The sequence below is a fragment of the Rhodococcus sp. ABRD24 genome, from assembly GCF_004328705.1.
GTDB lineage: Bacteria > Actinomycetota > Actinomycetes > Mycobacteriales > Mycobacteriaceae > Prescottella.
In genome coordinates this window covers 2761465-2819135 of record NZ_CP035319.1, presented here as the reverse complement: position 1 = coordinate 2819135, position 57671 = coordinate 2761465, and the positions used below count along the sequence as shown (strand labels likewise).

Below are 57671 nucleotides of genomic sequence, written 5' to 3'. Positions count from 1 at the left end.
GGACTGTATGCGACTGGACGGTCTCTGACAAACGTTCAAGCCAGGTCAATGTGCCATTGCAATCACCACGGGGAACATCGTCTCGCAGCCTTCAGCCGTTACACATCCGAGATGACTTCGCCCGATTTTACGATCCCCGGAAGTCCGCCCGAATTGCCCGTTCGTGGTTTCTTTCGCGCAGCACCCCAATCGAATCCCACCCGTGTAATTCACACACATGCCAGCTTCGGAAAAGGCGTCTAGTTTCCCTCGCGCGGAACTGGCATCTCGAGCTTGCACCGCTGGATCTCGTACTTGGGCACGCGATCGAACCGATAGTCCGCGTATTCGAGCGCATTCCGCAGATTGCGCTTGAAGAGCGCCCAGGTCAGTTCGGACCGGTACGACTCCTGCAACTCGACGGTCTCGGGACAGGTGAGGGCCACCTCAGCCTGTGCCACCCAGTCCTCGTCGAGGTACCAGGGCATCCACGGGTGAAGGTCGACCATGCCGGTGTCTGCAACCACCCAGTCCGGATAGAGCACCTTGTCGTGGCCGATCCGGCCGTCCTCGAGGCGTTCCGTGTGCGCCGCAATCGGATAAGCCAGGCCCATCTGGTCGATCACCCGCACATCCAGGCCGACGTTCATACTCGTCATGCCCAGGTTGAGGAAGTAGACGGTGTGCCCGGCCCCACCCTCCGGAATCGGCTCGGGTGGTGGCACGACGTCCCAGTAGGTGAACGCCGGCGCCGGCAGCAGGAGTCCACCTTCGGGGGTGTCCGCAATGGCCTGCACCATCGCGCGCATCCGCGGATAGTCCAGGTAGTCCTCGGCGAGGATCGGATGCCGGTGACCGGTGTTGAGCGAATAGAACGCGCGTTCGTCCACAATTCCGGATTTTCCGACGATTGCGCCTGTCGGCATTCCGACCGTATTGGCGGCGAACAACGCCCAGATCATCGTCGCGAGCCAGGCGATTGCGGAAATACCGAATGCCAACGTCGAATTATTCTTGCCCCATTCAGTGCGAGGCGGAACTCGCAGCGGCAGGACCGAGATCGGAACGATAAGACAGAAGAGCGCAGGAAGAAGCACCCGGCCATGCATGAAGTCGCCGCCCACACGCAGCGAATAGATCGCGAGAATGAAACCGCAGAGAAGAATGAAAACCACGACAGCAGCCGGCGAATGCAAGCGTCGGGAGAATCCGGTCCACCCGCGCACACGATAGTGATCCAGATCACCATTCGACTCGAGTTGGGCGCCGGGTCCTCCGTGTTCGCCGGGTTCGCGCCACCACGCCATCGCAACGGCAACAGCGAGCAGAACCAGCGGCAGCCACAGCAGGTAGGGGCCGACCAGGTTCCACAGGTAGGCGAACCCCTGGGACCACTTGGCGCCGCCCGCATCCTTCGAGACGGCGGTGTTCGGATAGGGCAGCCCGTAGTAGCCCATGCGCCAGATCTGGTACGCGACCGGCACGATGCCCGCCGCTGCAACCATGAACACCCGCAGTTTCCACCCGATGGGAGAGAGGAAGATCAGCAGCAACCCGAGGCCACCGACGATCGCGAGTTCGGGGCGGACCAGTGGACCCAGGCCGGCGACGAACGCGAGCAACAGCACCGACCGCATCGTGGGCGCCGAAGTCTGCGCCCACCGCACCAGCAGCAACCACAGCAGCGCGATCCAGAAGATGACCAGGCAGCTCTCCAGCCCCGACGTCGCGAAATCGCGGGCCGGCGGGACCGCGATATAGACAATCGCCCCGGCGGGGAGCAGCAGAAGAGTGCCGGAACCGGCAGCCGATCGACCACGGTAGAGCCGGCCGGTACCGAGCATCGCCAGCACGATCGCCGCCACGGAGAGCACCAGCGCCAGAGTGAGAACGACGTACTCGAGGCGGGCCTGAGTGACCCAGCTGAAGCCATAGACGAGGTACGTCCACAGCGTGCTGGTGTTCGCCTCCACCCGCTCGCCCGCGTTGAACACGGGACCGTTGCCTGCGAGCAGATTCCGGACCGTGCGCAGCACGATCAGACCGTCGTCGGCGATCCAGCGCCGCTGCCACGCCCCCCACGCGAACAGGAGTGCGGTGAGCACGACGCCGCCGACGAACACGGCACGCGGGATTCGGCTGCCCTGGCTCCGATCCACTACGGGTTCGTCGGCGGTGCGTGTCGACTCAGACGAGGTAGACAGCGACACCTACTACTCCGATCCAGGCGATCGCGAGGAATTGGAGCACCCGGTCGCCCAGTGCAATCTCTTCCGGCTCCCCCGCCTCACCACCATCGACGTCAACCGCGTACCGCAGGATCGCAACCGTAAACGGCACCATCGAGATGGCGAACCAGTTGGTGTCGTTGGCGCGGTCCTGTTCGAAGGCCCACAGTCCGTAGCAGATCACGACCGCAGTGGCCGACAGCGTCCAGACGAACCGCAGGTAGGTGCCGGTGTAGTACTCGAGCGACTTGCGGATCTTGGCACCGGTCCGCTCGGCCAACTGCAGCTCCGCGTACCGCTTGCCGGCCGCCATGAACAGCGACCCGAACGCCATGATCAGCAGGAACCACTGCGACAGCGGGATTTCGGCGGCCACACCGCCGGCGATCGCGCGCAGCAGGAAGCCTGACGAGACGATGCAGATGTCGAGGACGGCCTGGTGTTTGAGACCGAAGCAGTACGCCAACTGAATCCCGATGTACACCGACATGACGACCGCCAGCTGCCAGTTCGCGGCGAACGACAGCAGGATCGAACCCGCCAGGAGCACGACGGCCATGCCGTACGCCATGTTGACCGGCAGTACCCCGGCCGCGATGGGGCGGAACCGCTTCGTGGGGTGCGCCCGGTCGGCCTCGACATCCATCGCATCGTTGACGAGGTAGATGCCCGACGCTGCCATGCAGAACACGACGAAGGCGAGCGCGACCGGTATCAGGACGTCGAGCTCGGTGACGGACCCGGCCGCGAGCGGCGCCGCGAGCACGAGCACATTCTTGACCCACTGCCGCGGACGGACGGCCTTGACGATCCCGCCTGCCAGGCTCTTCGGGGGTCCGGTGACGACCGCCGGCTCCTCGCTCATTTCACTCCAAACTTCTGCTCGGCCCGCAGCACTGCCGCCGCGGACACGGCCCCGAGTGCGGATCCGGCAAGGACATCGGTTGGGTAGTGCACCCCGAGAACAAGGCGCGAGAGCAGCATCGGCGGGACCAGTACCGCAGGCAAGGGTAGCCCGGTGAGCCGTCCGAGCAGCACAGCCGCCGCCGTAGTCGAGGTGGCGTGCGACGACGGGAAGCTCAGCTTGCTCGGCGTCGACACGTTCACCTGCACGGACGGGTCGTTCGGGCGCGGCCGTCGGACGACACGCTTGATGACGATCGACGCCGCATGCGCGCCGACGGCACCGATCGCGACGCCGGCCCAGCGGCGGCGTCGCGGCTTGTCGAGTGCCGCACCGACACCGGCGACGGCCACCCAGCCGAGAGCGTGCTCACCGAAGTGCGACATTCCGCGCGCCGCCCGGATCACCTGGGGATGCGAGCCGATCGTGCCCTGCACGGTCTGCAGGATCCGGACCTCAGATGCCGAAGACACGTTCCCACCTCTCCTTGCTGGTCAGCTCCGGCACGGCCGCCTGGTACTCGCGCTCGAGGTCGGGGAACCGCTCGACGAGTTCGCGGCGCAGGCGCAGAGACTCCTTCAGCAGTCGCGCCGCAATCTTGGGGTCACGCTTGCGGTAGACGACGCCGCGGCCATCTGCGGTGGTGACGGTGACGCCGTCCACCTGCGACAACAGGAACCAGCGGGCGTCGAGCGTCGGCACGTTGAGCTGCGGCTGCTCGAGGTGCTCAGGCTTGGACTTCCGGAAGTTGTGGACCAAACCCTTGACCAGACGGGTGGCGATGGCCACCTTGTTGGTCGGCAGGCTGACGTTGCCGACGTCCTCTCGGGAGGGCAGCGGCAAGCTCGTCGAGGACGGCAGCACGACGGCGTCGGGGTATTCCTTACGCAGCGCGTGCACCGTACCGAGCGCGGTGGGCAGCAGGTCGGCGACATGTTCGGGCCCGGCGAGGAAGTCCTGGATCGCGAGGTTCTGGATCGCAACCGTGGAGTATTCGAGGCACAGTAGGTGCTTGACGGTGGCCTTGACCGTGTCGAGGACCAGCAAGCCCGCATTGTTGCCCTGCATGTGCAGCGCCGCCACGACCAGCCGGTTACGGAGATGGAAGTACGCCTGCCAGTCGATGGCGTCGTCCTTGTCGCTCCACGCCATGTGCCAGATCGCAGTGCCGGGCATGGTCACCGTCGGGTAGCCCGCGGCCCGGGCACGCAGACCGTATTCGACGTCGTCCCACTTGATGAACAGCGGAAGTGGCTGGCCGATCTCCTCGGCGACCTGGCGCGGGATCATGCACATCCACCAGCCGTTGAAGTCGACGTCGATGCGCCGGTGCAGTAGCCCCGAACGCTCTCGGTCGCTCAGCGGACGCTTCGCGAAATCGTGGTCGTACTCGACGTTGGGCGCCGCGGACCACATGAAGTTCTCGCGCTTGATCACCTCGCCCATCGTGTGCAGGTGGCTGCGCTCCTGCAGGTTGAGCATCTGCCCGCCGACGAGGATCGGGCTCTTCGCGAATCGCGACATCGCGAGTGCGCGCAGGATCGAATCGGGCTCGATCTCGATGTCGTCGTCCATGAACAGAATGAAGTCGCAGGCTGGGTCGTTCTTCCCGGTCGCTTCGCTCGCCTGGAAGGTCTTCAGCGCCTCGTACATGATGCGGCTGTAGCCACCGGACCCACCGAGGTTGCCCTGGTCGTGGATCGCAAGCTTGTCTCCCAGGGCCGCTGCGGCCTCAGTGAAGCCCGGCTCGTCACGCACCTTGCGCGTGCCCTGGTCTGGCACGATGACGTGCTTGACGACATCCATCACCAGCGGATCCGACGCGAGCGCCGCGAGGGCCTTCACGCAGTCGGTGGGGCGGTTGAAGGTGGGGATGCCGACCGCGACACTGGCCTCACCCTGCGCGTCGATCGGCGCGTGCCAGCCGGCGCTCAGCAGTTCCACCTCGGTGTCGGTGGTGATGTCGAACCAGATCCAGCCGCCGTCCTCGAACGGACCGAGATCGATCTCGAACTCGAGGACGCCCTCGCGGAACTCCTTGCCCTCCACATGAATTCGTGAGGCATCGGCCTTGGAACGGTAGACGTCCACCCGGCAGTGCCCGGACAGCTCCAGCCGCAGGATCACCGACCCGAGGACGCTCCACCGGCGCCAGTAGCTCGCGGGGAAGGCATTGAAGTAGGAGCAGAACGACACCTCGGACTCGGCACCGATCGATACCGACGTGCGCGAGGTGGCGTGCGCGCGACGCGCATTGGTCGCAGACTCCTCCATGTACAGCGAGCGGACGTCGAGTGGTTCACCGGCGCGCGGCAGCAACACCCGCTGCAGCAGGGCGCGGCCACGGAGTTCCCGCGCTGGGGTAGCGCCTTCGGCGGACTTGGCGACCGGCTGACGACGGGCGCTCACGCGTCGTCCCCGACCAGGGCGGCCCCGGTCTCGAGGTGCGGGCGCAGCGTGTTGTCGAACATCGACAGCGCGCTCGCGATCGCCATGTGCATGTCCAGGTACTGGTAGGTACCGAGGCGGCCACCGAACAGGACCTTCGCGTTCACGGTCTCGGCCTTGGCCCGGTCCCGGTAGGCCTCGAGCTTGGCGCGGTCCTCAGGGGTGTTGATCGGGTAGTACGGCTCGTCGCCGCTCTCCGCGAACCGCGAGAACTCCCGCATGATGACGGTCCTGTCCTTCGGGTAGTCCCGCTCCGGATGGAAGTGGCGGAACTCGTGGATCCGGGTGAACGGCACGTCCCCGTCGTTGTAGTTCATCACCGGGGTGCCCTGAAAATCGCCACAATCGCTCAGCACTTCGGTCTCGAAGTCCAGGGTTCGCCAGCCGAGCTCGCCGTCGGCGTAGTCGAAGTAGCGGTCCAGCGGGCCCGTGTACACGACGGGGGCGTCGGGGCTCGCGGCGCGGACATCGTCACTCACGTCGAACCAGTCGGTGTCCAGGCGGACCTCGATGTTCGCGTCCTTCGCCATGTTCTCGAGCCATGCGGTGTAACCGTCGACCGGCAGGCCCTCGTAGGTGTCGTTGAAGTAGCGGTTGTCGAACGTGTACCGCACCGGCAGGCGAGTGATGTTCCCGGCGGGCAGCTCCTTGGGATCGGTCTGCCACTGCTTGGCGGTGTAGTCGCGCACGAACGCCTCGTACAGGGGACGGCCGATGAGGGAGATCGCCTTCTCCTCGAGATTCGACGCGTTCTTCGTCTCGAACTCGGCGGCCTGCTCGGCAATGAGCGCGCGCGCCTCGTTCGGCGAAAAGTAGCGGCCGAAGAACTGGGACACGAGGCCCAGACCCATCGGGAACTGGTACGCCTGTCCCTTGTGCATCGCGAACACCCGGTGCTGGTAGCCCGTGAACTCGGTGAACTGATTGACGTAGTCCCAGACCCGCTTGTTCGATGTGTGGAACAGATGGGCACCGTACTTGTGGATCTCGATGCCCGTCTCGGGCTCCGCCTCCGAGTACGCGTTGCCACCGAGGTGGTGGCGGCGCTCGACGACGAGCACGCGCTTTCCGAGCTGCGTCGCAGCCCGCTCGGCGATCGTCAGACCGAAGAATCCGGATCCGACGATGATCAGGTCGTACTGGCCTGCGGAAGGCTGGGGCGCGATTTGGGCAGTCACGGAAAACAGGGTAGGCGACTCCGTCGCCTGTGCGCCTTTCCGGTGGCGCGAACCACTGGAAAGGCGCACAAGCGCGCAGCGCCCGTAGTCGGCTGCGATGTCGAGTTTCCGTTGTCGGCAACCCGCCCTGTCGTCCACGGACAACGCGGTCCACCACGCGTCACCGCTCGCGTACGCCGTCTCTCCCAGCGAGGCAGACAAGGTCAAGGCAGTAGGGAGTCAAGGCAGTAGGAACAGACATAGGAGCAGACAACGGGGAAGCAGGAATCGGGCAGCATCTACCCCGAGTTCCGGGGCGGATCCTGCCCGATAGGCCGGAATCCGAGGTGCTGCTACGCGGTGCCGCCGGAGGTCGCCGGCAGCCAGGAGAGGACGACGTTCGAGTCGACAGCCTGCGCGCCCAGCGACGGCGTCCACACGATGGTGCCGCCGACATAGGACCGGAACTTGCCCGACTCGTCGGGCAGCATCATTTCCGGACCGGTGGGTTCACCGAGGGTGCCGGCCGGCCCACCCAGTTCCCGGTACTTCGCCTCGATCGGTGACTCCAGATCGGCGGCGGGCAGGGAGTCGACAACGGGAGCGGCGATGGGCTCGGCGATCCCCACCGGGCCGACCGAGCCGGGCAGCGGAGGCAGCGCCGGGAGCGGAATCGGCGGCAGCGGCGGGAGCGGAATCGCACCGAGAGACCCCGGCGAAAGCTCGGGCAGCGGCGGCAGTGGAATCGCGTCGAGAGATCCCGGAGGCAACGGCAGCCCAGGAATCCCGGGTATACCCGCCCCCTGGTTGACGGTGAACCAGTCCGACTTGAGACCGAGCTTCCACCGGGCTTCGTCTCCGGTGGCCTCGACTGTGCGGGCGGATCCGACAACCCGGACCCGCGTGACTCGGCCACCGTCGGCCCCGAGGTTGTTGCGGCCGATCACCTCGAAGGCATGCAGCTCGCCGACGCCGAACGCATTGGCGATCTGACCGGCCGAGACCGTCTGGGTCCAGTTGCGGTTCGGAGACACGACATCCCCGTCGTCCACCACTGCCGGGAAGACGCCCCCGGCGGTGAATCCGCCCGACGAGGAGGAGAACTCGGCCGCCATGATCTTGTTGCCGCGCTTGAGCACCTTCCCGAACGTGGAACGAACGGCCTCACTGGTCCGCCAGTCCTCCCTGGAAGAACCGCCGTACACCTGGCAGGACTGGGTGTCGCACGTCTCGGCGTATCCATAGCGGTTCTCTGCGGCAGCGTACGAGCGCGCGGCTACTGCTTGAGCGCGCAGCGCCTCCTTGCCGCCCGAGTCGGCCCACGAGGGAATGGACTCGGCCGGCACCACGCCATAGAGGTAGTCCTCCATCGCGACGCGGTTGACGGTGCGCCAGGCGCCGCCACCGTCACGCAGAGCCCCCATCGCACCGCGATACGGGACGTTGCCATCGCACATACGCAGATGCTCGTTGCCCGGACGGTCAGGCGCCAGGTTCACCGGATCGACCCACGGATGATTGGTGGAACCCCTCCACACCTCACGCCCGCCACAGCCTGCGGTGATGACGACGTCGGCGCCCCCCGGTTTCGGGGTCACGTAGGCCGCCGAGTTGGGACCGAAGTACCGGCCGGCAACGTTCAGGCCGGCCGGAGAGTAGACGTCGAGCCGCTTGTCGTCGCGGCCGACGAGCCGGACACCGACCATCGGATCGTCGATCGGTCCGAGAGTGGTGTTGCCGTAGTAATGGCCGAGGATCCGCTCGGCCGGCCAGCCGTGGTTCTTGGCATAACCGTAGGCGCCGTACTGCCCCATTCCGCGGCCGTGACCGTACCCGTGACCGTTCAATGTGTACTGAGTGTCCGCTGCCACGACAGGAGCGATGGACGGACCGGTACTGCGATCGACGGCGAACAGTGCGACCGCGGTTCCGACGACCAGTGCCGGTGCGAGGCCGAACGCCGTCACCCTGGCGAGCGACGGCCGCCGCCCGACGATGAACCGCTTGCGGCGGGTCCGGCCACCGCGGTTCACGGTTGCTCGGAAGCGGGGGTTCGCCATACTGCGCTCCTCATCAGGGAAGTACGGACATCACTCGCAGTCGGACCGGATCCGGGCCTCGAGTGACGCGGCACTCGTGCGGAACAGCCGGTGGACCTGCACACTCGCGAAAAGACTCAAGCTAAGGTTGAGCGTTAAGGATGTTTGGGACTAGTGTGGCAACTGTGGCTGCAGTTGGCAACATCTGACACATAAGTAACAGCAGTCACATGGGTAACATCTGCATCACAAGTTGCAGACATCATCGAACGATCTATGGACTTCGTCCCGGAACAGCGCCCAGGATTCAGTCCGGACCCCGATCCATCCGGGATCGGTCCGACCGAAAGGTCGCTCGCAGCGCACGAAGACACCCCGCGCATTATCACGAGGAGGATTCGCCTTGCCGCACCGTCGACCGAAGAATTCGATCGTTCTGGGCGTGGTCGCCGCACTGGCCGTCGGCACACCGTTCGCGGTCCAGGCGCTCAACAGCACGCCTTCGGACGTGCGTTCCGCCAGCGAGACATCGCCGTCCATCGAGACCCAGATCGCCGAGGTCGTGCTGTCATCGCTGCCGGACATCGTGATCCCGCTCAAGGAGCTGACCGGGCTGAACCTGCCCGACATTCGTCTCCGTGACCTGCAGTTGCCGGAAGAGATCCCGATTCCTGGCGGCGGCACGATTCCGCTGCCCCCCGAACTCACCACGCCGGCTGCGCCGGGTGACATCGCAGCTCCGACCCCGGTTCCCGACGCAGTCACGCCGGATCGGCTCGGCGCGACCGTCAAGGAAGTCACCCAGGACACCCCGTTCTCGATGGTGGCGCTCACCGCCTCCAACCTCGAATCGACGATCAGCCAGGTGCGCGCGAAGCTGGCGGACGGCTCGTGGGGCGAGTGGATCACCCCCGATCTGATCGACACCGGTAGCAGCGACCAGGCGACGTCGACCGGAAAGCAGGGCACCGAGCCCGTCTTCGTCGGCGAGACCAACGCGGTGCAGGTGCTGGTGACTCCGAAGAACTCCGGCGCGCCGACCCCGACTCCGGCGGCCGAGTCGTCACCTCAACCGGCGGCTCCCGCCGATCCGGCACCCGCCGAAGCGCCCGCGCCCGAGACATCGCCCGAGGCTCCGCAGCCGCTCGGCTATGTACCGGCCGCCGTGTCGAAGCCACTGCGCGAGGCAGCACTCACCGCGAATGATGTGGCTGCCGTCCTGATCAATCCCGGTAGCGGACCGCAGGATTCGAATCTCGCCGATATCGCGACGCCGACCTCGGTCGGCGGAGTGCGGGTGATCTCGCGGAAGGACTGGGGCGCCAACGAGGGCATCCGATGCGGCAGAACTACCTATGACGACTCGCTCGGCGGCGCCACCGTGCACCACACCGCGGGCAGCAACAATTACACGCGAGAGGAGTCTGCCGGCATCGTTCGCGGCATCTACGCCTACCACGCGCAAACGCTGGGCTGGTGCGACATCGGCTACAACGTGCTCGTCGACCGCTACGGCCAGATCTTCGAGGGCCGTTTCGGCGGCCTCGACCGTCCGGTCCAGGGCGCACACGCCGGCGGCTTCAACGAGAACACCGTCGGCGTCGCGATGATGGGCGACTTCACCAGCGTCGCGCCGCCGCAGGCCACAATCGAGTCGGTCGGCAAGTTCCTCGGCTGGCGTCTCAAGGCCGCAGGCCTCAATCCCAAGGGCACGACCCGGATGTACTCCGAGGGCACTCAGTTCTCGAAGTACCCCATCGGGGCTGCGGTCGACCTGCCGATCATCTTCGCGCACCGCGACGTCGGATACACCGAATGCCCCGGCAATGTCGGCTACACCAAGATGGGCCAGATTCGCGACATCGCGGCCGGCACCGGCGGAGGCGGGGGCGGAACGCCTCCCACGCCCAATCCGGGTGGTGGCACCAACACTGGCGGCGGGACCGGCGGCGGCAGTTCGCTGGATTTGACGCAGCACATTCCCTCAGTGGTCAACGGCATTCTGTCGCTGGCCGATTCGAACCCGATCGCGCAGAAGTGGCTCGCCGAGGGCGGTAACCGCAGCAAGGTCGGCGCAGCACTGACCGGCCTGCTGACCACCGCGGCGGGGCAGCTGTACGCACTGTTCCAGAACGGTGCCATCTTCACCTCCCCCAACGGCGGGGTGTTCACGGTCCTCGGCAAGATCTTCGAGACCTGGAAGTCCATTGGCGCCGAACTGAGCCCAGTGGGCCTGCCGATCAGCGACGAGTACGCGGTACCCGGCGGCTTCCGCACCGACTTCGAGCGCGGCTCGCTGGTGTTCGACGAGGCCACCGGAGTGGTCACGCAGGTGCCCCCAGTGATCGATCAGTCCGGCGCGTCGGCGCCACTGGCCCCGGCCGCGGCTCCGCTCGCAGCGGAATCCGCCCAGGCACCGATCGACCCCGCGTCAGAGGCACCTGTGCCGATCAACTGACAACAACGCACAAAGCGACGGCCCTCCACGAAAAGTGGGGGGCCGTCGCGTTCGTCCGGGTGCCGCAGGCTCAGTCGGCCCAGAGACGTTCGAGGACCCGGGCGACGCCGTCATCGGAGTTGGTTGTGGTCACCTCGTCGGCCGCGGCCTTTGCTTCCGGATGTGCGTTCTCCATCGCGACGCCGAGGCCGGCCATCGACAGCATCGGGATGTCGTTCGGCATATCGCCGAACGCGACGATCCCCGACTCGCGGACTTCGAGTCGTTGCGCCATCAGCCTCAGCCCGGATGCCTTCGTCACGCCCCGCGCCGACACCTCGATCAGACCGTTGTCAGTCGAGTACGTCAGATCCGCACGGTCCCCCACCAGCGGACGGAGTGTCGCCGCCATCTCGGAGCTACTCATCCCCGCCGCCCGGATCAGCATCTTCACGGCCGGTGCCGACAGGATGTCCTCGGGCGCCATTACGGTGTTGTCGGGGTTGAGCCAGGCATGCTCGTAACCGGGCGTGCTGACGAATTGTGGGGTGGCGGTGTCGTGTGCGGTGGCACCGATCCGCTCGGCCGCCATCCCGGCGCCGGGCAGTGCCCACTCGACCAGATCTGCCAGCCACGCGAGCGTCTCCAGCGACAGCGTCGCCGCGCTGATGACGCGGTCGGCCTCGCTGTCGTACAGCACCGCACCGTTTGCGCACACCGCCAGCGGCGCGAAACCCAGACCGTCGACCACCGGGCCGATCCAGCGTGGCGGGCGACCCGTCGCGAGGACGAACGGTGTGCCGGACTCGACGACGGACTGCACCGCCGCCCGAGTACGTGCGGTGACACGTTCGTCGTTGTCGATCAGGGTGCCGTCGACATCACTGGCGACCAGGCTGGGGAGTTCGGAGTACACCGGGCCATTGTGCCCCTTCCCGGCGACATCCCGCCCCGCCGATCGAGGGGATGAGCGCTACCTCACCAGCCCCGGCAGCCGGAAGGCAACGACGCGGTGCCCGCCGGCAGGCTCGCCATGGGCCCGATTCAGTCAAGTTTCCTTGACACTGCATGTCAAATAGACTTGACTCTCAGTTGTGCCAAACTCATTCGATACCACGGTGCAGAAGATCAAAGCGCCTGCCTCGTCCTACGCCCTGATGACCTTGGTCGGGTTGGGCTCGGCAGCCGCGCTCGGCGCGGGCGCCGGCTGGCTGCGCGAGACGGGCGGGTGGTGGCTGAATTTCGCAGTCTTCACTGCCGCCACGGCGGGGCCGTGCTTGTCCCTGGCCTGGGCAACGCTCGTGGCACCTCACATGGAGAAGCCCGACCCGCATGCCGAGGACAACGTCGAGGCCCGCTGGACCGAGCGGGCTACCAGCGGCGCATTCTTGGACCTGATCGTCGGGGCGGGGATCTTGCTGGCCGCCGCATCGATCCTGGACATCGAGATCAGCGGCTCAGCCGTCTTGTCCGGCGTGATCGTGCTGGGCGCGCTGGATGCCAGCGTGCGTTATCTGCTGGCCAGGGGCCGGGGCGCCTGATGGACAACACGCTCGCCGCGCTGCGAACCGAGCGCGGATGGTCCCAGGCTGCGCTGGCCAAGGAACTCGGGGTCTCACGACAGACGGTGATCTCGATCGAGAAGGGCCGCTTCGACCCCAGCCTGCCGCTGGCCTTCCGGATCGCGCACCTGTTCGACCGGCACATCGAGGACATCTTTGCCCCCGATCTCCAAGGACGACAAGTGGATTGACTGCACGCGCGACCGACGAACATCAGGTATCCGCGGCAGTTTGTCAGCGCCCGCCGGTCTCCCGGGATCGGCGCGCCGCAGCCTTCGCCTCGGCCTCGTCGGCGTCCATGACGTTGGCTTCCTCGAGGGTGGGCGCACTACCGCCGAGGCGGGCGGGAACCCAGTACGCGCCCGCTGGATGGTCGTAGTTCGCCTGCACACCGTTCAGCAACGTCTCCATCCGCGTGTGCAACAGCGCCGTCATCTCGGAGGCCGGCTCGAACGGCGCGATCGGCTCACCTACCGCGATCGAGATCGGCGTGTTGGTGCGGCCCAGACGCTTCGGGAAGCCCTTGGTCCACACCCGCTGCGAGCCCCAGATGACCATCGGAATAATCGGAGTTCCGGACTCGAGCGCCATCCGCGCAGCCCCCGACTTGAACTCCTTGAGCTCGAAGCTGCGGCTGATCGTCGCCTCGGGGAACACGCCCACCAACTCTCCGTCCCGCAGCGCCTGCACCGCGGCGCGATACGAGTCGGCACCGGCGGACCGATCGACCGGAATGTGCTTCATCGCGCGCATCATCGGGCCCGAAATCTTGTTGACGAAGACGTCGTTCTTGGCCATGAACCGGATGTACCGCTTGACCTCACGGGCCGGCAGACCGGCATACGTGAAGTCCATGTACCCGGTGTGGTTGATGGCGACCACCGCGCCCCCGTCTGCCGGAAAATGCTCCGCGCCGGTGACAGTGAACTTCAGTCCCTGGGCCGCGAAGATGCCTCGAGCGACGCCGATGATCGTTCGGTAGAAGGGTTCCACGATGAGCCACCCTAGTCGGCGGGTCGTGATTGCGGCAGTGCCAGCACTGTCCGCCGGCGTGGATGTCGAACACTCGACAATGCTCTGCGTGTCACGTTCCGCGGGCGCGGGTACGGTCTGACGGGTGTCTCCCGAACGTCAGCGCACCTACAGCTGGAACGACCCCGCCCCCATCGCGGAGGCCAATCGGAACCTCAGCGGACTCGAGTTCGTCCGGGGACTGGTTGACGGCACAGTCCCGCATCACCCCACTGCGAGCACCCTCGGCTTCCGCGTGACCGACGCCCGAGAGGGATTCGTCGAGATCACGGCCGAGCCCGCCGAATGGCACTACAACGCCGTCGGCAGTGTGCACGGCGGCGTCATCGCCACGATGATCGACACCGCGATGGGCTTCTCTGTCTCGAGCACCCTGCCGGCCGGTGTCGGCTACACGACCCTCGACATCACCGTCCGGTACATCCGTGGCATCAAGGCCGAACAGGGATCCATCCGTGTGTACGGATTCTCCGAACACACCGGCCGCACCACTGCGACCGCGCGAGCCGAGGTCCGTGACGAACAGGACCGGCTCCTGGCGACGGCGTCGACCACCTGCCTGATCCTGCGCTGACACACGCTCCCCTCAACGGACGAAGGGACCCTTCGCGCGCCGTGAGCGTGTGAACGGTCCCTTCGTCCGGGGAATCGGGGACTACTGCGCCGTCAGCACCTCACGCCCGACGAACGGAACCAGGGCATCGGGGACACGGACGGAACCGTCTGCCTGCTGGTGGTTTTCGAGGATCGCCACCAACCAGCGCGTGGTGGCGAGGGTGCCGTTGAGGGTCGCGGCGGTCTGCGGCTTGCCGTTCTCGTCGCGGTACCGCACGCTCAGGCGGCGCGCCTGGTACGTGGTGCAGTTCGACGTCGACGTCAGCTCGCGGTACGACTGCTGCGTGGGAACCCAAGCCTCACAGTCGAACTTGCGTGCCGCCGACGATCCCAGGTCGCCGCCGGCGACGTCGATGACGCGGTACGGGACGTCAATCGCGGCCAGCATGTCGCGCTCCCACGCGAGCAGACGCTGATGCTCGGCGTCGGCGTCCTCGGGCTTGCAATAAGTGAACATTTCGACCTTGTCGAACTGATGGACGCGAATGATGCCGCGAGTGTCCTTGCCGTAGCTGCCGGCCTCGCGGCGGAAGCATGACGACCAGCCTGCATACCGCTTGGGCCCCTGCGACAGATCCAGGATCTCGCCCGAGTGGTAGCCCGCGAGCGGCACCTCCGACGTGCCGACGAGATACAGGTCATCGTCCGCGAGGTGGTAGACCTCGTCCGCGTGCTGGCCGAGGAACCCGGTGCCCTGCATGATCTCCGAGCGAACCAGGACCGGCGGGATCATCATGGTGAACCCGTTGGCCATCGCCTTCTGCGCGGCCAGCTGCAGCATGCCCAGCTGGAGCATCGCTCCGAAACCGGTGAGGAAGTAGAAACGCGAGCCCGACACCTTCGCGCCGCGCTCCATGTCGATCAGTCCGAGCGACTCACCGAGCTCGAGGTGGTCCTTCGGCTCGAAGTCGAACGTCGGAATCTCGCCGACCGTCTCGAGGGTGATGAAGTCGTCCTCGCCGCCGGCGGGGGCACCTTCCTGCACGATGTTGGAAATCGCACGATGGGCTTCCTCGAGCCGGGCCTGCGCATCGGACTCGGCGGCACCAGCTTCTTTGACCTGCTGCGCCAGCTCCTTCGCACCGGCGAGTAGCGCGGGCCGATCCTCGGGGGACGCCTGGCCCACCTTCTTGCCGAAGGCCTTCTGCTCGGCGCGCAGGTTGTCCCCTGCCAGCACCGCGGCACGGCGGGATGCGTCGGCCTCGAGCAGCGCGTCGACCAGACCGGGATCTTCACCGCGGGTGCGCTGCGAGGCGCGGACGGCGTCAGGATTCTCGCGAAGGAGCTTGAGGTCAATCACGACCACAAACCCTACTTGGTGACGCCGCGGTCATTCCGGGTGCTTCCCCAACATCTGCAGATAGTCGTCACGTCCGAACATGCGTGCGGCGTCGAGCGCGGACGGCTGCCCCGCCACCGGGTCGGCACCGCCGGCTACCAGCGCGGCGACCACCGCGTCCTCGCCCTTGAAGACCGCCCCGGCCAGCGGTGTCTGCCCGCGGTCGTTCGCACGGTTCACATCGGCACCGCGGTCGATCAGTGACCGCACGGTGTCGACGTGCCCGTGGTACGCGGCCAGCATCACCAGCGTGTCGCCGCTGCCGTTGGTCAGGTCGACCGGAACCCCGGCGTCGACATACTGCGCCAGTGTGACCGCATCACCTGCCCGCGCCATGTCGAACAGCCGGCCGGCCAGCTCCTGCACGTCGCTGTCGGGAAGACCCGGTTGCTCACTCATGTCGATCGAACCTACGCGGAAACTTCGGCATCTGCGTCCGATGAAGGCATGATGGGGGCAATGTCCGAGGACCAACCGCAGCCGACGCCACAGCCGGAGCGGCGCCGACACCTGTCCGCGCCGGTGACCCGACGCGCGCTGGCGCTCGTCGCGATAGGCGCCGTCCTGGCCGCGATCGCCACAATCTTCATCTCCGGTGGATTCGACCGCGGCGAGAAGTTGCCGACCCAGACCGGCGGGGTCGGCCCTCAACCCACCGGCGCCGTCGCCGGCGAGGCCTTCGGGTCCGCCACCACGGGCGACTGCCTCACCTGGAGCAAGCCCGACGCGAGCGACCTCGAGCAGGTCGACTGCGCACAGCCACACCTGTTCGAGGTCGCCACCGACGTCGATCTGAGCCTGTACCCGGACACCGAGTTCGGACCCGGCTCCAAATTCCCCGGCGTCCTGCGTTTCTCCGAACTTCGGGACGAGCACTGTGCCCCCGCCGTCAACACGTACCTGGTCGGGCGTTTCGATCCGAAGGGCAAGTTCAGCGTCGGCCTGATCAACCCCGGTGAAGCAGGCTGGGCCGCCGGCGAACGCACCATCCGCTGCGGCCTGCAGTTCTCCGGGGTGACCGGCTCGCTACTGCCGATCCAGGGGCGGGTCGCCGAGCAGGACCAGTCGAAGGTATGGGACGTGGGTACCTGCATCGGCATCAACCAGAACGTGCCCACCGACCCGGTGGACTGCGCCCAGCCGCACGCGTTCGAAGTGGTCGGCGTGATCGACCTGGCCAGCAGGTTCCCCGGCGGAATGCCATCCGTCCAGGACCAAGACAAGTTCCTCGAGGGCGCGTGCACCGAGGCGAGCAACGCATACCTCGGTTCCCCCGATGCGCTGCGAGACAAGACCCTCACCCTGTTCTGGGACAATTTGGACCTCGACAGCTGGCTCGTCGGCAGCCGCAAAATCAACTGCTCGGTCGGCAAGGAGGTCGACAGCAACGGGTTCGCGACCCTCGTCGGCAGCGCAAAGGGCGACATCCTGATCAACGGTCAGGCACCGGCGCCCCCGGTAGCGCCCGAGGGACGCTCGCTGCCGACGCCGCTGCCCGGCGCGGCCCCCATCCCGGCACCGGGCGGCTGACGTGACGGTGACCATGACAGCCACTCGTTTCGAGGAGCTGGTCTCGGAAGCGCTCGACCTGATCCCACCGCAGCTGGCGGCCGCGATCGACAACGTCGTGGTGCTCGTCGAAGACCGCAACGACGAGGAGCCGACGCTGCTCGGGCTCTACCACGGCATCGCACTGACGGAACGCGACAGCCACTACGGCGGAGCGCTGCCCGACACCATCACCGTCTACCGTGACGCGATCCTCGACGTGTGCCACACGGAGGACGACGTGGTGCACGAGGTGATGGTGACAGTGATCCACGAGGTAGCCCACTACTTCGGCATCGACGAGGACCGGCTGCACGAACTCGGCTGGGGCTGATTCGACGATTCCGGGCCGAATGTGCGGACCGGCGATGGAACCGGCCGGACTCCTCCGACGTCAAAGCAATCAGGGAACAAGATCCCCGCGACTTGTTCCGGTTGCCATCGACCCCGTCCCGAGGAGTTCGCCACATGTCGGATCACGTGTTCGTCGTACCTGACGTCCTCGTCGCGGCCGCATCGGAACTCGAGGCGGTCGCCGCCCGCTTGCAAACCTCCCTCGGCCTCCACGGCCCCGCCCTGAGCGTGCCGCCATCAGGCACCGAGGAGGTGTCGATCCTGGCGGCGGGGTACTTCAACCGGCTCGCGAACAGCTTGACGCCCGCCGCCGGTCAAGGCATCCAGGAACTCATCGAGGCCGCGACAGTACTCCGAGCGCAGGCCGCCGCCTACCAGAGCGAGGATCAGACGCTCGGGGCATCGCTCACCACCGGCATGTGACCACGCGTCCGATCCCGACCAGCCCGCCAACCCGAGGAGAACACAGCATGACCATGGGAGTCACCGGTGTCGTCTGGATGCCGCGCGGCGCAACAGTCAACGCCACCACGCTCACCGCGGGCGCGGGTCCCGTCCCGCTCACCGTCGCGAGCACCGCATGGACCGCGGTGTCCGGGAGCTTCGCCGACGCCAGCGCCACGCTGACCCGGGTGATGGCGGAACTGAGGACGGGCTGGGAGGGCGTCGCCGCGGAGGCTGCCCTAGCCAAGATTGCCGCGTTCACCACCTGGACCCAGCAGATCGCCGCCCTCGCCGCCGAGACCGCCACCAAGGCGTCCGTCGAGGCGGGCGCCTACACAACGGCGACTCTCACCATGCCAAGCCTGCCCGAGATCGCGGCAGTCAAGGCGGCGAAGACGGCGGCGTACACCACCGGTGGCGCCCTCAACGGCAGCGCAGCAGTCGCCGAGGCGGCTGACCGGGCGATGGACATCCGCGCCGGCATCGTGATGGAGGTGTACGAGGCCGCGTCGAGCATCGTCGCCACCCCCGAGACCTTCAGCCCACCACCGCCGATGGCGAACGGTTCCACCGTCGGGCTCGAGGCCCGCGACAGCGGTGACGTCCAGCGTCGTCAACTCGAGAACGATTTCGGCACCGACCCGGTCCGAACCGTCGCGGCCACCGCCACCGCCTTCACCCAGAATCCGGGCATCGCCACCGCGGCCTCGCAGATCGGGAACATCGCCGGCACCGTCGGGGCCGCCACATCGGCCGCAGCCAACCTCGGCGGCGGCGTGCCGGGCGGGACCGGCGGCGCGAGCACGCTGATGGGCGCCCCGCTGGCACCGATGTCCGGCTACGGCGGCACCAGCTCCGGTATCTCCGGAGGCGGGTCATCCGGCGCGGGCGCGTCGCGGGCGGCGGGGATCCCCGGCGGATCCGGGGGCGGTGCCCGCGCGGTCCTGCCCGAAGGCTGGGGCAAGGCCGGGCAGCTCGACGGGGCCGCGCTGCGAGGCGGTACCGGCGGTGCCGGCACGCCGACCGCCACGGGCACCGCGGATGTCCTTCGCGCCGAGGCCTCGACGTCCGCTGTCGCGCGCGGCACCGCGATGGGTGGCGCCCCTGTGGTCGCACACCGCGGGGCCGTCGACGCGGAGGATGCCGAGCACACCACTCCCGGCTACCTCAAGCACTTCGAGCATTTCGCCGACGGACGCACCGTGATCCCGTCGGTGATCGGTGCGGATCAGCCCGAGGGTGGGCGGTGATCGACTTGGGCACCGAACCGATCGCCGCGACACTGCCGTCGGTGACCCTGGACCGTGATGAGCTGGATCTACTCGTCGATGTCCTGCACATCGACGAGCTGCCGGTGGTCCTCGACGCAGGTCCGCGGTTCGATTCGGTCCGCGCCCGAGATGCGGCCCTCGAACGCGGACGCGCGTCGCTGACATCGGCGGGACGGCTCGACGGGGAGACGGTGCATTTCGAGCTGGCTCGCTGGTTGTTAACCCTCGCGCGGCCGCGGAGCGAGATCGCACTGCGCTGGCATGTCGACGGCTCCGTGTCGCGCCTGTGCCTGGCCCGCGACGACGACGGGGCGGTGCTCGCGCTACGCGGCGGCGAGACGTTTCTCCTCCAGCCCCCGGGCCACGATCCGCTCGGCACCCTCGCCCATACGCTGGGTACATCCGAGCCGCTGCCGTTCGCCGTGATCAACCGTCCGACAGCAGAACTCAGCACTGCTCTCGATCGGATCTCGCACCCCGACACCGCCGCGGCCGAGCTGATTGCGATCGGAGTGCCGGCCCCGGATGCCGCCATAGTCGGCCCTGCCTTGGCCGGGTGCAACGCGTTCGCCGAGATCGTCGGAATCGCGCACGAGGACGGATACCCAGACCTGATCCGGGGACCGGTGACGGTGTACGACACCGCCGCCGGACGGGCAGTCGGCACCACCAGTGTCGCTGCGGACGGCGTCGCCTGGACCTCACTGAGCCCGGGAACCCCTGTACGGCTACGTCAGGCGCTGACGACACTGCTCAGCCAATCAGGCTGACCGTCAGCCCATCGGGTCGTCGGTCGCCTCGGCTGCCGACGGCTCGAACCACGGCCTGCTCGGCCGGCCTTCGAACGGCGGCTCGTACGACCCCCAGCGCACGCACTGCCACCCGGACGCCGTCGGCACCAGCTCCACCGCCCCGGTGTTCTCGAGGTGCCGGTCCGCGGCGAACGCGCCCGGCACGCCGGCCAGGTAGGCGCCCACCAATCGGATTGCGGCGCCGTGACTGACCACCACGACATCGCCGGAACCACCATCGAGGTACTCGGCCCGCAGCGAATCGACCACCGGCACATACCGCTCGATGATGTCGTGGCCGGACTCGCCACCCGGAATTCGAGCCGACAGATCACCTGCGTGCCACGTGTGGAACACCTTCGCGAACATCTTGTGAGATTCGATGTCGGAACGGTCTTCGAGCTCGCCGGCCTGCGCCTCGTGCAGCCCCTCCCGCACCTGCAGCGTGATACCCGATGCCAGCTCGACGAACCCCGCCGTCTCCCGGGCCCGCAATGCCTGCGACGACACCAGTGCACGCGGCGGCTTTGCCGCCATCCGGCCGCCGAGCGACTCCGCCTGCGTCCTACCGATTTCCGTCAACCTGGCGCCGGGCAGTCGCGTGTCGAGGCGACGCTCGACGTTGGCCTCCGTCTGCCCGTGGCGGACCAGGATCAGCCGACCGCTCACTTGCCCTCCTCCCCTCGGCGCAGACTCTCCAGCCACTGCACGTCCGGGGAGTCGGACATCGGCGCCCCGCCGCCCGGTACCGCCGACGGCCACGATCCCAGGAACCGAACGTCACTGAAGCGGTGCAGCGCCTTGAGCGCCTCCGCGACCAGCCCGTCGTCGATGTGTCCGACGCAGTCAAGATGAAAGAGATAGGTTCCGAATTCCTCACGTGTGGGCCGGGATTCGATGCGGGTCAGGTCGATGCCCCGGGTCGCGAATTCGGTCATGGCGCGAACGAGGGAGCCGGGCACATTGTCGAGATGAAGCACCACGCTGGTGCGGTCGTTGCCGGTGCGGACGGGCGCCGGACCCGGTTTGGTGACCAATACGAAACGGGTGCGGGCTCCGTCGTAGTCGGCCACCTGCGCGGCGAGGGTGGCGAGCCCCAGACGCTCCGCCGCGAGGGCGGTGGACACTCCGGCGTCAGCGACACCGGCCGCGACGTCCTCGGCCGCACCGGCATTCGACGACGCCGGCTCGACCACCGCCAGCGGCAGGTGCTGCTCGATCCAGCCGCGCACCTGCGCCGCGGCGACGGGGTAGGCGCGAACGGTGCGCACATCGGCGAGCGTCATACCGGGGCGACCGACGATCGAGAAGGACACGTCGAGCTCGGTCTCCGCCATGATCTGCAGGCGGTCTCCGAGGGCCAGTGCGTCCATCGTCGGGGGCACCGAGCCCTCGACCGAGCTCTCGATCGGTACCACTGCAGCGTCGACCTGTCCGGTGCGTACCAAAGCCAACGCCGCGGGCGGGCTGCTCGCGGAGACGCGCTCCACCGGGGCGTCGAAGGTACCCGCAGCCTCGAGCTGAGCGAGAGCCATCTCCGTGAATGTTCCGGTGGGACCGAAGTACGCAATACGAGACACGCCTACGAGGTTACGCAACCCCTTCCCGCGCACTCCGGCGATCGGTACCGGTTCCGCTACAGCAGCCCGGCTTCGGCCAGCGCCGTCTCGACCTGGTCGACATCGTCGACCTCGATGCCGAGCAGCACGCTGCGCACCGCCTCGGCCGCTTCCGGGATCAGTGCTGCGAGAGCCGCCGCGTCGGGCGTGGACATTGCGGCGACGACGTCGTCCCCACGAAGGGCCGCAACCGTGCCGGCGAGCAATGCGATCACCTCGGCGCCGTCAGCCGCTCGGGCGACGAACCCGACCGAGGTGTGCGCCAGGACGGCCAGAAAGTCGGCGACGACGCGGCTCGACTGCCCCGGAGGCAGGCCCGGGCAGTGTCCAGCATCGGCAAGAAGCTGCGCGGACTCGGCGAGGGTGGGGCCATCGGCGTCGGGCGTGACGAATACGACGATCGGCGCGGGGAGCCGCAGCGCGTTCGCGTCACCAATCTGCTCCGCCGTGCACTCCACGTGAAAACGGACCGCCCGATGGTCAACTGCCGTCGCCAGGTCCTCCGGCGGGACGTCGAGGGCGACGATGACGGATCCTGCCTCGGCGTCAGTTCCCTTTGCCGCGGTGAGCACGGAGGCCGCGACGATCGGCGCGCCGACGACGACAGCGTCCCGGACCGGAACCGAGGCGGCGGTTTCTCGCCGCCGGTTGAGCAGCCCCGCCACGAGCGGCGGCGCGCTGTTGCGGGACGGAAGGGTCGGCATCGACAGGGAAACAGGGATCGACACACCACCACGTTAGCCCGGACCGGCGAAAACTCCCGCTTCCGCGCCGAGGGGCCACTACGAGCCCCCCGTTTCGTCAGCGGGTTGCGGTCGAGGCACTAGTTCCGTTGCGGGTCGGTCACCGCGGCCCGATCCTGGCCCCGCCCAGTGCCGGAGGGGTGTACAGAGGATCTGTGAGACCCCGTCGCGGTCGGCGATGGCCGCAATGACACTGATGTCCCCGGTGGACCTGGCGCTGCTCGCCGCCGAGATCGGCTCGCGCACCCTCCACATCGGGGTTCTGCTGGTCTTCGCGCCGCCACCCGACGGCCGCGAGAATTTCGCGGAAGCCGCCTACCGGGAAGCCCTCACCGCGGTGACCGCGCAGGCCGCACTGATGGCGGAACCCGTCATCTCGCTCAAGACCGGAGGCCTTCCGGCGTGGGAGCCCGCCGACCACATCGATATGGCACGGCATCTGCGGCGGCTCGCGCTTCCCCACCCCGGCGACGACACCGAACTGTTCGAGCTCGTGGCGCGGCTGCACGAGAGCCGCCTCGACCGCTCCCGCCCCATGTGGGAGGGGTATCTCATCGAAGGACTCGCCGACGGCAGGTTCGCCCTGTACGGGAAGATCCACCACGCCACGCTCGACGGGATGTCGGGCATCCGGATGATCGAGCAGTCCCTCTCGCCCGACGCCGACCGCCGCGGCATGGCTCTACTGCTCACGTCGGACGCCCCGCAGCCATCCCGTGAACGCGGCTTCCCGAACCCCTTCGAGCTGGTCCGGGACGGCGTCGCGGGCGCGCTGTCCACTGTGAACGTCGCGCGCCGCACCACCGTCGGCGCCCTCGACTGGCTGGGCAAGGCCGTGACGACCGACTCCACCCCGCTGCCCATGCAGGCGCCGCGGACCAGGTTCGACGGGAAGGTAGGCCCGGAGAGATCCTTCGTCGGGCGGTCCTGGCCCAAGGAGCGCCTGCGGGCCGTGCAGCGAGCTACAGGGGCCTCCGGCAACGAGGTGACCCTGGCGATGTGCGCCGGCGCGTTGCGCGGCTATCTACTCGAACGGGACGCGCTGCCCTCGGACTCGCTGATCGCGATGGTCCCGATCGCGCAGCGGCAACGCGAGGACGCCACCGGCGGCAACTCGCTGGGGCTTGCGCTGTGCACCCTCGGCACCGATCTGGCCGAGCCGCGGGCTCGACTCGAACGGATCCGGCAGTCGATGGCCGACGCGAAGCGGCGCGTGCGGGAGATGGGCTACGTCGCGTCGATGATCGCGTCGATCCCCGCGCTGGCGCCCAACGTGGCCCGCATGCTGCCGACGGGCACGCTGACGCCACCGAGCTACAACGTGGTGATCTCCAATGTGCCAGGCCCGACGAAACCCCTGTTCTGGAACGGCGCCGCACTACAGCACATGTATCCACTGTCGATCGTGTTCGACGGGACCGGGTTGAACATCACAATCTGCCACTACGCAGACCGCCTCGACTTCGGATTTCTCGCCCATCCGGAATCAGCGCCGGAGCTCGAGCGTTTTACAGATGAGACCGAGACCGCGCTAGGCGATCTCGAACGGATATCGAAAGTGCACTCGACATGACTGCCGCATCGCCGCGTCGTGCCTCGAGTGGGACACCTCGTCGTCGCCCGCAGTACCGACCGCCCACGACGATGCTCGTCGACCCGCGGTTCGAGGCGCTCGCCACCCAGTTCTTCCACATGTTCCGTCGCACCCGCGACGGCGGTGGTGCGCTCGCCGTGTACCAGCACGGAGAGCCAGTCCTCGACGTCTGGGCCGGCTGGGCATCCCCGATCCGCAAGTGGGACTCCGAGACCGTGACCCTGTCGTTCTCGACGGGCAAGGGGGTCGCGAGCACGGTCCTGCACCGCCTCGCGCAGCGTGGACTGATCGACTACGACACCCCGGTCGCCGCGTACTGGCCCGAGTTCGGCGAGGCCGGCAAGGAGTCGATCACGGTCCGTGAGCTGCTCAGCCATCGCGCTGGCCTGCACCGCGTCCGCGGGCTGGTACCGGGACGCCTGGCGCTCCTCGATCATGACCGGGTGAGCGCCGCGCTGGCTGCGGCGGTGCCGGACCCGCGTCGTACGAGAATGCCCGGCTACCACGCCGTCACGTACGGATCACTGATCGCGGAGCTGACCGCGCGGGTGGCCGGCAAGCCGTTCACCGAACTGGTCCGCACCGAGGTCGCCGAGCCTCTCGGGATCCCGGAGTTCTGGTTCCAGGTGCCCGAGTCGGAGAAGGCCCGGATCGCAAAGGTCTTCCCGCACATCAATCCCCTCGGGGTTCCGTGGGGCGCGACTTCGCTGGCGTTGTCGCTGGTGCCGCATCTGAAGGACATTGCCGACGCCGGCATGCCCGAGGGCTTCGACATGCTGGTCCGCGACCCGACCATCCACGATTTCGTGATGCCCGGCTGGAACGGCGTGTTCAGCGCCCGCGCCCTGGCCCGGATGTACGCGGCGTTCGCCAACGGCGGCGTGGTCGACGGCATCCGATTCCTCGAGCCGGACACCATTGCCCAACTCAGCGAGGTGCAGACCCGCGCCCGCGACTACGTCCTCGGCATCCGGATGAACTGGCGGCTTGGCTATCACGCCGCACTCGTCGCAGCCCGTACCCAGCATTCCGGGGCGTTCGGCCACTACGGGCTCGGTGGGTCCGGTGCGTTCGCCGACCCGGAGACCGGGCTGTCGGTCGCATTTGTGACGAACCGTCTCGGCAATGCCATCACCCCGTTCGCGGACCTGCGACTGCCGGGCCTGGGCGCGAAGGCGGAGTCGCTCGCTCACCACACGTGACGCCGTTTGCGTCTAGCGTCGGCGTCGTGATCTCACGCACCACCGTCGACTCGTGGCTCCGTCCAGCGACGCCGCCCCCACCCGCACCGCCGCTCGACGCCCGTGAGCGGCGGGCGCTGTGGTTCGAGATCACGATCGTGCTGCTCGTGACGTTCGGGCTCAACGGCGTCTACAGCGCGCTGTCGCTGGTCGAGTCGGCACTCCAGCCGGGTGGGCTGTCCGAGCAGGCGGTGGCCCTCAACCCGTCGCGCTCCGCGCAGTCCTACATCGACCTGGCTCGGCAGTTACTCGGCGTACTCAAGCTGGCGGCCTGGGCAGCACTGGGCTTGTATCTGCTGTGGCGCAGCGGCCTCGGCCCGAGCCGAATCGGGCTGGGCAGGACGAGCGTGCGCGACGCCGCGCTGCCCGGGATCGGACTGGCGGCACTGATCGGACTCCCGGGCCTGGCTTTCTATCTGGGCGCCGTCGCGTTGAACGCGAACCTCACGGTGATGCCCAGCACCATCGACGACCACTGGTGGCGTCTGCCGTCGCTGGTGCTGTGGGCGATCGCGAACTCTGCTGCCGAGGAGATCCTGGTGGTGGCCTTTCTGATCTCCCGGCTGCGCCGGCTGGGCTGGAGCGAGAACTCGTCACTGCTCGCGTCGGCGCTGCTGCGCGGCAGCTACCACCTCTACCAGGGGCTCGGCGGCGGACTCGGCAACGTCCTGATGGGCCTGATCTTCGGCCGCTACTGGCAGCGCACCGGCAAACTGTGGCCGCTGGTGATCGCCCACGCGCTCATCGACAGTGTCGCGTTCGTCGGATATGCACTGCTCCGCGGGCACCTGTCCTGGCTACCGTGACCCCCTCCCGGCACGCTCGTGCGTATTGTCGGATGTCGTGAACGGCGAGACCCCCGACAGACGTCAGCCGGGCCCGCCGCACCGTGGCCGGCCCCAGCCTCCTTCCGGCATCCCCCAGCCACCCCGAAACCGTCCCCGCCCGCCTGCCGGGCCCCCGCAGAATCCCGAGGGCACCCAGGTGATTCGACGCGACGGACGTCCCGGCGGCCCGAATCCCCGCCAGGACGGACCCGCCCGCGCCTGGTCCCAGGCCCCCGAGCCGCAGCAAGCGTGGTCGCAGGCACCCCCGGCCGCCGGGTACGCGCCGCCACAGACCCCGCGCCGATATGCCGAACCACGCCGGGTCGGACCACCGCCGCCCCGCCCTCCGGGGCCGCAGCGACCGACGGGCCCACCCGTCGAACCGCCCAAACAGCGTCGGCCCAAGCGCCGAGGCCGCTGGCTGCGCCGCATCTCGCTGCTGTTGATAGTGCTGATCGTCGGCTCGGTCGGTGGCGTCGTATTCCTCGATTCCAAGCTCAGCCGCGTCGACGCACTCGCCGCCTATCCGGGCCGTGTCGCCGATACCCCGGGCACCAACTGGTTGCTGGTCGGCTCGGACAGTCGCACCGGCCTCACTCCCGAGCAGGAGCAGCAGCTGTCGACAGGCGGCGACGAGGGGGGCAAGCGCACCGACACGATCATGCTCGTGCACATCCCGAAGAACGGCGCCACGACGATGGTGTCGATTCCCCGCGACTCGTATGTCAACATCCCGGGATACGGCAAGGACAAGATCAACGCCGCTTTCAACAACGGGGGCCCGCAACTGCTGGTGCAGACCGTCGAGGAGGCCACCGGGCTGCGGATGGACCACTACGCGGAGATCGGGTTCGGCGGGTTCGCGGGCATCGTCGACGCTCTCGGCGGTGTCAATATGTGTGTGCCGTACCCGATCGACGATCCCCTGGCCGGCATCAACCTGCAGGAAGGCTGCCAGGATCTCACCGGGCCCGAGGCCCTCGGCTTCGTGCGCAGTCGGGCCACCGCCCTGGCGGACTTGGACCGAATGAACAATCAGCGCGCGTTCATGAGCGCGCTGTTGCAGAAGGCCACGTCGCCCACGACACTGATCAACCCGCTGCGACTGTGGCCGACACTCGCAAAGATGGCAGGATCGCTGCAGGTGGACGATGGCGATCACCTGTGGAATCTCGCGGGACTGGCGTGGGCGCTGCGCGGCAAGATGGTCACCACGACCGTGCCCGTCGGCGGATTCGACAATGTCGACGGCGCAAATGTTCTGTTGTGGGATCGGGAACAGGCCACAGAGTTCTTCGATGCACTTGCAAATGATCGGCAGATCCCGCCCGGGCTGCTCACCGGCGCGCCGTGATACTCGTCGCTGTCCGGACTTCGCCGACGCTGCCGTGTCATGGTGGGCGGTAATATTTCTCTCATGACTGACGCGGCGCGTACGAGCGAGTTCCATCAACTTTTGCAGGATCAGATCCGGAACGAATTCACCGCCTCGCAGCAGTACGTCGCGGTCGCCGTCCACTTCGATTCGCACGATCTGCCGCAACTCGCGGGCCGCTTCTATCGCCAGGCCGCAGAAGAGCGCGACCACGCGATGATGATGATCCAGTACCTCATCGACAACGGTCTGCCCGTCGTCGTGCCCGGCATCGACGCGGTCGTCACCGAATTCGAGTCCGTTCACGAGCCCGTCGCGCTCGCGCTCGCCCAGGAGAAGGCCGTTACCGAGCAGGTCACCCGCCTCGCTCGCACCGCTCGCGACACCGGAGATTACCTGGGCGAACAGTTCATGCAGTGGTTCCTCAAGGAGCAGGTCGAGGAGGTCGCAAGCATGACCACGCTCCTCGCCATCGTCGACCGCGCCGGTGAGAACTTCTTCAACATCGAGGACTTCGTGGCACGGGAGATGCGTTCGGGCGTGACGGCAGATTCCACCGCGCCGCGAATCGCGGGCGCTGGGGCCTGATGACTTTCGCGCGTGTGTCGCAATTGTCGGTTCATCGACAATTGCGGCACACGCGAATTAAGGGCAGCCCAGCCTAAAAGAGCATCCTCCAATTGAGGCGACACTAGCCTCAATTAGGCACCACTTGGATGACAGTTTCACCTGGCCAGCGATACCTTTGACGGATGAGTTCCGCAGACGATTCACATAGGACGAAATTCCACGCGCTTCTCCACGACCAGATTCGCAACGAATTCAACGCGTCGCACCAGTACCTGGCGACCGCGGTCTACTTCGACAACGCGGATCTTCCCCAGCTTGCCCGGCACTTCTACAAGCAGGGCAACGAGGAACGCAACCACGCGATGATGATCATCCAGCACTTCCTGGATCGGGACATCGCGGTCGACCTCACCGGCGTCGACCCGGCGAAGAGTCACTTCGAGAATCCGCGGGAGCCGATCGCACTCGCACTCGCACAGGAGAAGGCCGTCACCGAGCAGATCGTCACCCTCGCCCGTACCGCGCGCGACGACGGTGACTACCTGGGCGAACAGTTCATGCAGTGGTTCCTCAAGGAGCAGGTCGAGGAGGTCGCGCGAATGACAACGCTGCTGACCATCGCCGACCGTGCCGGCTCCAACCTGTTCGACCTCGAGGACTTCGTGGCCCGCGAGATGAGCAGCGTCGACGACGCCTCCGGCGCACCCTCCGCCGCCGGCGGCACCATCTGAGGCGCTCCGCGCCCGTGCGCGTTTCGTGAGTGTCAGCACTCACAAAACGCGCACGGGCAGCGCAGCTGCCTATCGCAGGGTGACCTGCCGGCTGCGCAGGCCGTCGCGGGCGCCGCGCTCGGCCACGGTCAGCGGCGCATCGACAGCGAGTGCCTCGGCGAGGCGCTCACCCAGTTCGGTGGTGGCTGCGGCCCATTCGTTCGCGTGCTTTTCGGGATCGAGGTCGAAGACGGGGACGAGCAGTCCGTGCGTGCGGAACGATCCCGCGAACCGCGAACCCTCACCGAGATGCAGGGCACCCGCGGCGTGGACCCGGGCCAGGGCCAGCATCAGCTCGTCCTCATCCTCGGGACGCACCCAGCGCAAGTGCGCCTTCTCGCCGGCGTCCACCCACCACGCAGCCACTACGCCATCCGCCTCGAGCCGAGCGGACGGCATGATCGCCATGTTGGCCTGCTGCACGGTTGCCGCGACATCGGCTGCCGGCTCGACACCCTCCGGGATCCACCAGTCGAAGCTCTGATGGACGGTGATCTTCGGAAGCGCATCGGCGACCAGCACGTCGGCCAGGCGCGGGCTATCGGCGCCGGGGTTGGCGGCGGTCAGTGAATTGCCCTCCTCGGCCGTCTGCGCCCAGGCGACCGCGGCACCGAGATCGGCGCCCGCGTCGGCGGTGTGCGCCTGCACCTGGAGGCCGACGTAGCGGCCCGCGGTGCCGTTCTCACTTCGCACCAGCGCGGCCACGGCTCCCGGCAGCACAGTCGCGGCAGTCACCGGCAGGGCGGTGTTCAGCACGGGCAGCTCGGCCAGGGCCGACGGGACGAACTCTCGCAGGGCGACCAGATCGCATTCGGCGGCCAGGCCCTCGAACGGCCGAGTCGGCGCGGCGACCTCGGCCTCGCGGGCCAGGCGGCGCTGCTCGAGCTTCTCGGCGCGGGCGGCGCCCGGCTTGGGACCACTGTTTCTCTTGCTCTTCTTAGCCACGAGGCCAAAACCTACACGGACTGACCAGTTATCTCAGCCGCCCAGCCATTTCTTGGTACGACCCGGATGGTTGGTTGCAACCCAGCTGACGCCGAGCTTCCTGCACAGTTCCACGTCCGCGGCATCGTCGACCGTCCAGCAGTAGGTCGCCCGCCCCGCCGCGGCGGCCTTGTCCACGATCTCCGGGTGCTCACGCAATGTCTCGATCGACGGCCCGACAGCCGTAGCTCCGACGGTGGTCGCGGCACCGCCACCGAGATACCGCGACGCGTCGCCGAGCAGCACGGTCGGCAGTAGCGGCGCCGCGCGCCGGATCCTCCACACCGCGCGGGCCGCGAACGACATCACCACCGCGCGCGAGTGGTCGGCCGACGCGGGGGCCGCCAGCCCGAACCGGGCCAGCTCGGCAAGGACCTTGCTCTCCACCAGGCCGCCGTAGCGGACGGGGTGCTTGGTTTCGATGAACAGCTTCGTCGGCCGCGACGTCCAGTCCAGAACGAGGGTGATCAGGTCGGCGAGCGTCAGTAATCCTGCAGGCTCCCCATCGTGGCCATAGTCCAGTTCGGTAAGTGACTTCAACGTCATTTCGCTGACGACGCCGGTACCTGAGGACGTGCGGTCCACACTGCGGTCGTGCACGCACACGAGGTGCCCGTCGCGGGTGAGCCGGACGTCGCACTCGAGCCCGTCGGCGCCCTCCGCCAGCGCAAGTTCGTAGGCGGCGAGTGTGTGTTCCGGTCTAGTCCCAGACGCGCCGCGGTGGGCCACTACGAGGGGGCCGCGCCGGTCGGGGCTCACGAGGCCGCCACCTTCTCGGGGGACGGGGCTATCACCCAGCGGGTCACGCGCCGGGGCCGGCCGAAGAGGTCTCGCCCATCGATCCGGCGCATCACGTACAGCGTCAGCACCGCCGTGGCTGCAGCGACCAGCGCGGTGACCGCGGCCAGCACGACACCGTCGGCCTGCGCCTGCGGGGAATCGCGCTCCCGCCACAGCAGATTCGCGATGACGAGTATTCCGCCGAGCACCCACGACGCCCACCAGACACGGATCAGTGCGATGGTGCGGCTGTCACCGGCGGCAAGTTCGGCGGCGAACACCCCCGGCATGACGAGGTTGACGCCTGGCACCAGCACTCCCACTGCCAGTGCACGCGGCGAGCGAGGGTCGGCGAGCCCACGCTCGCCGAGGACCCGTCGGCGTGCGACGACCAGCCAGCACACCGACGCGACAGCGGCAGCGAGGGCGACCATCGGCGCGGACAGCTGGGTAGCCCACACCATTGCATCGGACACCCCCAGCGTCAGCTGGTCCACCAGTCGCGTGCGGTTGAACACGAGCAGTCCGTACCGGAACATCTCGGCCACCGCGGCCATCCCGAAAACTACCGCGGCGCACCCGAGGAGGGTCGGCGCCAGGTCGGCCGCGACGTCGACACGGCCGACGCGCTCGTCCGGCTTCGGCGGCAGCGGGTCGAGCAGGCCCCACTGTGGGTTCTGCGTGTAGCGCGGTGTCGGACCGAGACGCGGAGGCCCGGAGCGTCGGTGGCTCACGGGTGGATAGGGGCTGCGCGCGACCCAGCGAAAGTTCCGTCCCGATGTCGGTGCCGGCCGCCGGGTATCCACCGGGGACAGCAGCACGCCGTGGCAACGCGGGCACCATTGCGCGGGTGCGCCCGCCACCGGCCACTGCGATGCGCACCGTGCGCAGACCTGGACGACGCTCATCTGGTAGATCTTCGCCGAACCGGGATCGTCACGCTCCGATTCTGGCATGCCGCCCAAACCCGGGCAGCTCATCGCGCGTTACCGAAGAGCCAGGTTCGTGACCCGACCGAGACCCTCGACTGAGGCTGCATGCCAAATGACCGTTCAAATGTGACCTACAACACTTGCATTGTCGAGTTATCCACAGTTTCCACAGGCTCATCCACAGTTCTGAACAACTGCGTGGGAAATTATCCACAGGTCAGAGACATGCGATCCCGAAATTGCTGACACCTGTGCACCGCGAATTCCACAGCTGTGCGTAGACCGGGGCGACCGCCGCGGACTGGAGCCGGGCCGGAGTCCCCCCACCGGTTCCATGGCGTGTGGCCCACACCTTGGACTCCGTCACTCCTGCCCGGCTCCGCCCTCCCCCCCGTGTCGGAACTCTCGAGCTCCGACATTTGATAAGACGTCCCGATCCCGAGATCGGTTCCATCCGATCCGGAATGGCCCGGTGTTCAGTGGGTCACACCCACTCGTGCGGCACAGTGGATGTCATGGACCTGAGAATCTTCACCGAACCGCAGCAAGGTGCCACATACGACGACCTCCTGGCAGTGGCGAAGTCCGCCGAACTGTTCGGATACGACGCGTTCTTCCGGTCCGACCACTATTTGGCGATGAATGCCGGGGGCCTGCCCGGCCCGACGGACGCCTGGATCACACTGGCCGGCCTCGCACGGGACACCACGACGATTCGACTGGGCACGCTCGTCACGTCGGCCACATTCCGCTACCCCGGACCGCTCGCGATCTCGGTCGCGCAGGTCGACGCGATGAGCCGGGGCCGGATCGAACTCGGTCTCGGTGCCGGCTGGTTCGAGGAGGAGCACCGCGCGTACGGCATCCCCTTCCCTGCCCTGGGCGAACGCTTCGACCGGCTCGAAGAGTCACTCGCGGTCATCACGGGACTGTGGGAGACGCCGGCGGGGCAGACCTTCACCCACGAGGGCGCTCATTTTCCCGTCGTCGACTCCCCTGCACTACCCAAGCCCGTTCAGTCCCCACACCCACCGATCGTGATCGGGGGCATGGGCAAGAAGCGCACCCCCGCGATGGCCGCCCGATACGCCGACGAGTTCAACCTGCCGTTCGCCTCGCTCGAGGACACCGTGCGTCAGTTCGGCCGGGTCCGCGAGGCGTGTCTGTCCACGAACCGCGACCCGGACTCGCTCGTCTACTCGAGTGCCCTCGTCCTGTGTTGCGGCAGGACCGAAGAAGAGGTCGCCCGCCGTGCCACGCGCATCGGCCGGGAGGTGGACGAGCTGCGAGAGAATGGCCTGGCCGGAACGCCAGCGGAGTTGGTCGACAAAATCGGACGCTACCGCGAGGCCGGAACACAGCGGATCTACCTGCAGACCCTCGACCTCGCGGATCTCGACCAACTCGAACTGGTCGCCGCGGAGGTCATGCCGCAGGTGGGGTGAAGCCGCTCGAACACGAGCCGCCACGGGCGGTCTCATCACTCACGGGAGCAGGACGGGGCGGCCGAATTCGGCGTCGGCCCCGCCCGCATTCCTGCAGTTCAGGCTCCCAAGCCCACCGGACAGGTGATGCCAGTGGCGTGCACGGGACAGTAACCGCCGGGGTTCTTGGCCAGGTACTGCTGGTGGTATTCCTCGGCGTAGTAGAACGTGGTGAGGGGGGCGATCTCCGTCGTGATGGCGCCATATCCGGCGGCCGCGAGCCGCTTGCCGTAGGCCTCCCCAGTGGACTGCGCCCTCGCGATCTGCGCGTCGGAGTCGGTGTAGATCACCGAACGGTACTGCGTGCCCTGATCGTTGCCCTGACGCATGCCCTGCGTCGGGTCGTGGTTTTCCCAGAATTGCTTGAGCACGCCCGCATACGAGATCACCGTGGGATCGAAGACCACCAACACCACCTCGGAATGCCCTGTGCGACCTGAGCACACCTCTTCATACGTGGGGTTCGGCGTGTAGCCACCCGCATAGCCGACGGCGGTCGAGTACACCCCATCGAGCTGCCAGAACTCCTTCTCGGCACCCCAGAAACAGCCCATTCCCAGTACGGCCGTCTCCATGCCGTCCGGGAAGGGCGGTTTCAGAGGATGACCACTGACGAAATGCGTCGCGGGTACCGGCATTTGGGCCTCGCGGCCGGGCAGCGCCTGATCCGGTGTGACCATCACCGACTTCGGCCCGGAGCGGGCGAAAAGGTCATCCAGCCAAGACATACGTCGATGTTACGCGTGGACGGGCCGGGCTGCGTTCAGGTGTGGTCGCGCACGCCGAGCGACCGCGCCGGCGCCGCCTCGCCTGCCGGAACCGGCGGAGTCTGCGATGGTTCCGCCAGCTCCGATGGTTCCGTCGGCTCCGATGGCTCCGATGGCTCCGTTGGTTCCGTTGGTTCCGTGCGTCCGCCGATCCGCGCCACCCGCGCCGAGATCCAGCGGGCGCCGGGCACCTCCACCCACCGATACAGCATCTCCGACACCGCGGCCGTCGCAATCAGGAACACCACCACCGCGCCGGTTCGGCCGAACGGGACGACGGCATGCTCGTAGACCCGGTACAGGATCAGCGTGTGTACCAGGTAGATCGCGTAGCTACGGGAAGCGGTCCACCGGATTACCGCCCAGCGGGTCGGCGGCCCGCTGTACCGGCCGAGCAGGACGACCCACGCGGTCACGACCGCAATCGTCCACAGGTACCGGTCGCCGGCCCAATAGACGCGGATGTCGCTGGCCAACCGAACCACCTCGATCTGCGCCATCACCGCGACCACCAGCCAGCGCCATTCGACCAGCCGAGCCCAGCCCAGGTAGATGATCTGCCCCAGGAACACTGTCGGCAGCGTGGCCGCGACCTTGGAGAGCATCGGCACGGTGTAGGGCTGCGGGATGTAGAGGTTGTAGAGCAGTACCAGCGCGCATATCACCGCACCCGCGATCGGAACGGCGATCGGACGGGTTCGCAGGATCGGCCGTGCGGCAACGCAGTACAGATAGAAAATCACTTGGACGGCGAGCGTCCACGTCACCCCCAGAACGGCAACCTCGGGTTTGAGAAAGAAGCCGCCGAGCACGAAACTCAGCGCAACCTCGCCGTTGGAGATACCCAGTTGCCCGCTGAACATGCCGTTGATTCCGACGCGCACCAGCAGGATCGCGAGGGCTGTCGCGACCCAGAACGCGGGCAACAGGCGTCCGATCCGGTTGAGCAGGAACACTGTCCGGGGATTGCGGATCGCCGACCGCGTGAGCACCATCCCGGTGAGCGTCATGAAGAACGCCACGCCCACGAAGGACAGGTGCTGGTTGAGTTGCATCCCCTCCACGAACACCTTGTACGTGCCGTCGATCAGCCACCATCCGGAACCTAGATCGTCGATCAGGTAGAAGGAGATGTGGGAGTAGATGACAGCCAGAACCGCGATGCTGCGCAGCAGATCCGCGCCGGTCAGCTCCACCCGAGGTGCCACCACGGCCCGCGTTGCAGCAGGCATTTCCGAAGGCATCGACTGATATTAAGGTTCTGTTCACTTTGCGAGCCAATTGCGCAGGTTGGGTGCGATGCCCAGAGCGAACGCTCCCGAAAATTCAGGGTAGCCAAACTTTTTTCTACGGCCGTTCCCACCCGCGCGCCGCGGTTGCACTAGGTGTACCAATGAGATTGGGTTAAGCCCGAGAACGATTCATGAACGTACACGTCAGGGTGCTCGTGCTCGCACGCCCCTGAAGAAGGGACTCTCGTGTCTGTCTACACGCTGCCCGAACTCCCCTACGACTACGCCGCCCTCGAGCCGCACATCTCCGGCAAGATCATGGCCCTGCACCACGACAAGCACCACGCCGCCTACGTCGCCGGCGCCAACACCGCCCTCGACAAGCTCGCCGAACTCCGCGAAGCCGACGCCCTCGCCCCCGTGGTCAACCTCCACGAGAAGAACCTCGCCTTCCACCTCGGCGGCCACACCAACCACAGCGTGTTCTGGAACAACCTCTCCCCCGACGGCGGAGACAAGCCCGAAGGCGAACTCGCCGCCGCCATCGACGACCAGTTCGGCAGCTTCGACGCCTTCCGCAGCCACTTCTCCGCCAACGCCAACGCCATCCAAGGCTCCGGCTGGTCCATCCTCGCCTGGGACTCCATCGGCCAGCGCATGATCATCGTCCAGCTCTACGACCAGCAGGGCAACATCAGCATCGGCCTCACCCCCCTGCTCATGCTCGACATGTGGGAACACGCCTTCTACCTCGACTACCAGAACGTCAAGGGCGACTACGTCAACGCCTTCTGGAACATCGTCAACTGGAACGACGTCGCCACCCGCTTCGCCGCCGCCCGCACCCAGACCGCCGGACTCATCGTCCCCGCCTGACCCCGGTCGCTCCCAGAGCACGCCCACGACGCCGCGCCCGACCCCTCGGGCGCGGCGTCGCCGCGTTTCACCCCACAACCCGTGGGCCACATCGCCGACACCGCGCTCCCCGCTATCGACCAAGCGTTCACTACGTATGGTGAAACTATGACGGACATCACAATCGATACCATCGCCACCGGCCTAGCCTTCCCCGAATGCCCCCGCTGGCGGGCGGGCCGCCTGTGGTTCTCCGACATCTATCGGGGTGTCGTCCTGCGTCTGGATCCCGCCACCGGCGACCTGGAGCGGATCGTCGAAGTACCGGGACAACCCGCCGGTCTCGGTTTCCTGCCCGACGGCGACCTCATCGTCGCGTCGGTGGAAGAGCGGAAGATCTACCGCCTCGGCAGCGACGGAACCCTGAGGCTGCACGCCGACCTCCACGGCATCGCCACGTGGCACCTCAACGATATGACGGTGGACGGCACCGGACGCGCGTACGTCGGCAACTACGGCGACGCCAGCGCACCCCCGGAACCCCCGCTGCCGGCCGACCTCGCGATGGTCGAGCCCGACGGGACCGCGCACGTCGTCGCCACCGAGATGTGGTTCGCGAACGGGATGGTGACCACGCCGGACGGATCGACCCTGATCGTCGCGGAGACTCGCGCGACACCGGCACGCTTGTCCGCGTTCACGATCGAGCAGGACGGCAGTCTGGTGAACCGCCGCGTGCTGATCGAGTTCGACGATCCACGGATCATGCCCGACGGCATCGCCCTGGACGCGGCGGGCTCAGTCTGGGTGGCGTCGCCGTTCAGCGAGGAGGTGATTCGGGTGAGTGCCGACGGAGAGATGCTCGATCGTCTCCCGGTGCCACATCCGTACGCGGTGGCCCTCGGCGGTGACGACGGCCGTGACCTGTTCGTCTGCACCGCCGATACCTGGGTGCCGGAGGACGCGATCCGAATCGGCGGCGGCGCGATCCGGCGCATCCACGTCGCGGTACCCGGCGTCGGCTTCTGACACCCCTGCCTGCGCACCGCTGGCACTCGGGACCCCTTGCCTGCCAGCAATACCGGGGCGCATGCTCGTAGTACCCAACGAGGTGTGAATGACGTGCGCCGGGTGGGCCCGACCATCGGGTCCGCCCGGCGCTCCCGTCGTCCGATCGTCCACGTGGGGAGAATCGAGGCCGAGATGAACGAGAACGATTTCGTCCGAATCGCACCGTTCCACGCCTCGGGCGACCTGCGCGGTTTCGTGATCTCCGGTCGCTGGCCGGGCACCACGCGGGAATGGGCGCAACTGCTGGCGCTTGCGGTGCGGATCGCATCGCTACCAGGCCTGTTACCCACCTCCACTGTGTTCGGAGCCCGCGAGGAACTGCCCGACGATCCGGCGCCGGGAACGGTCGGTTTGATCATCGCCGAGGGACCCGTCCTCGGCGCGTCGGCGGTGTCACCGGGTCGCTTCGCCGAGCACCAACCGTCGGCGCTGATGATGCTGCATCCCCCGGCCGAGACGGTGCCGTCGCTGCCCGAGTGCGCAGGCGCGGCGTCCGGTTGTGTACTACTGCCCGGCCTGCCACACCTCGGACTCGAGCACCGAGCCGCGTGGGTGGAGGCGGAAGCGGACGGCACTGTCACATCAATGATTTCGCGTGTGGGAATCGATCCGATCAGCGATCCCGACACCGCGGTTCTGGCCATGCTGCTCGCGGCGTGACCGAATCCTGAACAGAAAAGTTTGGGATTCCAAACTTATTGTGGCCTTTGCACTTTCGGAAATCCAGAGTTATCGTTGCCACAGCGAAGGGGAGTAGCCCCCAATCGCTGGGTCGACATACTGGCCGGCACATCGATGTGTCCGCCCGGCTCAGCGAACCGGTTGTTCGACCGGTGGGCGAGACCTTCGGCCGTGAACGCACCGCGTTCGGGGCCGGAGGAAGGTTCCCCGACATCCTCCGAGAACGAGATCCGGAGGAGGTTCGACACAGTGCTGGCTGCAATCCTGCTGAGTTTCGGCGTCATCTTCGTCGCCGAACTGGGCGACAAATCCCAGCTCATGGCGATGACATTCGCGCTGCGCTATCGCTGGTGGGTGGTGATTGCCGGCATCACCGTCGCCACCACCGCAGTACACCTCGTCTCCGTCGGTGTCGGCCATTTCCTCGGTGCCGCGATCCCCACCGCCGCAATGTCGATCCTCGGCGGTGTCGCGTTCCTGATCTTCGGCCTGTGGACGCTGCGCGGCGACAAGCTCTCCGACCAGGAGGAGCAGAAGGCCCACAAGGTCACTGGATCGGCGTTCCTCGCGGTCGCGTCGGCCTTCTTTCTCGCCGAACTCGGCGACAAGACGATGCTCGCCACCGTCACCCTCGCGACGGACAACGACTGGGTGGGCGTGTGGATCGGGTCGACGGTCGGCATGGTGGCCGCCGACGCCCTCGCGATTGTCGTCGGCGCTCTGCTCGGCAGGCACCTGCCGGAGGCCGTCGTCCGGATCGGGGCGGCGGTGCTGTTCTTCGCGTTCGGCGCCTGGCTGCTACTCGGGGGGCTGTTCCCGGACAGTCCGGCGGGTCCGATCACCGCCGGCGCCGTCGTCGCAGTCTCGGCGATCGCGGCTACTGCCCGACGCATCCTGCGCGGGCCGGGCACTGCCGCGCGCGCCGAACCGATCGACGCGCCCCACACTTCCTAGACTGGCGGCATGAATCAGACGCAGCCCGACCTGCTCACCCCGCTCGGTGATCTCGCCGCTTTCGCCGGGCACTGGGTCGGCGGCGGCGCCGGCCACTACCCGACCATCGACGACTTCGCATACGACGAGGAAATCGAACTCACCCCCAGCGGAAAGCCGTTCCTGTTCTACCGCTCCCGCACCCGCAAGCCCGGCGGTGGCATGTCGATGCACACCGAGACCGGGTACCTGCGGCTCACGGACGGTGTCGTCGAACTCCTGGTGACCCAGCCGACCGGATTCGTCGAGATCCACCGCGCCACACTGTCCGACGGCGTCCTCGACTTCACACCGCATGCGCTCAGCGCGTCCCCCGACGCCAAGCCGGTCCACGAGGTCCGGCGCCGCATCGCTGTCGATGGCGACGTGCTCAGCTACGACATGTGGATGGCGTTCGACACCACGCCGATGACACACCACCTACGGGCAGAACTGCGGCGCACCGCCGGAGGCTGATCGCAGAAGCACCAGTCGACGTCCTCCGTCGGTTTCTGCTTGCCTTCGGACAGCGGAATCTTCTCGGGCAGCCCGTTCCAGTTGATCGCGGGTACGCGGTCGACCAGTCGGTCACTCACCGCCGATCGCCGCCGTCAACCCGATCACCCGGCCCGCGCGCGCAGCGTCGAATCGGCGTCCGACATCGGCCCAATCGACCAACGACCACAGCCGTTCGACGTAGTCGGTCTTCACGTTGCGGTACTGCAGGTAGAACGCATGCTCCCAGGCGTCGAACACCAGCAGCGGCGCACTGGTGACCGCGAAATTTGCATGGTGATCATGCAACTGGTGCACGACGAGGCGGGCGCCGACTGGATCCCACGCCAACACTCCCCAACCGGAACCCTGCACCGTGCCGGTCACCGCGGTCATCTCGGCACGGAAACTGTCGAAGCTGCCGAAGAACTCATCGATCGCCGCCGCCAGGTCTCCCTCCGGCCGGTCGCCACCATTCGGCGACAGGTTCTGCCAGAAGATCGAGTGCAACGCGTGCCCGGAAAGATTGAAGGCCAACGCACGTTCCAGCCCCGCCAGCGATTCCAGCGCGCCGGCCGCGCGGGCCTGCTGGAGTTGTTCCGTCACCAGATTCGCTCCTCTCACGTACGCGGCGTGATGCGCACCATGGTGCAACTCCAATATCTCGCCGGATATCGCAGGCGCCAGCGCGCCGTAGTCGTATGCGAGTTCGGGAAGTACATAGCTGCTCATGTGTCCTCACGCTTCTTTCGGGTGTTCGAGGCACGAGCGTAGCTCGAGTTCGGATGACCGAATAGTATTGTTCGGAGCAAACCACTTTTGCCTCTTCGGCTGTCCGCCCAGGAACTGCCGGTCATTCGCGGGCCCTTGGTGACCGCCCTACCCGGAGCTGGAGACGCCCTCGAACCGGTTCCGGGCCGGCGTCCGCTCACCTACACTCCGGACATGACCGAAGATCCTCGTGTCCACGCCTTCCGTGACGATGCCCTCGGTGATCTCGACGCCACCGGGGTGGCCGCGCGCATCGCTATCGGTGACGTCTCGGCGCGGGAGGTGGTGCAGGCCGCGATCGAGCGGGCCGAGACGGTGCAAGACCAGCTGAACGGCATCGAGGTCCGCGACTTCGAGCGAGCGCTGCGCCTCGCCAGCGCACCCCGGGGCGGCGTCTTCTCCGGGGTTCCGACGATCGTCAAGGACAACGTCGACGTCGCGGGACTGCCGACCGGTCAGGGAAGTAGCGCGTTCACGCCTGCACCCGCGCGCCGCGACAGCGACTTCGTAACCCAGTTCCAGTCCACCGGCGCCGTCTCGATCGGTAAGAGCCGGCTGCCCGAGTTCGGGTTCAGCGCCGCCACCGAGTACGCGGATGCCGATCCCGTCCGCAACCCGTGGAATCCGGAGTATTCCCCAGGCGCGTCCTCGGGGGGATCGGCAGCACTGGTCGCGTCGGGCGTACTGCCGTTTGCCCATGCGAACGACGGCGGTGGATCCATCCGAATCCCCTCCGCTGCATGTGGACTCGTCGGCCTCAAACCGACGCGTGGACGCACGGTCGCCGATGCGGCAGACAAGACGATGCCCGTTCGGCTGGTCACGCAAGGAGTGGTGACGCGCTCGGTCCGCGACACCGCCCGCTTCTTCGCGGCGGCCGAAAACTACTACCGCAACCCGAAACTGCCCCCGATCCGGCTGGTCGAGCGGCCCGGATCCACGCGTCTGCGGATTGGCGTGATCGTGGACTCGGTCGCCGGCGTACCCACCGATGACGAAACCCGGAAGTCGGTGCACGCCACCGCCGAACTGCTCGCCGGGCTCGGCCATCACGTCGAGGACGCGGCACTGCCCGTCGGCCAATGGTTCAAGCACGACTTCGAGCTCTACTGGGGATTCCTCGCGTTCGCGATCTCCACCGGCGGCAAACGAATGTTCGGACCCACCTTCGACCGCACGAAGACCGATAACCTGACTCGCGGACTCGACGCGCTCTACCGCAAGCACATGGTCGAGACCCCGCGGATGCTCTACCGGCTGCAGCGCACCCAGCGCACCTACTCGCAGATGTTCCAGAAGTACGACGTCGTGCTGTCACCGGTGCTCGCGCACACCACACCCAAGCTCGGATATCTCTCCCCAGCACAGGATTTCGAGACACTTTTCCCGCGACTCGCAACCTATGCCGCATTCACCCCGCTCAACAACGTGTCAGGCGGCCCGGCGATTTCGCTGCCGCTGCACCAGACGTCGACCGGCCTACCGCTGGCCTCGCATTTCTCCGCCGACCTCGGCGACGAGCGCACCCTCCTCGAGCTCGCCTTCGAACTCGAGGAGGCCAGGCCGTGGCGGCGGATCCAGGATCAACCCTGACACCGTGACACCCCGAAACTCGGCGCACGGGTACGAGCGACGGTAGGTACGTCGCGCATTGAAGGTCGATGGCACTGCCGCATGGTTCCCGGATCGGACAGATCCTCGTACTCGCCGACCTCCCATTCGCCCGTCTTCAGTTCGAGGTGGGAGCCTTCAGCTGCATCCAGGCAAGCACGTCGAGAATCCGGATCGGCGGCACAGCGCCCGATAGCTGTGCCTGCTCTCGCAACGCAACGAGCCGACGGTGCAGCTCTCCGTCGTTCGCCCGCAAAGCCTGCCGAACGGGTTCCAGGTGCGCCCGCTTGGTGCCGAGGACCTCGCCGACGACGCGGTCGTAAATCGGGTAGAGGCGCGGCCGCTTCCGGGCGATCAGCTTCGACGCGACGGTGCGGCCAACACTCGGCACCGTCCACAGTGCTGTCTCCAACCGCCACGCAGGTGACTCGGCCGTCATCTCGTCGACCTCATCGACGAGGTCACGGTCGGGGCCGACCTCTGCCAACATCTCGGCGAACTCGTCACGGCGCTCGCGCAGGACGATGTCGGCGCCGTCCGGGGACACCGCGACCGAGAGGAGGGTGACGGCGACCAGGTCGTCGGCGGTGAAGACGTCCACGTCACGCCGACGGGTGCCGGTGGAGTCCCACTCGTCCCACAGCGCGCCACTGCGGAGCCGGCCAGTCTTCACCCACGGACGACGGTAGTACTCCTGCAGCACCTCGACAGCCGCATCGTCATCACCCGACGCGAGCACCTTCGGAAGACGAATCGACATGTCAGACATCCTCTTTCATCACGTCGAGTACATGCTGCGCGAACCGCCGATTGTGGTACCGCGCGTACGGGCCACGACCCTTGTCCACGAGCCGCTCGGCGAGCGGGCGGATCGTCGTCTCGTCGAGCGGAAGCCCGAAGAACTGGTCGTCCGCACCCTCGTCGGAGAGAAACCAGTCGATCACCACGCCGTCGCCGTCCGCGGAGGCCAGTTCGGTCTTCCGGAAACGCAGCAACGGGTTTGCCATCGTGAGACCGTCGAGGCTGTACCCAGTTCGCCGCATCAGTGCTGACAACGACGTGTACAGCACGGTGCGGTAGTCGACGGTCTCACCGTTGTCGGTGTAACGCTCCACGTACAGCGTCTCCATCGGCCCGATATTGAGCGTGAAGAGACGTTCGCTGTCGGCGGTCCTGTTCGTCGCGGGGAAGCAGGTCAGCGTCCACTCGTCCACCTCTCCCGACGCCGCGTCGTCGAAGGCCGAGGCGAGATAGCCGGCGACCAGATCGACGACCACCTCGAAGAACGGTTCCTGGCGCAGCAGTTCGAAGTTCTCGTCGCTCGCGGCCGGTTGGATTTCACTCATCGCTGTCCTCGCATTCGGTGGTGGGGCCCTGGCGTGACCGCAGCGAGCTCGGCAGGAATGTCGACACGCTGCCGACGAGGTCGCCGGTAAGGAAACGGTAGCGGTGAGCCTGGATGCGAACGGGACTGCCCCGCGTTCAGTCGATCCTCGACATTCCCTTCCGCGGCGGGTAGCGGAACGACTTGCGCGCAGTGCCGTCCTCGCACGCTTGGACACGCCCCACGGACACTCGTAAACCATTGGCGGACAATCTTTCGACGAAATCGGATGCCGCGAATGGCGAATTCGGCAGAACCAGCGAGACGCGCCCGCGGTGCCGGTGTCGGGCGTCGTTCCACGCCGTGCAACAGCATGTTCATCGAGCCGATCCGCAGCGTCGTATTTGTCCAAGTCGAAGCCGCGGAACAGCTCGTGCGGATACCGCGATCACCCGCTCGACGAAGCCGTGCAGAATGCCCGTATCACCCGCATCAAACGTAAGTTCAAAATCCGCCCTGGACACTTGACCAACTGTCTAGTATCAATAGTCGACCCCGAATCCGGCCGTTCGGTTCGGACATGGGGCTGTCCGTCTCGACCCGAACGTCCCAGAAGAGGAACCATGCGCAAAATCACGCTTGCCGCAGTCGGCGTCGCCGCAGCCGCCGGGCTGCTGGCCCCGGCCACCGTGGCGAACGCCGCCACCTCCGCCAATACCGACGTCACGTTCATCATCGCCGGTGGGGGCGGCGACCTGTCCCTCATCACCGGCGGGCCGGTCGGCGCCATCGTTCCCGGAGCTGGCGGCGCAAGTGGAACGCTCACCACCGTCACCGTGTCCGACAACCGCAACGGCTCAGGGCGCGCATGGACCGCCACCGCATCGACGACCGACTTCGTCGGCCCCTCCATGACGATCCCGAAGAGCGCGGTCACGTACAACGCCACGGCCCCCTTCGGCGTGTTGCTCGGCGGTAGCCTGAACTCGACCGGGCCGCAGACCCTCGACACCCCGAAGGCGGTCATGGAGCGCACCGGGCTGAACTGGCCCCTCGAGATCATCACCTGGACCCCGGCACTCAACGTCGACTTCCCCGGCGGCGCCCCGATCGGCACCTACGAGGCCACGGTGACCGTTTCGGTCGCCTAAAGCATTCGGCACCCACAGGCCGGGGCGCGCATTCGCGTCCCGGCCGGCCCGCCAGAAAGTGATCCATGCGTTCCCTCCCCGCGCTGCGCACCCTCCTCGCACTCCTCGCCGCCGCCCTCGTGGCGGTCGGGACCCCGACGTCCGTTCTTGCCGCCCCGGACCAACCCTCGGGAACCCCCCCTGACGGCTCGCTGGGCATCCGCCTGGTCGACGCGCCGGTGGAACTCAAGGACGACCCTCGGGCCCTGCGGTACATCATCGACAACCTCGCACCCGGGACCACCATCACCCGGCACGTGATGGTGTCGAACAACACCGATGCGCCGGCGAAAGTCGACGTCTACCCCGGCGCGGCGCGCATCGCCGACGGCTCCTTCGTGCTGGAGGATCCAGGCGAGACGAACGCCCTCACCTCCTGGATCACCGTCGACCGGCCGGTATTGCAACTCGACGCCGGCCAGCAGGCCGAGGTAGCGGTGACGATCGCCGTTCCCCAGGATGCGCCGGAAGTCGAGCAGTACGCGGTGATCTGGGCGTCGCTCAAGACTCCCGCCACCAACGGAAGCGGCATCACCAACGAGTCTCGGGTGGGGGTCCGCGTCTACCTCTCGGTGGGGCCGGGCAACGGGCCGCCCGCCGACTTCACCATCTCCAGCCTCACCCCACGGCGCGGGGCGGATCGCAGCGCATCCGTCGTTGCCGCCGTCACCAACACCGGTGGCCGCGCGATCGACCTTGCCGGCGAACTCACCCTCTCCGGTGGACCCGGCGGACTCTCTGCCGGCCCCCTGGACAGCCAGAACGCGACCCTCGCTCCCGGCCAGGACGGCGAGGTCGTCATCCCCGTGCCCGATAGCACCGACCTGCCGGCAGGCCCGTGGAAGGCCGAAGTGAACCTCCAGAGCGGTATCACCAAGCATCAGATGGCCGCGACCATCACGTTCCCGGACGAGGGCGACGGCGAGTCCGTCGGCTCGTCGGATTCCACGCAGTGGCCTCTCATCGCCGGGATAGCGGCGGCGGTACTCGCCGTGGCCGGACTTGTCGCCTTCCTGGTAATCCGCAAGCGTCGTCCATCGGACATGGAGCAGTAACCATGTGGCACAAGAGGATGCCCCGCGCGTTGCGCTTGTCTGTCGTCGCCGTCGGTGTGCTCGTCCTGGCGGGCACACCGACTGCGACGGCGGCCCCCGCCGAGGAGGCCGGGGCCGACCAGGTGACATCGTCCCCGGTCCCGACCACGACGACAACCGCCCCCGCAACCACCACCACGGCGCCGACCACCGCCGCGCCGACGACGACCCCGGCACCGACATCGGAGTGGTCGGCCCCGGCGACGACCACCACCCCGACGCCGTCGGGCCGTGCGGGACAGTTCACCACCGCATCGCGCGGCGGCCTGTCGATCATCGTCGGGGGGCAGTGGGGCACCATCGTCCCCGGATCATCCAGCGCGAGCGGCACCCTCACCACCGTCACCGTGACGGACAATAGCAGTGGCACACGCGGCTGGGTCGCCACCGCGTCGACGACCGACTTCGTCGGCCCCCACTACACGATTCCGAAGAGCGCGGTCACCTACACCGCCACAGCCCTCGCGGGCGAGTTGCTCGGTGGAAGTCTGAGTTCGAAAGGGGCTCAGAACCTGGCCACACCGAAGACCGTCGTGGAGCGCAGTGGGCTGTACTGGCCCCTCGAGATAATCACCTGGACCCCGGCACTCAGGGTCGACTACCCCGGCGGCGCTGCAGTCGGCACCTACACGGGAACCATAACCATCTCGGTCGCCTAGTTACCCGAAGCGCACACCTCTTCCCCGATTCACACAACCGTTCCATATCGAACGCAGGTGTGGTCCGGGGAAGAGGTGTGCGACGCCGACCGCCATGCCCGCCGGCCCCCGTAGCGCACCCGCGAGCGCAGCCCACCACCCCCACGTTATGGTGCAGATCACCACGGCCGGCCGACGGAGGCCGACCCGGAACGAAGGGGAACAGCAGTGGAAATCCAGGGAACCGCGGCACTGGTCACCGGAGCAGCCTCCGGACTGGGCGCCGCCACCGCCAAGCGCTTCGCCGACGCGGGTGCCACCGTGTTCGGCCTGGACCTGGCCCAGTCCATCGAGCGCGCCGGCGACAGCGTGCCGGCCGGCGTCACCCTCATCCCCACCGATGTCACCAGCGAGGCGGAGGTGCAGGCCGCGATCGACACGATCACCGCGTCGGGCGTGCCGCTGCGCACCGTCGTCAACTGTGCCGGTGTCGGCTGGGCGGGCCGCATCCTGTCCAAGCACGGTCCGCACGACCTCGAGCTTTTCCGCACCGTCATCACCGTCAACCTGCTGGGCACGTTCAACGTGATGCGCCTGGCCGCGAACGCGATGCAGAACCTGCCGACGGTCGACGATGCCGGACAGCGCGGCCTGATCATCAACACCGCATCGGTCGCGGCCTTCGAGGGCCAGATCGGCCAGATCGCGTACACCGCCTCCAAGGGCGGTGTGCACGCGATGACGATCACCGCTGCGCGTGACCTGGCGCAGGTCGGCATCCGCGTCAACACCATCGCCCCCGGCACCATCGACACCCCGATGCTCGCCGGCGTGACCGACGAGTACCGCCGTAACCTCGAGGCGGGTATCCCGTTCCCGTCACGTCTGGGCCGCCCGGACGAGTACGCGCAACTCGCACAGTTCCTCGCCGAGCACGACTACCTCAACGGCGAGACCATCCGCATGGACGGCGCGCTGCGCATGGCACCGAGGTAACTCGCTCCTCTGGTGAAGCCCTGGTTCATCCGAGCCGGGGCCTCACCGAGCTCGGCCCGCGCTAAGTGCGCAAAACGCGGAACCCGCCGCCCGAAACCCGCGCTAAGTGCGCAAAACGCGGGGAACGACCGCGCCCTTACAGCTCCGATTCCAGCGGGATCTCGAGCGCCGCCCGGTCGGTCATCCATTCGCGCAGCACCTTGGTGGCGATGACGTCGTCCTCGTTGTACTCGAGCAGCCGCTGCCGCTGCGCCGGGTCCGGTTCACCGTCATAGCCGACGGCCTCGCGGTACCAGCTCATCGAGGCCTCGCCGCTGGCCTCGGCGTCTCGCCATTGGAACCCGGCGATGGGCGCGATCTTCTTGAGTCCCTTGCCGTTCGGGCATACGAACTGATCACCGACGGCCTGATAGATATCCACCCATTGCGGGCCGTCGATGAACTCGCGAATCTCCTCGACGGTCGGCACACCGTCGAGCCCGGCAAAGCGACGGGCCGAATCGAGCAGCCACTTGTCCTCGGCTGATCGCGAATAGCAGTAGGCGGCAAAGGTTTTCCCGACTGCGGCGGCCCCGGCCCGTTCGGCCATCAGCCACGTCCAGAACTCGGCAAACGAGCGTGCCTCGTCCACCGTCGGCACCGGATCCCAGCTCACGAACGGCCGGTAAACCGACGTGCCCGCGACATTGAGCAGCGTCCCCCACAGGTAGGCGCCATGCTCCTGATAGCTCTCCATGTCGACGTCCACCTCGACATCGGCACGGGTAACCGTCACGGTGTTGCGACGACGCACCAGCGGAGCGCCCGCCAGCCACGCCTTCGCGGTGACGACGGTGTCGCGGAACGAGTTGTGCGGCCACTCTTCCGGGGCGTCGCCCTCCCACGCGGCGAGCTGGTCGATGGTCGTCACGCCGTGCCCGCGCAGCACGTCGGCGCGCGATCCGGTCGCCACCAGTGACACGTCGCGGGTCTCCTCGAGCGTCTGACGGCAGCCGGACCACCACGGGCACGACCGGCACTCGCCGATCTGCGACGGCACTGTCGCGAGTTCGCCACGGGCGACGGCGATCCGGTCGGCAAAGCGTTCGTCGTAGTCGGCAAGCACAGTCGACAGGTCGTGCACCAGCACGACATCGGCGCCGTAGCCGATAGCGCCACCGACCAGCGCGGGGCTGGCAAGGTCATGCCGCTCGAGCATCCGGTACACCTGCGCCAGCCGCATCTGGTCCCGTAGCTGAGCGCGTACCTTCCGCTTGGGATCGAGCGTCGGCTGCCACTCCAACAGCCCCGACGTGGTGGCGCCGCTGCCCGGATCGGTGACCTTGTGGTTGACGACGATCACCGGAATGTAACCGCCGCGGTCGGCGTCACGGAACAGGATCTCGACGCGTCCGCGTCGGCCGGTGTCACGTTCGGCGGGCAGCACCGCTCCCCACACCTTCTCCGCGCCGGCGCGGCATGCCTCGAGCGTGTCGCGGGCCCGCTGACCGGCGGGACCGTCGGGCGCAATGCGCACCCAGTCGTCGGGCTCGGCCTCCATCAGCCGGACCCGGACGGCCTCGCGCTGCGCTGCCGCGGCATCCTGGCGCTGCTTGACGCCGGTGTTCGCGGGAGCTGACGCCAGCAGTTCCGGGTAGGTGGCGTCGAGGTGGACCCGATGCCGGCACCGGGTCAGGGCACCCGGTTCGAGGAGCACGGGGGGCGACGAGGCAGCCGAGGCATTCTGGTTCGCCGGAGCCGCTGTTTCAGCGGTGCCGGAGCCGTCCTGCTGGCCGATCTGGGAACACACGATGACGAAGATTATGTGCTCACCTAGGGTAAAGCCGAAAGCCGCGGATCAGAAACCGGCACAGATAAGCTGTGACACCGTCCGCTGCTGCGCCGAAACACCAGATGGAGGGGCCTTTCCAGTGGGGTTGTTCACGAAACGTAAGCGGCGCGCCACGCGCAAGGCGGAGGCGAAGGCGCTCAAGCACAAGGCGAAGCTCGAGGCCAAGCTCGGCGCGAAGAACGACCGCAAGAAGCTGCGGTCCGATTCGAAGGCGCAGAAGAAGATCGACAAGGCTCAGATCTCGGCGCTGAAGGCGCAGGAGAAGGCCACGATCAAGTCCGCAGAGAAGGGCCTGAGTGCCGCGCAGCTGCGCCGCTACATGGGCGTCGCACGCCTGCTCGCCCCAGTCGTGGTGCCGCTCGCCTACCGCGGCGCGACCGCGCTCCGCGCCCAGATCGATACCCAGCGCGCCCAGCGCATGGGCATCGGCGTCGAACAGCTCGGCGAGTACACCGGGCACGGCGCCAAGCTCAGCGCCCGCATTGCCGGTGCCGACAGCTCGGTCACCGAGATCGTCTCCCGCCACCCCGCAGACGCAGAGACGCAGCAGTTCGCGACCGCGATCCGCTCCCGGCTCACCGACCTGGGCACCGCCGTCCATGCCGCCGAGCAGATGCCGCCGGCCCGGCGTAAGCAGGCGCACCATGCGATCTCCGCCGAGCTGGACGGCGTCGAAGCCGACATCCTGGCTCGTCTCGGCGTCCGCTGATCGAAGAGCTCACACCGCCATGTCCGCCCGTCACCCCACGCCAACCGCCGCACTCCGCGGCGGTTCGGTCGGGGCGCTCACGGCGGCGTTGGCGATCGCCGCACACGGCATCGCCGGCGGCGGATTCCCCGATTCGGCGGCGCTGACGCTGCTACTCGCGGCATGCGCAGCCGTGGGCGCGGCCACCGGCGGTTTACCGGGGTCCGCGAACAACTGCAGGACCCTCCTGGGGGCTCTCGCGGCCGGACAGGCGGCCGGACACCTCGCGCTCACGGCCACCAACGATCCACACGTCCACGCCGGACTGCCGGCCGCCGCAATGCTCGCCGCGCACGCCGCGGCCACCGTCGTGTGCGCGGCTCTGGTGCTCGTCGCGGAGCGGCTGTACCTCCCCATCACCCGCGTCCTGCGCACGGTCCTCAGGTCTCCCGTCCTCGGCGTCGAATCCACACCGGTACCCCGGCCGGGACCTCTCGACCGACCCGAGCCCCGCATCGCCGTACTCGCCGCCGGGATCTCCCGGCGCGGACCCCCGGTGCACGCGTAACCCGCGTCCATCGGCAACTCCGCACAGAAACGACACCCCAAAAATGAACAGGACCCTCTCCCGCGCCCTCCTCGCGGTGGGTGCTGCCGGCAGCGCGCTACTGCTGGCCACCGGTGTGGCCTCCGCACACGTCTCGGTCGCCGCCCCCGGCGCCGAGCAGGGCGGCTACACCGTGCTCACCTTCCGCGTCCCCACCGAATCCGACACCGCTGGCACCACCGCACTCACCGTGCAGTTGCCGGGACTGAAGTCGGCGCGCACCGAACCGATGCCCGGCTGGACTTCCACTGTCCAGAAGGACGCGTCCGCGCTCGCGACATCCGTGACGTGGACGGCCGACCCGGGTGTGAGCGTCGGCCCCGGCCAGTTCCAGCAGTTCGTGCTTTCCGCAGGCCCCCTGCCCGAGCGGGGCGAGGTGGAGTTCCCCGCCGTCCAGACCTACAGCGACGGCAAGATCGTGAACTGGGATCAGAAGCCCGGCGCGGACGGCAGCGAGCCCGACAAGCCGGCACCGACAGTGACGCTCGCCGCGGGCAGCGGCGCCGGTCACGCTCACGCCGCTGTCGATACCGAGGAGACGGTTGCCGTCGACGAGACCACCCACAACGCCGACACCACCGCGCGCTGGCTGGGCGGCGCCGGCCTGGTGCTCGGCGCGCTCGGCGCCGCGATGGGCATCGGTGCGACGATCCGGAACCGCCGCTCATGAGGGCGCACAGGATCCACCGCTTCCGCATCATCGTCGTCGGCTTCGTCGCGATGCTCGCCACCATGGCCGGGATCGGCACCGCCGCCGCCCATTCGGCGGTGACGGCCAGCACCCCGGAGAACGCGTCCCAGATCGCGACCGCCCCGCCTCAGGCCAGCATCACGTTCAACGAGGCCCTGCAGGAAAAGTTCGCGTCCCTCACCGTCGTCGGACCGGACGGGAACCTGTGGTCCAAGGGTGACCCGACCGTGCAGGGAAACACCGTCAGTGTCCCGCTCGACGGCCTCGGCCCAGTCGGCGAGTACACAATCGCGTTCCGGGTGACGTCCGCCGACGGTCACCCCGTCAGCGGCACCCGGGTCTTCACGCTCACTCAGGAGGGCACCGGCACGCCGGGTCCGAAGGCCAACGGCCAGAGCGCATCGAGCAGTGACGACACCTCCTCCGGCCAGAACTGGCTGATCTGGGTGTTCGTCGGCGCCGGCGTCGTCGTGTTCGGCGGCGGCCTGTGGCTGGCGCTACGCAAGCCTCGGGCCAAGAGCTGACCGACGCGGGTTCGACACGGATGAGGACGGCGAACATCGGGCGGCCCTGGCTGTTGTTCGCCGTCCTCACCGCACTGCTGGGCGTCGGGCTGGCATGGCTTCTCGCCCGGCCCGACGGCCCCTCCCCGACTGCCGCGGTGCGGGTGCTGGCCGTCGGCGTCGGCGCGACGGTACTGGGGCTGACCGCGTGGCAGTGGTTGCAGCGCGACGAGCGCCGACCCGTGCTGGACGCCGGGCTGCTGTGGCAGTCGACGGCGGCGGCAGCGGGTGTGTGGGCCGCCGCGGAGGCTGTACTGATCGTGCTCGAGGCCGCCGAGATCGAGGGCCGTTCCAGCACCACGGTCTCCCCCTCATCGGTTGCCGGATTCGTCCGCGACATCGGCGCCGGACGCATCGGCGCGGCGACGCTCGCATGCGCGGCCGCGGTGGCGCTGATTTCTGCACTGGCCTACCGGCGCACTCTCGTCTGGCCTGCCGCTCCGGTGGCGGCGCTCACGGCCCTGGCGTTGATCGCACGACCAGTATCCGGGCACATGTCGCAGCAGACGCTGGGCGCGCTGCTGGACGCCGTCCACGTCCTAGCCGCAGCGACGTGGTTCGGAATGCTGGTCGCCCTCGCGCTCGGCGCCCGCTCCCGAGGCGCGTGGGCAGCGCTGCTGCCCCGCTACTCGACGATCGCGTGGCGGTGTGTGTGGCTGCTCGCTGCGACCGGAATCGTGAACGCGGCGATCCGCCTGGGCGGGTTCAGCCCCCTCTTGTCGACCGGATACGGGCGCGTCGTGCTCGCGAAGGTCGCGGCCCTGGCGGCACTACTGGCGGCGGGCTGGTGGCTGCGCCGCACATGGGTGGTCCCGGCCGCCGCCCATCGGATCGTCGCAGAGGCATCGCTGCGCCGTGCCATCGGCGAATCCGCTGCGATGGCAGTAGCATTCGGGCTCGCCGCAGCACTGGCGACCACGGCCTGATTGCGGCCGTGTCCGTCAGTTGACGGATCGGCCACGCATTCACCTGCGGCAATTGGGGCCGATTACCCGATGGCTGGTGATCTACCTCACTCATACCGTGAGGGGTGTTGCGGCGAGGCGCCGCAACCGTGACGTCGGCAAGGCCGACGCACTCGAACCCGCTACTTCGCGGCGCGACCCTTACTCAGGAGTGCACGGTGAGTGAATTGGTAGAAACCACGAATACGAGGTCCCCGCAAGGGGACGTCGAACGCAGGGTCTTCGAGGCTGTCGACGCGCTGCGCGACGACATGAACTCGATGCTCTCGCAGATCATCGCGATCCCGAGCGTCAATCCCAAGTACCCGGGCCAGAACTACGACGAGGTCGTCGGGCTCGAGGGCCGCGTCAGCGAACTGCTCGCCGAGGTCTACACCGACAGCGGCGCAGACGTCGAACGCTGGGCAGTCGAGCCCGGCCGGACCAACGCCGTCGGAACCATCAAGGGCAGTGGCGGTGGACGCTCACTGATCCTCAACGGGCACGTAGACGTCGTCCCGCCGGGCAACACCGCGAAGTGGGAATCCGGCGATCCGTTCTCGGGCCGCATCGACGACGATCGCATCTGGGGTCGCGGAGCGAGCGATATGAAGGCAGGCCTGGTGGCACAGGCATTCGCCGTCAAGGCGCTGCAGCGCGCGGGTGTGCACCTGAGCGGCGACCTGATCATCCAGGCCGTGGTCGGCGAGGAGGTCATGGACCACGAGTGCGGCGTCACGTCGACGCTCGAGCACGGCTATCGCGCCGATGCCGCCGTCGTGGCCGAGCCCAGCGGCCCCACCCAGCTCGGCGTCATTCCCGTCACCCCGGGCCTGCTGTGGTTCTCGGTGACAGTGGGCGGCAAGGCAACCCACTCATCAATGCGCGGGCAGACGATTCGTGCCGGGGGCGGAGGCTCCTCGATCGGTGTCAACGCGATCGACAAGGGCATGCTCGTTTTCCAGGCACTGCAGCGGCTCGAGGAGGAGTGGGCCTTCACCAAGACACATCCGCTGTTCTCCCCCGGCCACTTCACCATCCACCCCGGTGTCGTCACCGGCGGCCCGCACGGCGTGCTGGTGCCGTTCATCCTGTCCGAGTACATGACCATCGAGTACTGCGTCTGGTACCCGCCGCAGGAGGATCCGGCGAACGTGAAGGCCGAGATCGAGGCGCAGATCGAGGCGATCGCCCGGACCGACGGCTGGCTACGCGACCACCCCCCGGTGGTCGAGTGGAAACTGAACTGGCCCGCGAACGATCCCGGCGCCGCCGCGGACGACATCGTGGCCGCCGTCTCCCGCGCCCACACTGTCGCCGCGGGCAGCTCCCCGTACGCCGGTCCGCCGACCGTCGCGGGCTTCTGCGCCGTCGAGGACTGCTCGTTCCTCACCAACGCCGGCGTCCCGGCCATCAGTTACGGACCGGGCGACCTGCGCGTCGCACACGCTGATGACGAGTTCTGCCTTCTCGACGAGGTCCACACCGCAGCAAGGACGTTCGCCGCATTGGCCCTCGACTGGTGCAACAGCACCTCCTGATCCACGGAATGCAGAGGTTTCCACCATGAAAGACTTCATCCGTGGACTCGATCCACGCACGATACGGCTGACCTTCGGAGCGATCTATCTGATCGCGCTGTCGATGGCTCTGTTCCCGCCGTTCTACCTCGCGTCGAGCGGCGTCCGCACGCCGGTCCTCGGCGTCCCGTGGGCCGTCATGTACTGGCTGCTCGACGCCGTGATCCTCGGGCTCGCCCTGTGGGCGCTGTACATCGTCGAGGATATTCGCGGTGAGCTCGACGAGGACCTGCCCGCCGCTTCGATCTCGGCCGGCGGTGAGTGACATGGCCATCATGCTCGGCATGCTCACGGTGTTCTACGCAATCGTCATCTATATCCTCTACGCAACACAGCGAAACGAAAAGCCCTCATTCACAGAGTATTCCGTAGGCGGACGAAGCTACGGCCCGTGGTTCGTAGCGATGTCCTACGTCAACTCCTGGTGGCCAGGAGCGGTGTTCATCGCATTCTTCGGAATCGCCGCGGGCGCCGGGGTGTTCGCGTTCTACGGACTCGCCTACTCGAGTCTCGGCGTGGCGATGATGTACTTCATGGCAACCCGCGCCTGGCGCTGGGGTGCCCGGCACAATCTGCGCTCCCAGCCGGATCTGCTCGAGATGCGGTTCGATTCGCGGGCCGTGAAGGTGATCGCCAGCCTCATCGGCGTCATCTCACTGTTCCCGTGGGTGGTGCTCGGCATGCAGGCGTTGGGCCAACTGTTCGAGGTCGCCAGCGAGGGACGCTGGTCGCTGACCACCGCGCTGATGGTGGGCCTGGCAGTGATCGTGATCCGTCAGTTCTGGACGGTGAAGATGGGCATGCGCGGACTGATCATGACCGATGTGTTCCAGGGCGTGGTCGCCTACGTGTTCGCGGCCGCGGTGTGCCTGTTCATGTTGTCGGGATTCGGCGGTTCCCCGATCAGCTTCTCCACGCTCGCATCGCTGCCGGAGCAGATGCTGCGTGTGCCCGGAGACGGCGACGGGTACGGCTTCCTCTACCTGTTCAGCCTCATCTTCACCGGAGTCATCGGATCGCTTTGCTGGCCAACGAGTTTCCAGCGCATCTACACTGCATCCGGCGTCCGGGCAGTGAAGTCCGGCACGATCCGCACAGTCCTGCTGTCGGGCGTCTTCTACTCGCTGTTGATGCTGCTCGCGATGGCCGCGGCGGTCCTGCCCGGCGTCGCCGACGCGCCCCAGAACGGCTGGTTCACGCTGATGGAGCAGTACGGCGGCACCTGGATGCTCGGGCTGGCGGTGACGATGGTGTTCGCAGCCTCGATGGGCCACATCGACGGCAGCGTCCAGGTGTGCGGCTTGCAGATCGCGAACGACATCATCCGGTCGGAGAAGAGGCCGCTGAGCGACGCGAAACTCACCCTCGTCGCAAAGTCGTCGATGGCCGTATTCATGGCCGCGGCCGCACTGGTCGCGTACCTGACCTTCGACATGGCCCGCCTGCAGCTGCTCGCGCAGATCTCCTACCAAGGCATCGTGCAGCTGGCCGTACCACTGTTCCTGGGCATCTTCTGGCGCGGCGGCAACAAGTACGGCGCCATCTCCGGCATGTCCGTCGGCTTCCTCACCGCAGTGGCGTTCACCTGGTTCTACCCGGACGATATCGCCGGCCTGGGCAGCCTCACCGGGGGCGTCGTCGCACTCGGAATCAATCTCGTTGTATACCTGGTTGTCTCGGCGGTGACCGGGATCAGCAAGGCTGAGCGAGAGCGTGTCGACGCCCTCTTCGTCGAGGCGGCGCAGCCGACCGCCGTCGCAGTCCCGACTGTGACTGTGTGATCCGTAGCGGCCCCGGCGTCGACGCAGCATCCGACGCCGGGGCCGCTTTCCATCTCCCCACACCCGAGAGGTCGGACATCATGGGACGCGAAGACAGCGAACTCCTCACCTTCGCCTCGCGGTGGGCGCCGTTCGGCGGTCCACCCGCCGACGAGGTGTTCCTGAGATTCGGGATGAGCCCCCGCCGCTTCCGAACTCGTCTATACGAGGCGGCGGCGCGGCAACGGCACGAGCGCCAGGAGGAGCACGGCCCGCGTCATGGGAGCGAGCGAAGTGCCATCCGCGGCGGTGGACCGCGCGAAATTAGAACACCTGCAACATGTTCCGAAGGTAGTGAAAATGTACTCGCCTTCTGACGCCTCGGCAAAACCGTGCGCATGAGTGGGTCGACGCGGTGCCGCGGCCGGGAGGCGCACTGTACAACAGCTTGTCGCCCTGTCTATTTCAGTTAGGTTCTTTGCCGCCTAGGACCGCTCTGCACGGGCGACAGGTGCGTTCCATCTACGCGAACCGCACGAGTAACGCGACGGCGGGCAGTAGAGTGACCAAACCTGGCCCTTACTGTTCCTGGAGGTCTCCATGATCGATTTCGTTCGCCGATCCGTCGCCTGCGCGGCCATCGTGGCCGGTTCGGTTCTGGTGCCGGCGGCCGTCGCCTCCGCCGCAGTCACCGTCCCGTTCCAGATCAACCCGGCGCCGTTCGGAAACCCGAACGGCAGCCTCGACGCTCCCCCGGTCCGCTGCATGACCGTGGTCGGCGAACAGTCCGGGACGATAATGATCACCAGCCCGAAGGAAGGCCAATGGGGGTGCCGACTCCTGGGCGAAGTGCGCTGGCTGAACCTCTCGAGCGGAGCCTCCGGCTCTACTCGGATATCAGACGGAGCGAACGGACACCCGGCAGCGACCCTGCCGACCGGGGCCGGGCACATTGTCGTCGCGGTAATACCCACCTCCGGTCCGATAACACCGGGTTTCGCAACCGTCTACGTTCCGTAGTCGACTGCCCTGCGGGTCCGGGAGGACGCACTGGTCTCCCACCCACCGCGTTCGGAGGCGCCCGAACCGACTGACTTCACGACGGCTTTCGTGATGTGGTTCGGAAACCCGTCCGGCGGCTGGCCACGCCCTTCCTTGACCGATTCGCGTATCAGGTCGCAGCCGCTCCCGGCCTCGGCGCGATTCGCCCCATCAGTTCGTCCGTCATGTGTCATCGTCGCGCTCAGTCGGCGGTGCTTTCACGATCGATCGCTTCGCTCGCTTGCTCCTGCGCCTGGCGGAGTTCGGCGTTGATGCGCTGGGCTTCGGTGAGCTGGTCTTCGAGGATGATGATGCGGCAGGCGGCATCGAGTGCGGTGCCCTGGTCGATCAGTTCGCGGGCACGGGCGGCGATGCGGAGCTGGTACCGGGAGTAGCGGCGGTGGCCGCCCTCGGATCGCACCGGGGTGACCAGTTTCGCGGTGTCGAGGCTACGGAGAAAAGCTTGGGTGACACCGAGGAGTTCGGCGGCACGTCCCATGCTGTACGCCGGGAAGTCCTCGTCGTCGAACCTTCCTCCCGGACCGCTGGGGTTCGGCTTCGCTGGAATGTGCGTGGCACCTTTCGTAGACGCGGACGGGGGCCCCGGCGCCTGTACGGCGCCGGGGCCCTAGCGGATTCACTTACCGAGACCGGCCATTCGGCCAGCCTCCTTACCTGTTCCCAGCCTCGGCGGACGGGACGCGATCGTGTAACAGCTGACCGTGCACCACCTCCCAGTCGGGGATCTTTCACTGTTCCGGGACGATGATCTCGCTACCGCCCCGGATGCGGCACCTACCTACTGTCGCCGCGTGTCCTGCAACTACCTATTCCCTGCATTTCTCCACCGGGCCGATCTAGCTACCCGGTCGATGGCGGGACGCATCGAGTCCTTCCGAAACACATCAACACACCTTCTCGACGCGTCCCGCCCTACTACCAACCAGCCGTTCCTTCATGCGGGTAGTTCGTCCTCTACCACGCCTTTTGGACCCGTCTCTCGTTTACGACTGAAAGACTACAACGGACAATTGCGATTGTCTACAGTCGCCACTGCAGACTTTTCGTGACAGTCATCACTCGCACGGATCGACAGCGCGTGGAAGACAACAGCGGGCGGGCGACGGCGATCGCTCGCCGGCCGACGGTGGAGCGGTGCGGGCGGTCCCGCTCAGTCATGCCGCCGCGATGAAGTCCGCGCG

58 protein-coding genes are annotated in these 57671 nt (G+C 67.4%); 35 read left to right on the top strand and 23 right to left on the bottom strand.

Features of this window, described 5'->3' with window-relative positions; translation table 11 throughout:
* Positions 1-239 precede the first annotated feature (239 nt).
* The 6 genes from zomB to ERC79_RS12415 all read right to left on the bottom strand — a co-directional run bounded on the left by zomB (position 240) and on the right by ERC79_RS12415 (position 8776).
* Positions 240-2138: a flagellar motor control protein ZomB gene (zomB, locus tag ERC79_RS12440; RefSeq protein WP_131578587.1), complete on the bottom strand. Its 1899-nt coding sequence runs from the start codon at positions 2136-2138 to the stop codon at positions 240-242.
* 28 nt (positions 2139-2166) lie between these two features.
* Complete coding sequence (locus tag ERC79_RS12435) at positions 2167-3072, bottom strand: decaprenyl-phosphate phosphoribosyltransferase (protein WP_131578585.1); 906 nt, start codon at positions 3070-3072, stop codon at positions 2167-2169.
* A complete protein-coding gene (locus tag ERC79_RS12430; protein ID WP_131578583.1) occupies positions 3069-3584 on the bottom strand; it encodes a phosphatase PAP2 family protein in 516 nt (171 codons plus the stop codon). Before ERC79_RS12430 ends, ERC79_RS12435 begins: the two co-directional genes overlap by 4 nt.
* Entirely contained in the window at positions 3568-5445 is a 1878-nt protein-coding gene (locus tag ERC79_RS12425) for a glycosyltransferase (RefSeq protein ID WP_242676882.1), read from the bottom strand. Before ERC79_RS12425 ends, ERC79_RS12430 begins: the two co-directional genes overlap by 17 nt.
* Positions 5446-5516: 71 nt before the next feature.
* Complete coding sequence (gene glf, locus ERC79_RS12420; RefSeq protein ID WP_131578579.1) at positions 5517-6737, bottom strand: UDP-galactopyranose mutase; 1221 nt, start codon at positions 6735-6737, stop codon at positions 5517-5519.
* A gap of 332 nt (positions 6738-7069) precedes the next feature.
* On the bottom strand, positions 7070-8776 hold the full coding sequence (locus tag ERC79_RS12415; protein ID WP_131578578.1) for a SpoIID/LytB domain-containing protein: 1707 nt from the start codon (positions 8774-8776) through the stop codon (positions 7070-7072).
* A gap of 382 nt (positions 8777-9158) precedes the next feature.
* On the opposite strand from ERC79_RS12415, the gene ERC79_RS12410 reads away from it, so the two are divergent.
* Positions 9159-11213: an N-acetylmuramoyl-L-alanine amidase gene (locus tag ERC79_RS12410; protein ID WP_131578576.1), complete on the top strand. Its 2055-nt coding sequence runs from the start codon at positions 9159-9161 to the stop codon at positions 11211-11213.
* Between the two features lie 70 nt (positions 11214-11283).
* Here the strand turns inward: ERC79_RS12410 and ERC79_RS12405 are convergent, their stop codons facing one another.
* Positions 11284-12108 (bottom strand): HAD family hydrolase, encoded by an 825-nt coding sequence (locus ERC79_RS12405; protein WP_131578574.1) that lies wholly within the window; start codon positions 12106-12108, stop codon positions 11284-11286.
* Positions 12109-12310: 202 nt separating this feature from the next.
* Here ERC79_RS12405 and ERC79_RS12400 point away from each other — a divergent pair, with 202 nt between their 5' ends.
* Positions 12311-12733: a hypothetical protein gene (locus ERC79_RS12400; protein WP_131578573.1), complete on the top strand. Its 423-nt coding sequence runs from the start codon at positions 12311-12313 to the stop codon at positions 12731-12733.
* On the top strand, positions 12733-12945 hold the full coding sequence (locus ERC79_RS12395; protein WP_131578571.1) for a helix-turn-helix transcriptional regulator: 213 nt from the start codon (positions 12733-12735) through the stop codon (positions 12943-12945). The genes ERC79_RS12400 and ERC79_RS12395 overlap by 1 nt, the downstream gene beginning before the upstream one ends.
* Positions 12946-12988: 43 nt before the next feature.
* Here ERC79_RS12395 and ERC79_RS12390 read toward each other — a convergent pair whose 3' ends face one another.
* On the bottom strand, positions 12989-13747 hold the full coding sequence (locus ERC79_RS12390) for a lysophospholipid acyltransferase family protein (RefSeq protein WP_131578570.1): 759 nt from the start codon (positions 13745-13747) through the stop codon (positions 12989-12991).
* A gap of 124 nt (positions 13748-13871) precedes the next feature.
* On the opposite strand from ERC79_RS12390, the gene ERC79_RS12385 reads away from it, so the two are divergent.
* Positions 13872-14360 carry a PaaI family thioesterase gene (locus ERC79_RS12385; RefSeq protein WP_131578568.1) on the top strand — a complete coding sequence of 163 codons (489 nt, stop codon included), beginning with the start codon at positions 13872-13874 and terminating at the stop codon, positions 14358-14360.
* Positions 14361-14441: 81 nt separating this feature from the next.
* Here the strand turns inward: ERC79_RS12385 and serS are convergent, their stop codons facing one another.
* Together serS and ERC79_RS12375 are read right to left on the bottom strand one after the other, a co-directional pair.
* Positions 14442-15701 (bottom strand): serine--tRNA ligase, encoded by a 1260-nt coding sequence (serS, locus tag ERC79_RS12380; RefSeq protein ID WP_131578566.1) that lies wholly within the window; start codon positions 15699-15701, stop codon positions 14442-14444.
* Positions 15702-15731: 30 nt separating this feature from the next.
* On the bottom strand, positions 15732-16139 hold the full coding sequence (locus ERC79_RS12375; RefSeq protein ID WP_131578564.1) for an ankyrin repeat domain-containing protein: 408 nt from the start codon (positions 16137-16139) through the stop codon (positions 15732-15734).
* A gap of 60 nt (positions 16140-16199) precedes the next feature.
* On the opposite strand from ERC79_RS12375, the gene ERC79_RS12370 reads away from it, so the two are divergent.
* The 5 genes from ERC79_RS12370 to ERC79_RS12350 all read left to right on the top strand — a co-directional run bounded on the left by ERC79_RS12370 (position 16200) and on the right by ERC79_RS12350 (position 20127).
* On the top strand, positions 16200-17270 hold the full coding sequence (locus tag ERC79_RS12370) for a septum formation family protein (protein WP_131578562.1): 1071 nt from the start codon (positions 16200-16202) through the stop codon (positions 17268-17270).
* Position 17271: 1 nt separating this feature from the next.
* The gene (locus ERC79_RS12365) at positions 17272-17622 is read left to right on the top strand and encodes a metallopeptidase family protein (protein ID WP_131578560.1); all 351 of its coding nucleotides are present in this window, start codon (positions 17272-17274) and stop codon (positions 17620-17622) included.
* 134 nt (positions 17623-17756) lie between these two features.
* Positions 17757-18065, top strand: a complete 309-nt coding sequence (locus ERC79_RS12360) for a PE family protein (RefSeq protein WP_131578558.1) — start codon at positions 17757-17759, stop codon at positions 18063-18065.
* A gap of 47 nt (positions 18066-18112) precedes the next feature.
* Positions 18113-19336: a PPE domain-containing protein gene (locus ERC79_RS12355; protein ID WP_131578556.1), complete on the top strand. Its 1224-nt coding sequence runs from the start codon at positions 18113-18115 to the stop codon at positions 19334-19336.
* Positions 19333-20127 (top strand): ESX secretion-associated protein EspG, encoded by a 795-nt coding sequence (locus tag ERC79_RS12350; RefSeq protein ID WP_131578554.1) that lies wholly within the window; start codon positions 19333-19335, stop codon positions 20125-20127. The genes ERC79_RS12355 and ERC79_RS12350 overlap by 4 nt, the downstream gene beginning before the upstream one ends.
* Before the next feature lie 3 nt (positions 20128-20130).
* Here the strand turns inward: ERC79_RS12350 and ERC79_RS12345 are convergent, their stop codons facing one another.
* From ERC79_RS12345 to ERC79_RS12335, 3 genes are read right to left on the bottom strand one after another with little or no spacing between them, the layout of a single operon-like run.
* The gene (locus ERC79_RS12345; protein WP_131578552.1) at positions 20131-20817 is read right to left on the bottom strand and encodes a histidine phosphatase family protein; all 687 of its coding nucleotides are present in this window, start codon (positions 20815-20817) and stop codon (positions 20131-20133) included.
* Entirely contained in the window at positions 20814-21728 is a 915-nt protein-coding gene (gene pheA, locus ERC79_RS12340) for a prephenate dehydratase (protein ID WP_131578550.1), read from the bottom strand. Before pheA ends, ERC79_RS12345 begins: the two co-directional genes overlap by 4 nt.
* A 56-nt stretch (positions 21729-21784) precedes the next feature.
* Positions 21785-22495, bottom strand: coding sequence for a hypothetical protein (locus tag ERC79_RS12335; RefSeq protein ID WP_131578548.1), 711 nt, complete (start codon positions 22493-22495; stop codon positions 21785-21787).
* Positions 22496-22697: 202 nt separating this feature from the next.
* Here ERC79_RS12335 and ERC79_RS12330 point away from each other — a divergent pair, with 202 nt between their 5' ends.
* The 6 genes from ERC79_RS12330 to ERC79_RS12305 all read left to right on the top strand — a co-directional run bounded on the left by ERC79_RS12330 (position 22698) and on the right by ERC79_RS12305 (position 28848).
* Entirely contained in the window at positions 22698-24083 is a 1386-nt protein-coding gene (locus tag ERC79_RS12330) for a wax ester/triacylglycerol synthase family O-acyltransferase (RefSeq protein ID WP_131578546.1), read from the top strand.
* On the top strand, positions 24080-25306 hold the full coding sequence (locus ERC79_RS12325) for a serine hydrolase domain-containing protein (RefSeq protein ID WP_131578544.1): 1227 nt from the start codon (positions 24080-24082) through the stop codon (positions 25304-25306). Before ERC79_RS12330 ends, ERC79_RS12325 begins: the two co-directional genes overlap by 4 nt.
* Positions 25307-25332: 26 nt before the next feature.
* A complete protein-coding gene (locus tag ERC79_RS12320; RefSeq protein ID WP_131578542.1) occupies positions 25333-26151 on the top strand; it encodes a CPBP family intramembrane glutamic endopeptidase in 819 nt (272 codons plus the stop codon).
* Between the two features lie 178 nt (positions 26152-26329).
* Positions 26330-27526, top strand: a complete 1197-nt coding sequence (locus tag ERC79_RS12315; protein WP_131578540.1) for an LCP family protein — start codon at positions 26330-26332, stop codon at positions 27524-27526.
* A gap of 63 nt (positions 27527-27589) precedes the next feature.
* Positions 27590-28135: a ferritin gene (locus ERC79_RS12310; protein WP_131578538.1), complete on the top strand. Its 546-nt coding sequence runs from the start codon at positions 27590-27592 to the stop codon at positions 28133-28135.
* A gap of 164 nt (positions 28136-28299) precedes the next feature.
* Positions 28300-28848: a ferritin gene (locus ERC79_RS12305; protein WP_131578536.1), complete on the top strand. Its 549-nt coding sequence runs from the start codon at positions 28300-28302 to the stop codon at positions 28846-28848.
* Positions 28849-28917: 69 nt separating this feature from the next.
* On the opposite strand, the gene ERC79_RS12300 is transcribed toward ERC79_RS12305, so the two are convergent.
* From ERC79_RS12300 to ERC79_RS12290, 3 genes are read right to left on the bottom strand one after another with little or no spacing between them, the layout of a single operon-like run.
* Positions 28918-29832 (bottom strand): DUF5926 family protein, encoded by a 915-nt coding sequence (locus tag ERC79_RS12300; RefSeq protein WP_131578534.1) that lies wholly within the window; start codon positions 29830-29832, stop codon positions 28918-28920.
* Between the two features lie 33 nt (positions 29833-29865).
* On the bottom strand, positions 29866-30630 hold the full coding sequence (locus tag ERC79_RS12295) for a glycerophosphodiester phosphodiesterase (RefSeq protein ID WP_131578532.1): 765 nt from the start codon (positions 30628-30630) through the stop codon (positions 29866-29868).
* On the bottom strand, positions 30627-31607 hold the full coding sequence (locus ERC79_RS12290) for a DUF4328 domain-containing protein (protein WP_242676538.1): 981 nt from the start codon (positions 31605-31607) through the stop codon (positions 30627-30629). The genes ERC79_RS12295 and ERC79_RS12290 overlap by 4 nt, the downstream gene beginning before the upstream one ends.
* A 491-nt stretch (positions 31608-32098) precedes the next feature.
* On the opposite strand from ERC79_RS12290, the gene ERC79_RS12285 reads away from it, so the two are divergent.
* On the top strand, positions 32099-33028 hold the full coding sequence (locus ERC79_RS12285) for an LLM class F420-dependent oxidoreductase (protein ID WP_131578530.1): 930 nt from the start codon (positions 32099-32101) through the stop codon (positions 33026-33028).
* A gap of 98 nt (positions 33029-33126) precedes the next feature.
* Here the strand turns inward: ERC79_RS12285 and msrA are convergent, their stop codons facing one another.
* On the bottom strand, positions 33127-33795 hold the full coding sequence (msrA, locus tag ERC79_RS12280; protein ID WP_131578528.1) for a peptide-methionine (S)-S-oxide reductase MsrA: 669 nt from the start codon (positions 33793-33795) through the stop codon (positions 33127-33129).
* Positions 33796-33830: 35 nt separating this feature from the next.
* Positions 33831-35078: an acyltransferase gene (locus ERC79_RS12275; RefSeq protein WP_131578526.1), complete on the bottom strand. Its 1248-nt coding sequence runs from the start codon at positions 35076-35078 to the stop codon at positions 33831-33833.
* Between the two features lie 234 nt (positions 35079-35312).
* Between ERC79_RS12275 and ERC79_RS12270 the strand changes: the two genes are divergently transcribed.
* The 5 genes from ERC79_RS12270 (at position 35313) to ERC79_RS12250 (ending at position 39122) form a co-directional block, all read left to right on the top strand.
* Positions 35313-35942 carry a superoxide dismutase gene (locus ERC79_RS12270; RefSeq protein WP_131578524.1) on the top strand — a complete coding sequence of 210 codons (630 nt, stop codon included), beginning with the start codon at positions 35313-35315 and terminating at the stop codon, positions 35940-35942.
* Between the two features lie 147 nt (positions 35943-36089).
* Entirely contained in the window at positions 36090-36950 is an 861-nt protein-coding gene (locus tag ERC79_RS12265; RefSeq protein ID WP_131578522.1) for an SMP-30/gluconolactonase/LRE family protein, read from the top strand.
* 174 nt (positions 36951-37124) lie between these two features.
* Positions 37125-37652 carry a peptidase gene (locus ERC79_RS12260; RefSeq protein ID WP_131581043.1) on the top strand — a complete coding sequence of 176 codons (528 nt, stop codon included), beginning with the start codon at positions 37125-37127 and terminating at the stop codon, positions 37650-37652.
* Between the two features lie 270 nt (positions 37653-37922).
* The gene (locus ERC79_RS12255) at positions 37923-38627 is read left to right on the top strand and encodes a TMEM165/GDT1 family protein (RefSeq protein ID WP_131578520.1); all 705 of its coding nucleotides are present in this window, start codon (positions 37923-37925) and stop codon (positions 38625-38627) included.
* Between the two features lie 9 nt (positions 38628-38636).
* Entirely contained in the window at positions 38637-39122 is a 486-nt protein-coding gene (locus ERC79_RS12250) for an FABP family protein (protein WP_131578518.1), read from the top strand.
* A 111-nt stretch (positions 39123-39233) separates the two neighbouring features.
* Here ERC79_RS12250 and ERC79_RS12245 read toward each other — a convergent pair whose 3' ends face one another.
* Positions 39234-39872 (bottom strand): superoxide dismutase, encoded by a 639-nt coding sequence (locus tag ERC79_RS12245; RefSeq protein ID WP_131578516.1) that lies wholly within the window; start codon positions 39870-39872, stop codon positions 39234-39236.
* A 213-nt stretch (positions 39873-40085) separates the two neighbouring features.
* Between ERC79_RS12245 and ERC79_RS12240 the strand changes: the two genes are divergently transcribed.
* Positions 40086-41504 (top strand): amidase, encoded by a 1419-nt coding sequence (locus tag ERC79_RS12240; protein WP_131578514.1) that lies wholly within the window; start codon positions 40086-40088, stop codon positions 41502-41504.
* Between the two features lie 136 nt (positions 41505-41640).
* Here the strand turns inward: ERC79_RS12240 and ERC79_RS12235 are convergent, their stop codons facing one another.
* Both ERC79_RS12235 and ERC79_RS12230 read right to left on the bottom strand, forming a co-directional pair.
* Positions 41641-42282: a DUF6308 family protein gene (locus tag ERC79_RS12235; RefSeq protein WP_165497100.1), complete on the bottom strand. Its 642-nt coding sequence runs from the start codon at positions 42280-42282 to the stop codon at positions 41641-41643.
* Between the two features lies 1 nt (position 42283).
* Positions 42284-42868 (bottom strand): hypothetical protein, encoded by a 585-nt coding sequence (locus ERC79_RS12230; protein WP_131578510.1) that lies wholly within the window; start codon positions 42866-42868, stop codon positions 42284-42286.
* A 601-nt stretch (positions 42869-43469) separates the two neighbouring features.
* On the opposite strand from ERC79_RS12230, the gene ERC79_RS12225 reads away from it, so the two are divergent.
* The 4 genes from ERC79_RS12225 to ERC79_RS12210 all read left to right on the top strand — a co-directional run bounded on the left by ERC79_RS12225 (position 43470) and on the right by ERC79_RS12210 (position 46764).
* Positions 43470-43997: a hypothetical protein gene (locus ERC79_RS12225; RefSeq protein WP_131578509.1), complete on the top strand. Its 528-nt coding sequence runs from the start codon at positions 43470-43472 to the stop codon at positions 43995-43997.
* 65 nt (positions 43998-44062) lie between these two features.
* The gene (locus ERC79_RS12220) at positions 44063-45091 is read left to right on the top strand and encodes a DUF916 domain-containing protein (RefSeq protein WP_242676537.1); all 1029 of its coding nucleotides are present in this window, start codon (positions 44063-44065) and stop codon (positions 45089-45091) included.
* A 2-nt stretch (positions 45092-45093) separates the two neighbouring features.
* Positions 45094-45789 (top strand): hypothetical protein, encoded by a 696-nt coding sequence (locus tag ERC79_RS12215; protein WP_131578507.1) that lies wholly within the window; start codon positions 45094-45096, stop codon positions 45787-45789.
* A gap of 207 nt (positions 45790-45996) precedes the next feature.
* A complete protein-coding gene (locus ERC79_RS12210) occupies positions 45997-46764 on the top strand; it encodes an SDR family NAD(P)-dependent oxidoreductase (RefSeq protein WP_131578506.1) in 768 nt (255 codons plus the stop codon).
* A gap of 136 nt (positions 46765-46900) precedes the next feature.
* On the opposite strand, the gene ERC79_RS12205 is transcribed toward ERC79_RS12210, so the two are convergent.
* Complete coding sequence (locus ERC79_RS12205; protein ID WP_131581039.1) at positions 46901-48460, bottom strand: TM0106 family RecB-like putative nuclease; 1560 nt, start codon at positions 48458-48460, stop codon at positions 46901-46903.
* Between the two features lie 214 nt (positions 48461-48674).
* Between ERC79_RS12205 and ERC79_RS12200 the strand changes: the two genes are divergently transcribed.
* The 9 genes from ERC79_RS12200 to ERC79_RS12160 all read left to right on the top strand — a co-directional run bounded on the left by ERC79_RS12200 (position 48675) and on the right by ERC79_RS12160 (position 56448).
* Positions 48675-49304 carry a DUF6474 family protein gene (locus tag ERC79_RS12200; RefSeq protein ID WP_131578504.1) on the top strand — a complete coding sequence of 210 codons (630 nt, stop codon included), beginning with the start codon at positions 48675-48677 and terminating at the stop codon, positions 49302-49304.
* A 19-nt stretch (positions 49305-49323) separates the two neighbouring features.
* On the top strand, positions 49324-49851 hold the full coding sequence (locus tag ERC79_RS12195) for a hypothetical protein (protein WP_131578503.1): 528 nt from the start codon (positions 49324-49326) through the stop codon (positions 49849-49851).
* A 43-nt stretch (positions 49852-49894) separates the two neighbouring features.
* The gene (locus ERC79_RS12190) at positions 49895-50560 is read left to right on the top strand and encodes a YcnI family protein (protein ID WP_131578501.1); all 666 of its coding nucleotides are present in this window, start codon (positions 49895-49897) and stop codon (positions 50558-50560) included.
* The gene (locus ERC79_RS12185) at positions 50557-51105 is read left to right on the top strand and encodes a copper resistance CopC family protein (RefSeq protein ID WP_131578500.1); all 549 of its coding nucleotides are present in this window, start codon (positions 50557-50559) and stop codon (positions 51103-51105) included. Before ERC79_RS12190 ends, ERC79_RS12185 begins: the two co-directional genes overlap by 4 nt.
* Before the next feature lie 20 nt (positions 51106-51125).
* Positions 51126-52070, top strand: coding sequence for a CopD family protein (locus ERC79_RS12180; RefSeq protein ID WP_131578499.1), 945 nt, complete (start codon positions 51126-51128; stop codon positions 52068-52070).
* 197 nt (positions 52071-52267) lie between these two features.
* Entirely contained in the window at positions 52268-53629 is a 1362-nt protein-coding gene (locus ERC79_RS12175) for an ArgE/DapE family deacylase (RefSeq protein ID WP_131578497.1), read from the top strand.
* A 25-nt stretch (positions 53630-53654) separates the two neighbouring features.
* Positions 53655-53933, top strand: coding sequence for a hypothetical protein (locus tag ERC79_RS12170; RefSeq protein ID WP_131578496.1), 279 nt, complete (start codon positions 53655-53657; stop codon positions 53931-53933).
* Position 53934: 1 nt separating this feature from the next.
* Positions 53935-55449 (top strand): sodium:solute symporter family protein, encoded by a 1515-nt coding sequence (locus ERC79_RS12165; protein ID WP_131578494.1) that lies wholly within the window; start codon positions 53935-53937, stop codon positions 55447-55449.
* A gap of 579 nt (positions 55450-56028) precedes the next feature.
* Entirely contained in the window at positions 56029-56448 is a 420-nt protein-coding gene (locus tag ERC79_RS12160) for a hypothetical protein (protein ID WP_207390306.1), read from the top strand.
* A gap of 223 nt (positions 56449-56671) precedes the next feature.
* Here ERC79_RS12160 and ERC79_RS12155 read toward each other — a convergent pair whose 3' ends face one another.
* On the bottom strand, positions 56672-56968 hold the full coding sequence (locus ERC79_RS12155) for a MerR family transcriptional regulator (protein WP_165497099.1): 297 nt from the start codon (positions 56966-56968) through the stop codon (positions 56672-56674).
* Between the last annotated feature and the right edge of the window lie 703 nt (positions 56969-57671).

Coding starts and splice junctions, on each gene's coding strand:
- ERC79_RS12435 (WP_131578585.1), bottom strand. CDS start 3,072: ATGAGCGAGGAGCCGGCGGTCGTCACCGGACCCCCGAAGAGCCTGGCA.
- ERC79_RS12415 (WP_131578578.1), bottom strand. CDS start 8,776: ATGGCGAACCCCCGCTTCCGAGCAACCGTGAACCGCGGTGGCCGGACC.
- ERC79_RS12395 (WP_131578571.1), top strand. CDS start 12,733: ATGGACAACACGCTCGCCGCGCTGCGAACCGAGCGCGGATGGTCCCAG.
- ERC79_RS12375 (WP_131578564.1), bottom strand. CDS start 16,139: ATGAGTGAGCAACCGGGTCTTCCCGACAGCGACGTGCAGGAGCTGGCC.
- ERC79_RS12370 (WP_131578562.1), top strand. CDS start 16,200: ATGTCCGAGGACCAACCGCAGCCGACGCCACAGCCGGAGCGGCGCCGA.
- ERC79_RS12360 (WP_131578558.1), top strand. CDS start 17,757: ATGTCGGATCACGTGTTCGTCGTACCTGACGTCCTCGTCGCGGCCGCA.
- ERC79_RS12355 (WP_131578556.1), top strand. CDS start 18,113: ATGACCATGGGAGTCACCGGTGTCGTCTGGATGCCGCGCGGCGCAACA.
- ERC79_RS12330 (WP_131578546.1), top strand. CDS start 22,698: ATGACACTGATGTCCCCGGTGGACCTGGCGCTGCTCGCCGCCGAGATC.
- ERC79_RS12325 (WP_131578544.1), top strand. CDS start 24,080: ATGACTGCCGCATCGCCGCGTCGTGCCTCGAGTGGGACACCTCGTCGT.
- ERC79_RS12310 (WP_131578538.1), top strand. CDS start 27,590: ATGACTGACGCGGCGCGTACGAGCGAGTTCCATCAACTTTTGCAGGAT.
- ERC79_RS12305 (WP_131578536.1), top strand. CDS start 28,300: ATGAGTTCCGCAGACGATTCACATAGGACGAAATTCCACGCGCTTCTC.
- ERC79_RS12290 (WP_242676538.1), bottom strand. CDS start 31,607: ATGCCAGAATCGGAGCGTGACGATCCCGGTTCGGCGAAGATCTACCAG.
- ERC79_RS12285 (WP_131578530.1), top strand. CDS start 32,099: ATGGACCTGAGAATCTTCACCGAACCGCAGCAAGGTGCCACATACGAC.
- msrA (WP_131578528.1), bottom strand. CDS start 33,795: ATGTCTTGGCTGGATGACCTTTTCGCCCGCTCCGGGCCGAAGTCGGTG.
- ERC79_RS12275 (WP_131578526.1), bottom strand. CDS start 35,078: ATGCCTTCGGAAATGCCTGCTGCAACGCGGGCCGTGGTGGCACCTCGG.
- ERC79_RS12265 (WP_131578522.1), top strand. CDS start 36,090: ATGACGGACATCACAATCGATACCATCGCCACCGGCCTAGCCTTCCCC.
- ERC79_RS12260 (WP_131581043.1), top strand. CDS start 37,125: ATGAACGAGAACGATTTCGTCCGAATCGCACCGTTCCACGCCTCGGGC.
- ERC79_RS12250 (WP_131578518.1), top strand. CDS start 38,637: ATGAATCAGACGCAGCCCGACCTGCTCACCCCGCTCGGTGATCTCGCC.
- ERC79_RS12245 (WP_131578516.1), bottom strand. CDS start 39,872: ATGAGCAGCTATGTACTTCCCGAACTCGCATACGACTACGGCGCGCTG.
- ERC79_RS12240 (WP_131578514.1), top strand. CDS start 40,086: ATGACCGAAGATCCTCGTGTCCACGCCTTCCGTGACGATGCCCTCGGT.
- ERC79_RS12235 (WP_165497100.1), bottom strand. CDS start 42,282: ATGTCGATTCGTCTTCCGAAGGTGCTCGCGTCGGGTGATGACGATGCG.
- ERC79_RS12230 (WP_131578510.1), bottom strand. CDS start 42,868: ATGAGTGAAATCCAACCGGCCGCGAGCGACGAGAACTTCGAACTGCTG.
- ERC79_RS12225 (WP_131578509.1), top strand. CDS start 43,470: ATGCGCAAAATCACGCTTGCCGCAGTCGGCGTCGCCGCAGCCGCCGGG.
- ERC79_RS12220 (WP_242676537.1), top strand. CDS start 44,063: ATGCGTTCCCTCCCCGCGCTGCGCACCCTCCTCGCACTCCTCGCCGCC.
- ERC79_RS12215 (WP_131578507.1), top strand. CDS start 45,094: ATGTGGCACAAGAGGATGCCCCGCGCGTTGCGCTTGTCTGTCGTCGCC.
- ERC79_RS12195 (WP_131578503.1), top strand. CDS start 49,324: ATGTCCGCCCGTCACCCCACGCCAACCGCCGCACTCCGCGGCGGTTCG.
- ERC79_RS12190 (WP_131578501.1), top strand. CDS start 49,895: ATGAACAGGACCCTCTCCCGCGCCCTCCTCGCGGTGGGTGCTGCCGGC.
- ERC79_RS12185 (WP_131578500.1), top strand. CDS start 50,557: ATGAGGGCGCACAGGATCCACCGCTTCCGCATCATCGTCGTCGGCTTC.
- ERC79_RS12180 (WP_131578499.1), top strand. CDS start 51,126: ATGAGGACGGCGAACATCGGGCGGCCCTGGCTGTTGTTCGCCGTCCTC.
- ERC79_RS12170 (WP_131578496.1), top strand. CDS start 53,655: ATGAAAGACTTCATCCGTGGACTCGATCCACGCACGATACGGCTGACC.
- ERC79_RS12165 (WP_131578494.1), top strand. CDS start 53,935: ATGGCCATCATGCTCGGCATGCTCACGGTGTTCTACGCAATCGTCATC.
- ERC79_RS12160 (WP_207390306.1), top strand. CDS start 56,029: ATGATCGATTTCGTTCGCCGATCCGTCGCCTGCGCGGCCATCGTGGCC.
- ERC79_RS12155 (WP_165497099.1), bottom strand. CDS start 56,968: ATGGGACGTGCCGCCGAACTCCTCGGTGTCACCCAAGCTTTTCTCCGT.